This window comes from Arthrobacter sp. UCD-GKA, from assembly GCF_001863355.1.
Classification (GTDB): domain Bacteria; phylum Actinomycetota; class Actinomycetes; order Actinomycetales; family Micrococcaceae; genus Paeniglutamicibacter.
The window spans coordinates 508,651-566,321 of record NZ_MOLR01000004.1 but is presented as its reverse complement, the minus strand read 5'-3'; the positions used below and the strand labels follow the sequence as shown (position 1 = coordinate 566,321).

The following is a 57,671-nucleotide window of genomic DNA, read 5'->3' as shown; positions in this document are numbered from 1 at the left end:
CCAGCCCGGTGAGGATGTTGCAGGCGGCATCCGAGAGCTCGCCGGTGAGCTCGCCCGCCTCGTCGCGGAAGAATTCGCCGCCAGCCGGGTTCTCGGTGTCCTTGGTGACGCCGTGCAGCTTGAAGGTGTAGGTGTTCACGACCCCGCCGTGGCCCGAGGCGTTCATCAGGTAGACCTCGCGGTCCGAAGCTACCGCGTCGAGTTCCGCGGCGGTGGGGTGGCGCTGCTCAACCAGGTTGGTCTGTTCGTAGCCGTAGCCGCGCACCGGCAGCCCATTGGGGGTCGCTGCGGCGCGTTCCTTGAGCAACGCCACGATCTCCGGGATGCTCTTGGCCTTCTCCGGTCCGCAGTCGACCCAGGTCTTCAGCTGCCCGTACATCAGCGGGTGCGCGTGGGCGTCGATGAAGCCCGGGACCACGGTGGCGTCCCCGAAATCCTGGACGCGTGGTTCGGGAAGTCCCAGCTTGGTGGCAGCTTGGCGGCATTCGGCCTCGGTGCCGACGGCCAGCAGGGACCCGTCGTGCAGCAGCAGCGCGGTGGCGACGGGGGCGGCCTCATCCATGGTGTGGATGGTGGATGCGGTGACCAGCTGCGGGATGAAGGTGCGTGCCGGTGCATCGAAGGTCTGCAGTTTTCTCATGGTCAGGCCTCAATCGTCTCGTTCGTGGTGGCGGGTGCGGCATCGGCGGTTTCGGAGTATGGCTCCTCGTCACGGTGCTGCGGTGCGAAGTACAGGCAGAAGATGCTCAGCGTCCCCATGCCCAGGAAGACCGCGAGGACCGGCCAGATGCTACCGGTGGCGGCGTAGAGAAGCGTGGCAGCCAGTGGGGAAAGCCCTCCCCAGAAGGCAGCGGCAATGCCGTTGGACAGTGAGATGGAGGTGTAACGGGCCTGCGGCGGGAAGAGCTGGGACATGATGGTGGCCATCGGCGCGTAGGTCGCGGTCATCATCAGGCGCATGGCGCAGAAAGCCACGAAGAGCAGCCACTCGGGACCGGTGGACATGACCAGGAATTGCGGGATCACCAGGATCATCGAGCCGAGCAGGCCGATGAACATGACGCGCTTTCGGCCCCACCTGTCACCCAGCCAGGCCACCCCGAGGGTCGCCACGAGCTCCACCAAGGCAGCCAGTGCCAGGGCGTTGAGGACCAGAGTCTCGTCCAGGCCCACCGACGGGTCGGTGCCGTAGGCGGTGGCGAAGGTGGTGGTCAGCTGGTATCCGCCGGTGGACAGCGGCAGCAGGCCGATGCCCAGCAAGATCGGTTTCCAGTTCTTCACGATTGCGGTCTTCAACGGCAGGGCTTGGACGGCGCCCTCGACCTTGGCCTCGAAGACCGGGGATTCCTCGACACGGTTCCGGACCCAGAAGCCCACCAGGATCAGCACGAAGGAGAGCAGGAACGGGATGCGCCAGCCGCCGTTCATCAGGAAGTCGTCTCCGCGGGAGGTCAGGGCGCTGAACATCAGCGTGGCCATCAGGGCACCGGCGGGGTTGCCCAGCTGGGCGAAGCCGCCGTAGAAGGTCTTGTGCTTTTCGGGGGCGTGCTCGACGGCCATCAGAACCGCGCCTCCCCATTCGCCGCCCACGGCCAGGCCCTGCAGTGCACGCAGGACGATCAGCAGTGCCGGCGCCCAGACGCCGATGCTGGCGTAAGTGGGCAGCAGGCCGACCAATGCGGTGGATACTCCCATGACCAGCAACGTGATGACCAGGGAAGGGCGGCGCCCGAACTTGTCACCGATGTGCCCGAAGATGATCCCGCCCAGCGGGCGGACGGCAAAGCCGACGGCGTAGGTCGCGAAGGCCGCGGCCACGCCGACCATGCGGTCAGCCTCGGGGAAGAACAACGGCCCGAAGACCAGGGCCGCCGCCGTGGCGTAGATGTAGAAGTCGTACCATTCGATAGCCGTGCCGACGAATGCGGCCATGCCGGCCCGTCGTGCACGGGCGTGACTGAATTCTTTCACTGCGGCCCTATTTTGTTCCATGGGAGATTCCACCTTTTCCAGCTCTAGCCAGAACTTGTCTGTGATGCGGACTACTGTAGCCACGGAAAAGCGTGACGGCAAACACAATAAATGCGTGTTCTGTGAGGTAATCTTCGCTATTGTATGGATCAATCAATTTTTGCGTTCCAGAGAAAATGATCCATGTGTCATTACGAAGTTTTTGTTCAAGATCCGAAACATACCTGAGAAGTGAAGGTGCCATGAAAGACCCACGAAACATTGACACCGCGATCATCCGAGCGCTGCAGCTCGATGGCCGCGCCAGTTTCCTCGACATCGCCAAGGAACTGGGTGCGCCTCGGGCGACGGTGGCCACACGGGTGCAGCAGCTGCTGGATTCGGGCACGGTTCGGGTCATCGCGGCGGTTGATCCCTCGTTTCTGGGCCAGCGGGTCATCGCCCACGTCTCGGTCGTGGCCGAGGGACCGGTGCGCGTCATCGCCAACGGACTGGTGCAAGATTCGGATTCGGTGCTGGTTTCGGCGGTCGGCGGCGACCACGACCTGATTGCCGAGTTCAGGGTGACCAGCCACGAGGAGCTGCACCGAAGGCTGGCGGACGTGCGGCGGTTGCCGGGGGTGGCCAAGATCGACACCCTGATCTACACCTCGGTCATCAAGGGCTTTTTCATCTCCAAGTACACCGGCGACGCGGTGATCGATGCCATGGACACCAGGCTGATCGAGCTGCTGCAGGCCGACGGGCGGAGCAGCTACCGGCAGATGGCCGGAATCGTGGGCCTGTCGGCCACCGCCGTGCGCACCCGCGTCCAGAGGCTGCTGGAGGCGAGGATCATCAAGATCAGTGCGGTCGAGGCTCGCGGCGCACACGGACGGCAGCTGTCCATGGGCGTGGGGCTGAACATCAATGGTGGGCACGATGAGGTGATCGAGTTGCTTCGCGCCTCGAGCGACATCGAATTCGCCGCCGAGACGGTGGGCAGGTTCGATGCCGTGGCAACGCTGGTGGGCCAGTCGCCAGCAGCACTGCTTGATTCGCTAGAGGAACTGCGTGGGCTGCCGGGAATCAAGCGCACGGTGTCTTGGTCGCACCTGGACGTACTCAAGGAAGACTATGCACGAAGGGTCTAAGTGGTCGTGCCTCTGAGCTGTGGTTTCCGGGCCGTCCCAACCGCCTCGCACTGCCGAAGGTCTAGCATGAGAGCAGTGGGCCGTGGCGCTTGCGCGCCAGTGAATGGTTCCACCGAAGCCGTGCGGGATGCGACGCGCGAGCCCCCAGTGGGCGTGCGCGTTCGTTCGAACGCGCAGGACCTGAAGGGAAGACACATGAAGACCAGAGCAGCAGTGGCGATTGCCCCCGAAACCGACCTCGAGATCCGTGAGATCGAGGTCGACGAGCCCCGATCCGATGAACTCCGCGTGAAGATCGTCGCCTCCGGCGTGTGCCACACCGACGCCATCATCCGCGACCAGTGGTACCCGGTGCCGCTGCCGGTGGTCCTGGGCCACGAAGGTGCCGGGATCGTCGAAGCCGTTGGCTCGGACGTGCAGGGATTCTCCGTGGGCGACAAGGTCGTCATGGGTCCTGCCTTTTGTGGCCAGTGCGAGCAATGCCTGGCAGGGCACCCGATGTATTGCGTGAATTTCTACGACCGGAACTTCGGGGTCGAGCGCGTCGATGGCTCGAAGACTTTTTCGGACCAGAACGGAGCGATCGGATCGCACTTCTTCGGTCAGTCCTCCTTCGCGGAATACACCAACGTCGCTGCCCGAGGTGCGGTCAAGGTTCCCGACGACGTGCCGCTGGAGATCCTCGGACCCCTGGGCTGCGGGATCATGACCGGCGCCGGTGCCGTCCTGAACGTCCTGGAACCGAAGCCCGGATCCTCCATCGCGGTGTTCGGCACCGGGGCCGTGGGCATGGCCGGCATGCTTGCCGCCAAGGCCGCCGGAGCCACGACCATCATCATGGTGGACATCGTGCCCGAGCGCCTCGCATTCGCCAAGGAGCTGGGAGCCACCCACACCGTGAACTCCAAGGAAGTCGACCCGGTCGAGGCGATCAAGGAGATCACCGGCGGCGGCGTCAACTACGCATTGGACACCACCGGCGTACCCCCGGTGTTCTCGCAGATGACCCAGTCGTTGGCCACCCGCGGCCACGGCGCCCTCGTCGGTGCCGCGAAGCTGGGCACCGAGGCGCCGTTCGCCATCGGCAACCTGCTGCTGACCGGCATCAAGGTTTCCATGGTCATCGAGGGCGACGCGGTGCCCAAGGAATTCATTCCCCGGTTGATCAGCCTGCACGCCCAGGGAATGTTCCCCTTCGACAAGTTGATCAAGAAGTACAAGTTCGAAGACATCAACCAGGCCTTCGCCGATTCCGCGGATGGGTCGACGCTGAAACCGGTCATCGTGTTCTAGGAGAATACGCAATCACCCGGCAAATACGCCGCGAGGCCCCGGAACCAGCGCCGTCCACGGACGGGCTGATTCCGGGGCCTCTTGGCCACCTTGGCGCCGTAACGCTACTTCTTGCCGACCTTGGAGAACAGCGCGCGGACAGCTGCGGCCACGCCGGTGCTCAGCGTCGGCTCGATGACCGGGGCGAAGAACGGCGAGTGGTTGGCCGGCGGGTGTCCGGCGGCCAGGGTCGCCGCGTCGTTGCCGCCGAAGAACCAGAACACGCTTGGCACATCGATCGCCGCCGCAAGGGCGCCGAAGTCCTCGCTGCCCATGACCGGCGAGCCTTGGCGAACGCGTTCCTCGCCGAACTCGGCACGGAATTGCTCGGCAAGCTTCTCGGCCTCGGTCGGGTCGTTGTACAGCGGCGGGAAGTGGGAGATGTCCTCGATCAGCGGTGCGGGGGCGCCGGAGGCCTGCGCCTCGGCGGCGATGATGCGCCGGATCGAGCCCAGCACGATCTCCCTGACTTCGGGATCGAAGGTGCGCACGTTGAGGGTGAACACCGCACGGTCCGGGATGACGTTTTCCTTCAGGCCCGCGTGGAAGGACCCGATGGTCACCACCGCGGCGGACTGCGGGGCCACCTGGCGCGAAACGATGGTCTGCAGGCGCAACACCATGGCCGCTCCCAGCACGATCGGGTCGATGGAGCGCTCGGGCATCGATCCGTGGGAGCCCTGGCCGTAGACGGTGACCTTGAAGGAATCCGCGGTGGTCATGGCCGCACCGCCCATGATCTCCACGGTGCCGGCGAGCCCGTTCATCACGTGCTGGCCGAACATGATTTCCGGTTTGGGGGCCTTGTCCCACAATCCGTCCTCAACCATGGCCTTGGCGCCGGCGGCCGTTTCCTCGCCCGGCTGCAGCACGAACACGATGGTGCCGGCCCAGGCGTCCTTGGCGGCGGCGTACAGTTCGGCGGTCTTCAGCGCGGTGGCCATGTGGGTGTCGTGGCCGCAGGCGTGCATGGTCGGGACCTCGGTGCCGTCATCCAGGAAGCCGGTGGCGGTGCTGGCGTAGTCCAGCCCGGTGTCTTCGAGCACCGGCAACCCGTCCGTGTCGGCGCGCAGGCCGATGACCGGTCCCTCGCCGTTGCGCAGGATGCCCACGACCCCGGTGCCGCCGCAGCGGAACACCTCGAGCCCGAGGTCTTCCAGGCGCTTGGCCAGGTAGTCGGCGGTCCGGTGTTCCTGCATGGACAGCTCGGGGTTGGCGTGGAGGTACTTGTAGGTCTCGTGCATTTCCGCGGTCGAGTCCTCGGTCAGTGCCAGGGCCGGCGGGATGGTGTTCGTCATCGGGCGTTGTTTCCTTGCTCTTGGGTGGGGCGGCGGCACCCGGGAGTGCCGCCGCCGGTAACTGTGGTGTGGATGCGCTCGGTCTCGGGCCGGTCCGGGCAGCCGAGTGCGTCGGTCAGTAGACCGGCCCCTCGGGGGTTGCATGCACCGGTACGTCCTCCGGTGTCCCCAGGGTCTTGCGGTCGCGCAGCACCCAGGCGAGAACAGCCGTGGCAATCACGGCGACAGCGGTGGAGAACAGGCCGAAGGGCTTGAAGAAGAAGGCCACGGAGACCACGATGATCGAGACGACCAAGGCAATCAGCGCCGAGCGCGGTGCCTTCTGGCTCACGATCGCCTGCACGACCACGGCGCCCATGACGGTGGGCAGGATGTAGAACTGGATGGTCTGGACGATGTCAGTGGGAATCACGCTGACCAGCCAGGTGCCCAGCAGTCCGACGAAGATGAACAGCGAGGCCAGGTGGACGGTGGCGGCACCGCAGATCGCGGCGACCGAGGCCAGCTCGCCCTTGCGGGTGCCGGGCTTTACGCCGATGGTGGCCTGGGCGATCATGGCCGCCGGCAGCAACTTGTTGGAGATGTTGCCGATCATGAACGCCTGGTACATGGACGAGGCGCCCAGGATCGGGAAGTAGGTCAGCGGCTCGACGATCCAGATGACCCCGAAGACCGCGGCCAGCGCACCGAAGGCGGCGATGATGCCGGAGACCTGGATGTCCAGTCCGGCAAAAAAGACCAGGTAGGCAGGGGCGGCCAGCGAGAAGAACAGGCCAATGATCATGGTGATCCGGCCCCAGCGGGAAGTGGTCTTGTCGAAGGCGCCGAGCGCCTGGTGGATTTCTGTTGCCTGAGGCATGATGTGCTCCTGGGAATCTTGGCTGCGATTAGAGGCGGGTGGCCGCGTAGGTGATGGCCAGGGAGAGGATGATGGCAATGCCCAGGGCCCATTCCTTGATCCAGGGCCGGTTGACCTTCTTGGCGATGACCATCAGACCGGTCATGATCGCGGCCGAGGAGACGAAGGCGACCACGTGTATCCATGACTTGGGCAGTTCGCCGATTCCCAGCACCATGAAGGCGGCAACCATGGCGGCACCCGGGACCACGAGCATGATGGCCGGGTTGACCTTGCGCAGCGCGGAGTCGCCCTTCTTGAGCAGCGGGGTCAGGATGAGCGTGGCAATCATCCACATGGCCCCGCCCAGGCTCATGGCGGCCAGGGCCAGGCCAAAGACGGCCTGCGTGTAGGTCGGCCCGCCGAGTTCGGCTCCGGCGGTGTTGGCTGCGATTGCCGCGGCGGCGGTCTCGTAGGACACCGAGCCGATCAAGCCGATGCGCACCAGCACCGCGGGGGTGCCGAAGACCGTCAGCAGGGCGACGGCAACCATGACCACTGCCAGTGAGGGGCCAAGCGCGGAGATGGCGCCGGCGCGGAAGCTGGTCTTCAATTCGGCATGGCTCATCCCGACATGGGGTGCAGCGATCCGTGCGGCCTTCATATAGATGACGGACTGGACGACGATGACCAGGAAGACGCCGACAGCACAAGCCCAGAGGACTGGCGAATTGGCTATGGCGAGGATGTCCGTGGAATTGCTGTCCGCAGCGGCGGGCAATATGGCAGGTACGTGCATGGGGGAGTTCTACCGTTCATCGAAGGGGTCAGTGCGGTGCATGCGGGCCCTGGGTGATGCCGGTGCCACCGTGCCCGCTCTGTCCTGAACCTGAAAGTGAAACCGGTGCCCCATGGCACCGGCGTGCTTCGTCGGTGAGCCACCGGTCCCGGCGGCTGCTCTCCAGAGTTTCCTCACGCGGCTGTTCCTGGTACCTGAGAGATTGCGGGTGCTTGCCCCTTCGGTGCCCGAGTGGTGTCCGGGACTCTCCAGCCGCGCGTGACCGGAAGACTATTCAGTTGTGTGCGGATGCTTTTCCGCGTGCGACCAAGAATACTTGACGCGGGTCACAGTGGCTCTTTTGTTTCTCCCGACCAAGCAGTCGTGAATCAATATTTTTGCGTCTGGTCATCGATGGCCTAAGGAGCCAACCTCGTCCGCCTGCAATCGAGTAAGGAGGGCGGTGCTCCGGAAGATACCTCGCGCATCGAATGGATTTCGGGCGGACAAGCATTCCATCGAGATGAACCGGTGGTTAGCCTTGAAAAAATGCATGGCGGCCTCGCCTGTCCACTTGTTATCGATCACCGGATGCGCACACCGGGGCCGGATGCCCATCGAAGCGCCACACCCCGATTCCCGGCGGTTTTAAATATGTCTGCCAACAAAGACACCGCCAGGAAGTACATCTACGGATTAAACAATTCGGATCACGCCTAAATCCTCTCGTGCCTGACCGGCGACACTGAGTGGAGGGCCTTCGGCCACTTTCGGCTCAACGGCAAGGAAGTCTACGACCCGCGATCTCAAGCCCCGATTTCAGTGGACCGCCAGTGCTGCTCATAGTGCGCTTTGTCGAAGGGGACGACGTGGTGATGACCGAGTTCTCCGGCGAGGTCTTACGCATGGCCATAGGCGAGGTCTTTGTGATGCGCGAGGCCTTGATCACCGAGCGCCGCACCTTCGTCATCGAACTGACCGAGAACGACCACAAATAGGCGCCGGAGGAACCTACTCTCAGCCTTGCTAGGCACGATATTTCCCAAGCCTCGTATCGCAGATGCCCTCCTGGGTGAGCAGTCAAGTGTTGCTATCAGCAACGTACCCCTTCAGCAGTGTTGAAGCTATCTGGGCTGCCGCTAAATTCGTTTCAACGAGAGGGCGATGAATGCTGGTGTTCAGATGATGATCAATTTCTCAGCAGGATCTATCCGCCTCAATGGACTTAGAAACACAACTGCCGCCTCGCTCATTTGTGTTGCATGTCTCACTGAGTAAGACGCATAATAATTCGCATGGTTGTTTCTCTCCCTCAGGTACCGGTCTCGATGGTCGATCGCATTGGTGTCATCCTCGAGACGTTTAATGTTGATGACCCGGTGTTGACGGGCTCGGAAATTGCGCGTCGTACGGGCCTGCCCAAGGCGACTGTCGCGCGGATACTCGTGGACCTTGATCGGCATGATTTCGTTGCCCACACCGAGTCCGGATACCAGATTGGCATGAAGTGTTTTGAATTGGGGGAACGGGCACAACAGCCCAAGAACCTGCGCCGACTGGCTTTGGCCACCATGTCTGATCTTCGGCAAGCAACTGGTCTGACAGTGCAACTTGGCGTGCTTGATGGCTTGGATGTCGTATATATCGAGATCCTCCGCGGAAAGCACCGAGAGCTTCGTATTCCCTCACGAATCGGCGGGAGGGTGCCCAGTTATGCCACTGCTGGAGGCAAGGCGTTATTGGCCCACTCGGCCGCGGAAGTCCAAGAACTGGTCCTCAGTAGCGCCCTCACAAAAATCGGGCCTCGGACCATCGTCGATCCAAAAGAATTGGCCGCCCAATTGGAACGTACGCGCCGAGATGGCATTGCCTACGAGGTTGAAGAGTCCCATGGAGGTTTATCATGTGCGGCGAGCCCAATCCTTCGAAGCGATGGAACGGCGCTCGCAGTAATCTCAATCACCGCACCGGTAGGTAGCGTTGATATGCGCATAGTGGGGCCGGCTGTTCATGCCGCGACGCTCGGCTTGAACCGTCAGGTGCGGGCTACGCCATACTGGGCAAGCCTCTAGCATTACCTGTCCCACTGAGTGGGACGATTTTTTGACTTCAACGACACGTGATCACAGGCTATTTCCTAGTCGCCGTGACAAACGTCACGAGCGACAAAATCGTTACGAGGAGTCGTTTGTGAAAGCCGCAGTCATGACAGAGCCCAATGTGCCCCTGAGGGTGACCGAGTTGGTCATTAGCGCGCCGGGCCCTGGGGAAGTCCGGGTCCGGATAGAGGCAGCAGGCGTATGCCACAGCGACCTTCACTATATGAAGAACGATCTGGCCTGTAAGACGCCGATTGTCATGGGGCATGAAGGTGCTGGGATTGTCGAAGAACTTGGAGACGGGGTCCGAAGCGTGGCGGTTGGTGACAAGGTAATCATGACGTGGCGACCTCGATGCGGCTCCTGCGAATACTGCTCTTCTGGTCGTCCGGCGCTTTGCACTCTGGGCAAGATCCACGCCGTCACTAATGGCTTGCTGCGCGGCGGTTCTCGCTTGGATCATGATGGCACGGCTGTCCATCACCTCATGGGTGTTTCCTGCTTTGCGCAAGAGTGCGTTGTTTCCGAAGAATCCCTCATCAAGGTTCCTAAGGAAGTTCCTTCAGCCATTGCGGCAATCGTAGGATGCGCCGTCGTAACTGGCATGGGTACGGTACTCAACGGTATGCCGCATGCTGCCGGTGAATCCGTGCTTATTGTTGGTGCCGGCGGAGTCGGACTTTCGGCAGTCATTGGGGCAGCCGCAGTCGGCGCCTACCCCATCATCGTTGCCGATATCGACGACCAGAAACTTGATAAAGCGCGGGAGCTAGGTGCCACCCACACGATCAACAGCAAACTCGTGGACTTAGTTACTCAAGTTCTCGAGATCACTGAAACGGGAGTTCACTGGGCCATCGAAGCGATCGGGCGTGAAGAAACCATTACTGCGGCCGTTACCGCACTGCGTCCACGAGGCACCGCCTTCGTAATTGGACTGGGCAACCCGAATACCGACATCCGTTTCCCCCTGAATCAAGCGGTCCAACAGGAAAAGACCATCCGAGGAAGCTTGTACGGTTCCTCAAATCTCTCGGTTCAGATTCCACAAATCCTGCGGATGTACCTGGCAGGAAAACTGCCTCTGGACGCAATGCTGGGCAACAGCTTCGCGCTCGATGAGATTAACGAAGCTTTCGACGACTTGTCTGGCGGCGGCGCGGGCCGGGCCGTCATCCTCATGACTTAGTCAACTCGAACTAAATCGACATAGGAAGGCCACAGCAGCGTAGCTAGGGCATTCCCTGATCACTCACACAGGAGTTCTAAATGTCAGCCCAAACATCTGCGGTGACCATCCAAGTCACCAATCAAGACCGCAAGCGCGCTCTCTGGGGCAGCGCGGTCGGAAGCACCATCGAGTGGTACGACTATTTCCTCTACGGCACAATGTCGGGCCTCGTTTTCGGTCCGCTCTTCTTCCCCTCGGATAATCCAACCGCCAGCCAGATGCTCTCCCTTGCATCGTTTGCTCTTGCCTTCTTCGTACGACCCATTGGCGGCATATTGTTTAGCCACATCGGTGACCGAATCGGCCGGAAGAAAACGCTGCTAGTCACCCTGACTATGATGGGCGTTGCCACTGTTGCTATCGGTCTGATGCCTACTTATGCAGCCATTGGTGTAGGTGCCCCCATCCTCCTGACAATCTTGCGCCTCATCCAGGGTCTGGCGTTGGGCGGTGAATGGGGCGGGGGGCTGTTGCTGGCCGTCGAATATTCTCCGAAGGAACGCCGAGGATTCTTCGGCGCAGTTCCGCAAACTGGTGCGCTCCTGGGACTGGCCTTGGGAAACATTGCCACGCTTGGCGCCGACGCTCTTTTCCCCAAGGAAGCGTTCCTCACATACGGATGGCGAATTCCGTTCCTGCTTTCTGCTGTTCTGCTTCTGGTTGGTTTGTGGATCCGACATCGAGTCGATGAAACCCCGTCCTTCCGTCAGATGAAACTTGCCGGCAACGAAAAGCGTATTCCGATCGTAGAAACGCTCAAGTACCACTGGCGATCGGTCCTCATCGCAACCGGTGCCAAGATTGTCGAGACATCTACGTTTTTCATTTTCGCGACGTTCACCGTCTCATACGCCATTTCACTGGGTTACGAACGGACTCCCGTACTAGCGATAATTCTGATCTGCTCGATCCTCGGCGTCTTCTCCATGGTTAAGTTTGGCGCGCTGTCCGACAAGATTGGTCGCAAACCGGTATTCATTGGTGGCTCCATCGCTGTTATGGCCTTCATCCTGCCTTACCTGTGGCTTCTGAACCAGAAATCGCTCATTCATTTGGCTATCGGTTGCTTCATTGGTTTCGCGATCATTTGGCCAAGTTATGGATCGCTCATCGGAACGCTCATTGCCGAGAGCTTCACTCCGGATATCCGATACACGGGCGCTTCTTTGGGGTACCAGCTTGGTGCAGCGATCGCCGGTGGGCCCGCTCCGCTCATTGCAACTGCACTGCTGACCGCGTTTGCCGGCAGCTACGTCCCGGTCGGCCTGTTCGTTATGCTCTGTGGCGCCATTTCGGTCGTGGCAGTTTCATTCGCCAAAGAAAAGCGAAATCAAGAAATCGACTAATTTCTGCTGCAACCTTGGCTGAGGCCTGGGTGAAGCTCCTAAGAAAGGCAATCATGGCGCTCACACTTGAGACCATAAATGAAACATCGGCAGCCGCACTGGAACTCATTCTGGCAAAGGCGGAATCCTCCTTCGAGCCATGGGCCGGCACCACACTGATCGAGCGTTCTGAAGCATTGGAACTCATCGCCGATCGGCTCGACGAAGCCTCGGACGAACTCATCAGATTAGCAGTGGCGGAAACGCACCTGGCGGAACCCCGGCTCCGGGGTGAACTGAAACGAACAACGTTCCAGTTGAGGCTCTTTGCCAAGCAGGTTCTCGGAGGAGAATTCCTGGATGCGCGAATTGACCATAAGGACGACGAGTGGCCCATGGGTGCTCCTCGTCCCGATTTACGCCGAACTATGCAGCCTCTTGGCCCAGTTCTCGTGTTTGCCGCCAGCAACTTCCCTTTTGCGTTCTCTGTCGCCGGCGGTGACACTGCATCTGCACTGGCCGCTGGTTGCCCCGTAGTGCTCAAGGTTCACCGCGGACACCCGGCGTTATCCCGCAAGACCGCGGATGTGGTTCTAACCGCACTCGTGGATGCCGGAGCGCCGGGCGGAACCTTTGACATAATTTTCGGAACCCGAAATGGCGCTGAAGCGCTGGCGGATTCTCGCATCAAAGCTGGCGCGTTTACCGGGGGAATTCCAGGTGGGCGAACGTTGTTCGACATTGCCTCGGGACGTGCAGAACCAATCCCCTTCTATGGTGAAATGGGCAGCAACAACCCCGTATTCGTTACTCCGGCAGCAGCAGAGGAGCGTGGCGGATCCATCGCCCGTGAGTTCGTGACCTCCTTTACTCAGAGTGCGGGGCAGCTTTGTACAAAGCCAGGAACTCTGTTTATACCGAGCGAGAGCGTAATTCTTGATGAGCTTCGCAATATGGAACTTCCATCGGAAGCGCCCCTGCTCAATGAAGGAATTTTGGCTGCATTCTCCGATGCCAAAGAGAAGCTCGAGGGCCACGCCGGGGTACAAGTGCTGAACGAATCCAATTCACGAACGCGTGGCGATGCCCGGCCGATACTCTTTCACACCACCTTGGAGCAAATTCGCAGGGACCCAGAGTCGTTGCTTGCAGAGTGTTTCGGTCCGGCAGCACTGGTCATTACGTATGAAGACTCTTCGGAGCTCAGCGAAGTGGCAAGGCTATATGAAGGTCAACTAACGGCTTCGATCCATGGCACTGATTCATGTGAAGTGGGATCCCTCTTGCAAGTGCTCTCACATAAGGCCGGACGAGTCCTCTGGAATCAGTGGCCAACGGGTGTTTCTGTCACTTACGCACAGCAGCACGGTGGCCCCTACCCAGCAAGCACCGCGGTGCAAAGCACCTCTGTAGGCACGGCGGCTATGGATCGTTTCCTCCGCCCTCTGGCTTTCCAAGGATTCCCGGAGCACCTCTTGCCAACCCATTTGCGGGAATCGAATCCCTTGGGAATTCCGCGACAAGTTAATGGTGAGGGCGATTGAAAGCTGATTGCCACAGCAAGAGTTTCTGACCGCGTGCCCTGAAAAGGCCGCATCCCCGAGCAGCAACATCGCATTTGATTCGCGTTCGGGGTACCGTCTGGCCGATTCCACTCACATCGGTGGAAGTCGCGGTCGTCCATGCGCCGTCAGCGATGCCGCGGTGCTTCAACTGACAACATCCTAACAAGACCCGACGAAGCCGCCTGCGGAAGATGAGCATCTTCCGCAGGCGGCTTCTCTTCGAAGAGGCATAACGTAGCGCCCACGATGGGACCCATGAATTTCCTTACCTGCGTGGGATAAGTTCTAAGGAACGAATGGGTGGGCACGGCAAATGTCGAGCCCGCGGGGAAACAAAGGACGGCACACTTGACGATTCACAGTGACTATATGGGAAATGCACTGGAAATCGTCTCCGGTGCCCTCGCGGTGTTCACGGACCAGAAGCGCGCGGCCCGAACCGCGGCCGCCGGCTGGACGGGATTGGCGGGACAACTCGACCACGTCCTGGGCAATCCCGGTGCGTCCACGGGCATCGTTGACCTTGCCGCGCAACTGCGCGAACTATGCTCCGCACCTGAAGACCACGGGCTCTCCGAAAAGCAGAGCCAGCAAGCGCGCCGGCTGCAGGAAATCCACCAAGGCTGGGCGAATGGCACCGCCTTCACAGCGATCGACATGCAGCGCGCCCTGGAAACCTGCAGGGATTTCCTGGCCGGGCTGGATCTCGACCACGAGGCCGAGCAAGTGGCGGAACTGCTCCATTCCGCGGCCGTGGGCGACCATCCGCCGGCTTCGGTCCGGGGACCAAGCCGCGGCTCCATTTCGGTCGACATCGCACACGGCAAGTCGGTCAACTACGCCACGGCACACACGCACACGCGCATCCTCGAGCGGGTGGTGCTGGAGAATCGCGCCGGCCAACCACGTTCGGTTCTGGTGACCGCCGTGGTGATGAGCGGGAACCTGCCGGTCTCCGCCGTGGCCGATCGCCGCCTGGAACTTCCTGCCGGGGTGAGCACCCTGCACGACCTGGATGTGGTGCTTGATCCGGCTGCCTTTGCCCTGATCGATTCGAGGCGCCCGGGCACGTTGATCGTGCGGGTGGCGGAGAACGGGAAGCTGGTTGCCGAGCAATCCGGTTCCATCGAGTTGCTGCCGGCGAGCCATTGGACCGGTGCCGGAACCCAGGCCAACGCCGAACTGCTGGCGGCGTTCGTGCAACCGCAGCACCCGTTGCTCACCGAGCTGCTGTCCGAGGCCGGCGACATTTTCCGTGCCCGCACCGGCACCTCGAACCCCGGCTCCGGACTCGGCGGATCCGAACGGGTGGATGCGTCGGTCGAGTCGATCTTCGAGGTGCTCGGCACCCGCGGCATCCGCTTCGGGGCCCCGCCGGCGAACTGGGACCTGGCCGATCTGGGCGGGCAATACCTCCGCGGCGCCCAGGAGGTCCTCACCGAGCGTGTTGGCTCCTCCCTGGAAACCACGCTGCTGTTCTCCGCGCTGCTGGAAGCCGTGGGCATCAACTCGGTGATCTGGCTGGCCAAGGACCATGCATTCCTGGCCTATTGGCGGACCCCGGAGGGGGCATTGCCCAGCAGCAGCCTCGATGCCGAGGGCGCCGGGGCACTGGCAAACCTGGTGGCGGCCGGCCACCTGCGCATCGTGGAGAGCACCGCCATCACCACGGACCGGCGCGCCTCCCTCGCGGAGTCCTCCGCCACAACCATGCACGACCATGCCCGGGGTGCAGCTGCCGCCGAACACCTGGTCTTTGCCATCGACATCCGGGCCTCGAGGCGCAGCGGGATCACCCCTCTGCCGGCCCGCGGGCTTTCGGAGAGCGGCCGGCCGGTCGTCATCGAGTACAAGGCAGCGGCCTCGGACACCCTGGCACGCTTCTTCAAGGAAAAGTCCGAGCGACAACGCTCGGCACCGGTCTCCGCGGGCAAGCCTGCGCCACCGCGCATCACCGCCTGGAAAAACGGGCTGCTGGATCTGTCCCTGCGCAACCGCCTGCTGAACTTCACCGAACGCGCGCGTTTCCCGCTGGCGGTGCCGGAATCCGTGGTGGACGGCTTCGAGGACCTGGTCAACAACGGGCGGGCCATCGAACTGCTGCCCGCCGACGAGATTTCCGCCCTGGATGCCCAGCGCTACACCTCCGGCCCGTCGCTTCCGATCGAGCGGCGCATCGAGCTGCTGCTGAACCGCGGGAAGGTCTACACCCGGCTGGAGGCGGACCGCTACCTGACCCGGCTTCGCCGGATGGCCGGCGACGCCAAGCGGATCGTCGAGGAAAACGGCGCCAACAACCTGTACCTGGCCGTGGGGTCGCTGAACTGGTCGATGGACGGGCGGGCGCTGCGCTCGCCCTTGTTCCTGGTCCCCGTGCGCCTCTTGCCGGCCGGACGCGGAAAGCACTATCGCATCGAAATCGACGAGACCGGCTCCTCCACCCCGAACTACTGCCTGAGCGAGAAGCTGCACGAGCAGTTCGGCCTGCGCATCCCCGGGTTCGAGGACCCGGTGCGCGACGAATCGGGCATCGACCTGGCCGCCGCGCTCACCGCGCTGCGCGAGGCGCTGGTGGCGGCCGAGCTTCCCTTCCACGTGGAGGGGAGCGTGGACCTGGCGATCCTGCAGTTCGCGAAGTTCCGCATGTGGCGCGACCTGGACGAGAACTGGGAAACCTTCATGGACGCCCCGCTGGTGCGCCACCTGGTGCAGACGCCGACCAGCGAATTCATCGACCCGGCAGGCACCGTAGCCGAACCGGTCGTTGACCTTGACCGGCTGGCCGCCCAACTCCCGGTCCCAGCCGACGCCTCCCAGCTCGAGGCCGTCGCCGCCGCCCGGGCCGGGCGCACCTTCGTGCTCGAGGGACCTCCGGGCACCGGGAAGTCCCAGACCATCACCAACCTGCTGGCCCACGCCATGGCCAACGGGCAGCGGGTGCTCTTCGTGGCGGAGAAGCGTGCCGCGCTCGAGGTGGTGGCCAAGCGCCTGAACGAGGTGGGGCTGGGGGAGTTCGCCCTGGACCTGCATGACAAGGGATCCTCCCCGAACGCGGTGCGCGCACAGATCAAGGCATCCCTCGACCACCTGGTCTTCGCCGACACCGCGGGGATGAAACTGGCCACCGGAGACCTGGAAACCTCGGTCCGCCGCCTGGCCGGCTACGCCCATGGCCTGCACGAAGCGAATCCGGCCGGCTACTCCGCCTACGGGGCATACAACGCGGCGCTGTCCATGGACCCCGACATCGCCGCCCTGCCGATCCCCGAGGCCTTTGCCGCGCAGGCCGGCGAAGCCGAGGTTGCGGCGGTGCGCGAGGCATTGCTCCAGCTTCCCGACACCGCCCAGCCGGCCAACCCGCGGCTCGAGCACCCCTGGGGATTCATGGGCGGCCCACTCGAAGGCGACCAACAAGCCGCCCTGCTGGGATCCGCGGCAACCCTGGAACTCGCCATGTCCCAGGCGACCAGCACACGAAACGACGACGCCGTTGCCGCCCTGGTCGATGGCGCCGCGGCACCGGAACACCTGGTGCACCTGGCCGACCTGCTCACCGCCGCAGTCCCGCTGCCGGTGCTCGATGCCGCCGCCACCTCCACTTGGCAGGAACGCTCCACCGCGCTGCTGGCCGAAGCCACCCAACTGGCGAAAACCATGGATTGGCTGCCGAACCTTGTCGCACCCGCGGTGCTGGAAAACGACCTTGCCCCGGCACACGCGGCGGCCACTGAGGCCAACAAATTCGGCTTCCTGGGCATTGGCCGAAACAAGCGGCGGCTGCGGGTCATCGCCGAACACTTCGGCCCGCAGTGGAAGGGCACCGACGACGACGCCAAGAACCTTGTAACCATCCTCGAGTCGTTGATCGAGGCCCGGGCCCGGTGCGCAAGACTCGTGCAGGGCCTCGGGGAACTGCCGGGCCTGGAGCCGAACGCGCACTGGAATCCCTTTGTCGACGGCGACATCGCCTCGGTGGCCGGGCAGCGCGAGAAACTGGTGCACCTGGCCGGGCTGCTCTCCGAAGCCGGGGCCACGGGCGTGGATGACCGGTACATGGCCTTGCTGCGCGAGGTGCTGGGCCGGACTGCTCCGTTCCCTGCCGCGCTCGCCGGGGAACTGCGCGAGGTTGCCGCGGCCTGGGAAGCATTGCGCGACGCGGTTCCACGCGAAACCCACACGCCGTCGGCCTGGAGCGACGCACCGGGATTCCTGGGCAGGTTCGGCCGCAGCTCCGCACAGCGCGGCACCGGGTCCCAGGCCCAACGCGGCCTGGAACGCTGGAACGCCTTCGTCGAAAACCTCGAGCCCCTCAAATCCCACGGGCTCGAAGCTGCCTGGGAACAACTGGCCACCGGGGTCTTCCCTGCAGGTGATGCGCTGCGCGGATTCATGCGCGGCACCGCCGAATCCGCTCTGGCCGAAAGGCTTGCGGCCAACGGATTCGATGCCTTCAACTCCGAGGCCCAGGCGCGGACCATCTACCGGTTCGCCTCCTCGTCGACGGCCTTGCGCAAGCACGTGGGCAAGTCCCTGCCCGAGGCGATCAGCCGGCAACGTGCGGAAAAACTGAAGAGGGCCGAGAGCCGCATGGGGGAGCTGGCCCGGCAGCTCGAGCGCCGCCGCGGAGGGCTGAGCGTGCGCAGGCTCATGGACTCCTACGGGGACCTGGTCACCAGTATCCTGCCTTGCGTACTGGTCAGCCCCGACTCCGCCGCCCGGTTCTTCCCGCCGCGGGCAGGGGAATTCGACATCGTGGTCTTCGACGAGGCCTCGCAGATCCGCGTCGCCGACGCCATCGGCACCCTGGGCCGGGCCAAATCGGCGGTTATCGTGGGGGACTCCAAGCAGATGCCGCCCAGCTCCTTCGCCGAGGTGTCCATCGACCCGCAGGACGATGAGGAATCCGAGCTGCTGGTCGCCGACGAGGAATCGATCCTCTCCGAGGCCGTCATGGCCCGGGTGGACCGCCGCTGGCTGTCCTGGCACTACCGCAGCCAGGACGAATCCCTGATCGCCTTCAGCAACAAGCACTACTACGCCGGCAAGCTCTCCTCCTTCCCTTCCCCGCGCCACGGGGCAGCACGCGCGGGGATCGAGGGCTACGGTATTTGCCTTCGCCGGGTCCAGGGCACCTTCCACCGCACGGGTGCCGCCGGCATCCTGCGCACCAACCCGGTGGAGGCCGAACACATCGTCGCGGAGATCAAGGCGCGCTTCGATGCCTCACCGGAAGCGGTCCCCTCCATCGGCGTGGTCACGTTCAACGCCCCGCAGCGCGACCTGGTCGAGTCCCTGCTGCGCGACCATGCGGACGAACGCCTGGGTGCCGCGTTGGATGTACAGGAGGAAGGCCTGTTCGTGAAGAACCTGGAAAACGTCCAGGGCGACGAGCGGGACGTGATCCTGTTTTCCACCGCCTTCAGCGCCAACGAGCGCGGACGGCTGCCGTTGAACTTCGGCCCGCTGAACAACATCGGCGGGGAACGCCGCTTGAACGTTGCGGTGACCCGCGCCCGGCGCCAGGTCATGGTGTTCACCAGCTTCGACCCAGCCGACCTGCGCGCCGAGGATTCCTCGGCGCTGGGCATCAAGCACCTGCGCGCCTACCTGGACCTGGCAGCCGAGGGCACCCACGCCCTGGGCAACGGCTCGCTGGCCGCGATCGCGCGCGACCGGCACCGCGAGCAGGTGGCAGCCGCCCTGCGGGCACGCGGGCACCGGGTGGAAACGAACGTCGGGCTTTCGGACTTCAGGATCGATGCGACGGTGGCGCTGTCCGAGCGCCCTGACGAGCCATTGATGGCGATCCTGCTCGATGGCGAACCCTGGGCCGCGCGCAAGACCGTGGGGGACCGCGACGGCTTGCCGCAGGAGATCCTGCGGAACCTGTTGGGCTGGGAATCGGTGGTGCGGATCTGGTTGCCGGCCTGGCACCAGGATCCCGAATCGGTCCTCGCCTCCATCGATGCCGAACTGGCCAAGGCTTCCAAGGTCCGAACGGCCAGGGAAACGGCGCCACGCAAGGTTTCCCCGAACAATCGGAAAACCGAAACCGCGGCCTCGGTGGCAAAGGACGCTCTTGAAGAGGAAACCGAGGTGCAGCCGCGCAGCTATCCGGGAAAGGCCGTGCCGTTCACGCCGTGGGAGGCCCGCCTGGCGGGAACCGTCGATGAACTCGACGAGTTGAAGAGGGCCGCGGGCAAGCGGAAGGCCGCCGCGCTGCTGGCCGAGATCGTGGAAGCGGAAGGACCGATCCAGCAACGGCGACTGGCCAGGCTGGCCATCAACGCCTACGGCCTGGGCAGGGTGTCTGCGGCCCGGGAAAAATCGATGCTGGCGGCACTGGACAAGAAGTCCTTTGCCATCGATGCCGACGGGTTCATCTGGCCGGCCAAGCAGGAGCCGGCCCGGTGGATCGATTACCGGACCGGCTTCGCGGCGCACGTACCGGGGATCGAGGAGATCAGCCCCCGGGAGATCTCCAACCTCATGTGTGCCAGGGCGTCCCTCGCCGGAAAATCAGGCGTCGACGAGCTCAAACGCGAGGCCATGGGGATCCTGGGGTACGGGCGCATGACCGAGAAGGTTTCCACTTGCCTGCAGCAAGGTCTGGAGCTTGCGGTGCGCGAGCAGCGCCTGGAATCCGTGGCCGGGCGGATTCGTCCGGCCGGATAACCGCAGGGCCGTCGGTCGGGCACGCCAGAAACCGGCAGAAATGTCTAGGCCGTTTGGGACGCTGGTGTCGGGTGGATGAATTTTCAACCACCCGACACCAGACCATCATTAACAGTTCAGCAACTGGCCGCTTCCTATCAATCGGTCATGAAGCACCGTTGATCGTCGGTTCCATAGCGCCGTAGTCGATGTTCCAGCGTTTCAGGACCTCTGCGTAGGAGCCATCGTCATGCATTTTCTTGAATCCTTGGAGGACGGAATCGGTGAGTTGTTTGTTGCCCTTTTTGATCAAGATTCCCAGCGGCTTGGAGGGTAGGGGCTCCAACACTGTGCTGTATTTACCGGGTTCCGTCTTCTCGAAGTACGCAAGGTTCTCGGCGCTCTGGGCAGCGAGATCGGCCCGGCCCTGGTCGATCTGGAGTCGAGCTGCAGTCCCGGAATCAGTCGAGAGCAGTTCTACGGCCGGTTTCCCTCGGTCTTCACATTCGCGCTTGCTGAGCTCTGCTACCTGAGTGAAGTAGTCCGTCTTACCGCTGACAGCAATGGTCTTTCCACAGATATCAGTGACCTTGGTGAAGTCCTTGGCCCGTGGCCCGGTGGCGTAAAGACGCCCCTCCGATTTGAAGTAGTCAACGAAATCCGCGGTCTTTTGCCGTTCAACGGTGTCGGACATTCCGGACATGACGATGTCGACGCGTCCGGTTTGTGCAGAGTTGATCAACTGGTCAAACGGGGACTCAACGATCTCAATTTCGACCCCAAGAACCCGGCCAAGTTCCTTTTGCAGGTCTACATCAGCACCGACATAGGCTCCTGCGTCATCCTTGTACTCCATCGGCGGCAGATTCGCGGAAAGACCGACTCGGAGTTTTCCCGAAGCCACGATTTCAGCGGGCAACCCTTCGCCATCGTCATTGGTTGCAGCTGTTCCGCTGACACAGGCAGTGAGTCCGATTGAGGCAGCAATTGCAAGGGGCAGGATTGCAAGGTGGCGTTTGCTCATTGAGATTCTCCTAGAGTGAGTGAAAGGTTAGTGGTTAGAGAACCCGGGAGAGAAACGCCCGGGTCTTTTCGTTCTTGGGGTTGTCGAGTACTTCGTGAGGGGGGCCGATCTCGACGATGCGTCCGTCGTGTACGAAAGCCACCCTGTCAGCTACTTCGCGAGCGAACCCAATTTCATGGGTCACCACGACCATGGTCAGACCGGAGCTAGCCAGATCCTTCATCACATCGAGGACTTCGCCGACAAGTTCGGGGTCCAGTGCGGACGTCGGCTCGTCGAATAACATAAGGTCCGGTCGCATTGCCAGCGCCCTCGCGATGGCCACTCGTTGTTGCTGACCACCGGACAGCTGCTTGGGATAGGAACTATCGCGACCGGCCAAGCCCACTCGCTCCAACAGCTGGAGCGCATATTTCTTAGCTTCGGACGGTTTCTCCTTCTTCACGAGCACCGGTCCCTCGATGATGTTCTCAAGCACGGTTCGGTGGGGGAAAAGATTGAAGCGTTGGAAGACCATCCCAATCCTGCTGCGCTGCCGGGCAGCGGCTTTGTCATTGAGCTCATACAGGCGATCTTCCACCTGGTGGTAGCCGACTACTTCATCGCCAAACCAGATCCTGCCTTGGGAGACTGTTTCCAGGTGGTTGATACATCGAAGGAACGTGCTCTTCCCGGAACCGGACGCTCCGAGAAGACAAACGACCTCTCCTCGCGCAACTTCCAAATCGATTCCTTTGAGGACATCCAGCGTCCCAAAGCTTTTGTGGACTTGTTCGGCTCTGACCAAAATGTTTGTCATGTTAGGGCCTTCCTGTTGTGCCCGAAGAACTTTCGCAGAGACTGGAGTGGCGTGAGAGGCAGCTGTTTACTGCTTGATCCCTTGGCGAAGTAGCGTTCCAGATAGAACTGACCGATGTTCAACATGGAGACGGCTCCGAGGTACCAGACCGCGCTCACGATCAGCAGTTCCATGATCCGATTGTTGACGAAATAGACGTGTTGGGCGGCAAGGAGCACTTCGTTGACGCCGATGGCCGAAGCGAGTGAAGTGGTCTTGAGCATTCCAATGACCTCGTTGCCCACCGGAGGGATGATTACCCGCATGGCCTGGGGCAGCACGACGCGGCGCATTGCCTGGAGCCGGGTCATGCCGATCGCCTGGGCTGCTTCGGTCTGGCCCTCGTCGACGGAGAGGATGCCGCTTCGGACGACTTCAGATGTGTATGCACCCTGGTTCAGGCCAAGCCCAATAGATGCCGCTACGAATGGGGTTAGGACATCGCTCATCCGCCCTTGATAAATGCCGGGGATGCCGACGACCGGAAATATCAGGGCGAGGTTGAACCACATCAGTAGCTGTAGGTAGACCGGAGTTCCGCGGAATACCCAGACGTAGAGCCACGCGACACCGTGGACGACAGGATTCTTGGACAGGCGCATGACTGCGGTCAGCACGCCGAGTACAAGCCCGATGAACATGGCCACAACTGTGAGGACCAGAGCGACAATGATGCCCTTCATGATGGCATCCGCAGTAAGGTGCTCTCGGACCGTTGCCCAATCAAGCTGGGCCTGAGCAAAGGAAACGGTCAGCCAAACCAAGAAGACGGTCACACATCCGGCCCCGATCCAGCGACCCGGATGCCGGCGGGGGACAATGCGCAGATCCGTGACTGGGACCTCGCTACTTTTTCTTGTCGCAGTCGTATTAGACATCAGATGTGACCCCATCTGACCGGCTGGGCGCAGTAGCCCAAACGCGGATGGGCTCGAGATTGTTCCTGAGCCGCTGCAGTTGTTCAGCAACTCTGGCTGGCGCAGTGCCGCCGAAACCGGAACGGGCCTCCAAGGCAGCACTTAGGGTGAGAACAGCACGGATATCCGGAGTGAGGCGTACATCAACGGAGGCGAGCTGATCGTCGCTCAGGGCGTCGAAACCAAAACCCTTCGATTCGCAGAATCGTACGAGCGCACCAGAAACGTCATGAGCTTCGCTGAAGGGTACTCCCCTGACAGCCAACCAATCCGCGACCTCGGTAGCCAGAGTGAATCCTGCTTCTGCTTGGCGTGCCAATTCGTCGTTGTTCACGGTGAATGTTGCCACCAACCCAGCCAACGCCGGTAGCGTCACGTCGAGGGTTTCCACGGCATCGAATATGGCGTTCTTGTCTTCAGCCAGATCGCGGTTGTAGGCCAAGGGGAGTGATTTTACGGCCGCCATCAGACCCATGAGATCCCCCAGAATACGCCCCGCCTTGCCGCGAGCGAGCTCGGCAATGTCCGGATTCTTTTTCTGAGGCATGATCGAACTTCCTGTGCAGTAGGAGTCGTTCATGCGGATCCAACCGAATTGCTGGGACGCCCAGCTGATGATCTCTTCACAAAGTCTTGAGAGATCAATAAGCGTGAGGGAGCACACAAACAGGAACTCGATTGCCGCATCCCGGCTACCCACTGCGTCAATTGAGTTCTCGGCGCTCTCCCGGTAGCCCATTTCGAGAGCTGATATCTCTGGATGCAGTGCAAATGTCGAGCCGGCCAGCGCGGCCGCGCCGAGCGGTGAAACAGCAGCCCGGTGGTCCCAGTCCTGGAAACGACCCAAATTTCGGAGTAGCGGCTGTGCGTGTGCAAGGAGCTGGTGGGCGAACACCACTGGCTGTGCTGACTGCAGATGGGTGAACCCGGGAGCGGGGGTTTCAAGGTGCTGATCAGCTTGTAGGGTGAGGGCATCGATCACCATGATCAGTTGCGAAGTGATCGTGCGGACCTTGTCACGCATGTAGAGACGCAAGTCGTTAGCGGCTTGGTCGTTTCGGGATCTTCCAGCGCGAATCTTCCCGCCATCCGGCCCCATGCGTTCAATCAGCAGACGCTCAAGGAATGTATGTACGTCTTCATCGGTAGGTGTCGGCTGTTCAGTACCTGTTGCGACATCGGACTCGATCGCGTCCAAGGATTCGAGGAAACGGTCCAATTCATTGGCATCTAGAATCCCACTGCGATGCAGTTCCCTCACATGCGCCCGAGAGCCTAAAAGGTCATAGGGCGCCATTGCGAAATAGCGGGGATCAGAACGGGAGAAGCGGGTGAGCTCAGGACTGGGTGTGCCGTCAAAGCGGCCACCCCACAGGTTGTTGTTGGTAGTGGTAGTCACGAAAACCTCTATTCGGGGTGGAATCCGATTTGGATGTATACCAATGTTGCCTATAGGTAAACATGAGTCGCGACAAGATGGGATCGAAGATTATCCTGCGCGACTCCCAAGGGGTGGGCGGGGCTCCGAAATGCTCGTAGTCAGAAGTGTCGACTGATTCGGGAGACCGGTGTCTTGCGTCACACCAGAGTGACGGAGACCGGTGTCTTGTGTCAATAGATTTTGTCAATCGGTGTTCTGGAAACAGGTGTGTGACAGTTCCTTATCGTTCGCTCACCAGGAGTTTACTGATGAAACGGGCGCGAATGTGACGTGGCCGGAGAGGCGACAGATCCTCGGAGAATGAACGTCGAGGGCAGGCGATGGTCTGTGTCTTCAGGACCGACACCCGTCGCGCGCAATACGAGAATCTCCGCAGCCAACGCACCAAGCTCATGAGCAGGTTGGGCCACCGCAGTGACGGGTGGATCGCTAACCTGCATCCATTCAGCATCATCGAGGCTGACAAGAGAAAGGTCCTGGGGCATCTTGATTCCAAATTCGCGAATGGCCTTGAATGCAGGAAAAGCGATGCGATTGTATGAGGCGATCAATGCCGTCGGTCGATTGGGGCGCCGTAGCGTGTCACGGACGACGGAGCGAACCTCTTCCGGTGAGAGCGCTCCCGGCAAGAACTCGTAGTCAATCCCAGCCGAGATCGCCGTATCCCGTATTCCCCGGGCTTTCTCTGCGATGGTGGAAATAGGCAAGGGGTATCCCGCTTCAAGCTCAGCAGGGGTCTTGCGTGTTCCTGCCAAATAAGCGACGTGCCTGTGGCCGTTGTCGATGAGATGTTGTGTAGCTGTGCAGGCATCCAGGTAGTTGTCTGTCCCGACCCAGTCTGCTGGAACGTTGTCGGGACGACGGTCCAGCAGAACAAGCGGCCTGCCCATCCGGACGACTTCAAGAAGATGTGTTGTATGGGGCCTCGAAGAAGCAGCAATGATCAGGCCATCGACGCGCTTCCTTAGGAACACGTCGATGGCATCTCGTTCTGCATCGACTTTCTCGCCGGTACTAGACAAGATGACTTCGTACCCAAGGCGTTTTGCGGCAGAAGAGATTCCTTGAACGGCTTGGGCGAAATAGGGGTTCTCTATGTCGCTTACCACGACCCCAATCGTGTTCGAGCGCCCCGAACTGACGCTTCGAGCCAACTCGTTGGGGCGGTATCCCAAGGTTTCGGCGGCTTCCATGACGCTAAGGCGAAGTTTCGCATTGACGGAACCGTACCCGCCGAGTGCCCGAGCTGCTGTCGAACGCGACACGCCCGCCATCCGGGCGACGTCCATGAGCGAAGCTTTGCCGAGCGGAATCGAATTCATTTCTACTTCCTGCGACCATCAACACTAGTTCTGCAAGCTTACCCATTGTGAAGTTAGAGAGCGTATTAGGTCTTCACTCAGAGTGGGTTCCCATCTATGCTTTTGCTTTCCCCATTGAGGTGACCACTATTCTGTAGAAGTCGATGCTTATCGGTATCGGGCAAGTTGCGTGCGGATGAAGAGCGGACTGTCACTAGTTCTTGATTCTGTTTGTCGCTGAGCTGGCCACGAACTTGCAGCCAGATCCTGCGCCCACGGTCGCATCTTTGCGGTCATCGACATGATGCACCCAGCTCTTCCGGTTGTGCTCTACCAGATCTGCATAGTTACGCTTCGGATGGACGCGATCGGCCGAGAGCATCGGGCCTTTCCATTTTGCGGATAGTCCCGTGGGCTCGGTCGATGAAGCGGAACCGTGCCCGTTCAGAAGCGGTGATTGAAGCGGCCGCGACCGTGTGGTTGTGTTGACCACTGCCGCGCGGTACTTTCTCTCCCTCGCGATGTTTTCCTCGCGCAGCAACAGACGCAGCAACTCGTATTCTTCCCGCTTCCGTTTCAATTGTCTGTCCGACTCTTAGCCGAGTAGCGCGCTCTGCTGCGGGTCGTTTCCGACGTCGATGGTGATCTTCAGTCAGCCATCAGTCAGAGGTGCCAAAGTTGCGTACGCTCACGCTCACGCCCAGGCCCAGAACACGTACACCGGATGCCGCAGGGACAACACCGTGACAGTGGTGAGCAACCGGAGCCGCGGGCTGGCCTGGGGTGATGGTCGCCAACACCGCAGGGGCGATGTCAGGAAGCGCTGGGCATGGCGCTCGCCGATCCCGTAGGCGTCAAAGCCATATTCCTCTGCCCGTGCCGCACCGGGGACCGCGGCTTTTGACCGCTGGATGGTGCTGAGCTGGTGGCCAGTGAATGGATCCGGGGAGTTGCCGATGAGTATGAAGGCTGCATATTTCCGGGTGGTGGCGTCCATAGCTGGTTGTTGCTACGTGGCGGAGCGCTCGAAGGGGATCTTTTCCCCGGCCTCAATGGCGACCTTCAATCGGTTCTCCGCCGGCGGCAGCGGGCAGGTGGCCAGGTCGCTGAACGCGCAGGGCAGGTTCACCGCCCGGTTGAAGTCCAGGACAACGCTGCCGTCGGGACCCGGCGCCCCAACATGCAACGAGCGGTTGGCGGCATAGGTGGTCTTGCCCGAAGTGGCATCGGTGAACAACACGTTCAGCGATCCGCCCGCGTGCCCGTTAAAGGCGGTGAGGACGTGGGTGGCACCGTCGAGTTCGAAGGCGACCTCGCCGGGAGCCTGGTAGACATGCTCGATGCCCTCAACCGCCGCGCCAACCCGTGTCGGGCGGGGTTCGGCGAAACGGCGGAACGTACCGCTCACGCGCCACCGCGCATCCGGTGCATAGGTCGGGACGCCCTTGAAGTCCTGTAGCAGTGGGTTCTGCGGGTGCCGGGGGCGCAGGATGTACCTGCCTCCACGCTTGGCTGCCTCGATGATGGTTTCGCCGTGGCCCACGTCAAAGCCTTCGCGTTCGGCGATGCTGCCAAGCCTTTGCACGCCGGTGACCGTGGCGCCGCTGAAGAGTAGGGTCTCGCCCTGGGCCAGGTCCACATATAGCCAGTCGTCGTGGACCCACCACTGTCCCGGCAGGCCCTCGAAGCGCGTGGCTTCGCCGGTGACCCAGTGCAGGGCGGTGACGGCAAGGAACCCGAAGGGCGCCGACAGCGACTGCAGGCGGTGTTGGTGCCAGCTGCGCGAGTCCGCGGCAAATCCGGCGGCATCACCTTCACCGGCGGCATCAGCTTCATCCGGCATGATGGGGGGCAAACGTCGGTGCTGTCATGGGAGGATCCTCCGTTTGTGCCGCGAACCGGGCCGCTTCGGAAACGGAAGGAACGGGGCATGGGGTGTGCAAATTGGGCGGTCGTTCACCGGTGGTGCAGGGCGGTGATCCATGGACATCGTTGCACTGTGAAGAAGTGCCGTCGAGCGCCCGGGACTCGGAGGGTCATGATGCTTTACCCAAAGACATATACAGCCCAGAGGGGTCCGGTTTTCCAGGGACGACAGGCGAAATATTACGTAGCGGGGATCCGGTGTCGGGACGTTGCTGCTGGGTACTGGGAAATGGCGGATCACCGGAGTAACCCGGAAAGTATTGTCAGCTCAGGCAATACGGACGCCAAGACACATAAACAATGACGGAATTTGTCATAGACACTACATAGATGCGCGTCCCATAATGGGGGGACAAAGCTAGTGGCGCACAGCACCTGTGCCTTGAAGGAGAGCCATGAACCAGAATCCGGACAGCAAGTGGGACCAGGAAGTAGATCTCCTGGTCCTTGGGACCGGAGCGGCAGGGCTTTCGGCGACGTTGACCGCCGCGGCGCAAGGCTCGAGGGTCTTGGCGCTGGAAAAGACCGAATACCTCGGCGGAACCACAGCCTATTCGGCCGGCACCTGCTGGGTGCCCAACAACCGCTACCAGCGCGAAGACGGAAACCTGGACGACCACGCGCGGGCCGTGCGCTACCTCGATGCCGTGGTGGGGGACAAGGCCCCGCGTGAGAGCCGCATGGCCTACCTGGACGCCGCACCCAAGATGCTTGACGAGATGCACGACCTCGGGGTCAGGTTCCTGCGCTCCCCGGCAGTGGTCGACTACCACTCGGAGATTCCCGAAACCGGGCAGACCGGTCGGGCTCTGGAACCAGAGCCGTTCGACGGACGTCAACTGAGCGCCTCCGACTTCCGCCGCGTTCGCCCCCCGGTGCCGGAGTTTGCGCTCATGGGCGGGACGCTGATGCTGCGCCGCCCCGACGTCGCCGCGTTGCTCAAGCTCTACACCGGCTCGCTGGCCGAGCGCGGCAAGGCCGTGATGCTGGCCGCCAAGCTCGGGTTCCAATGGGCCCTCGACCGGCTGACCCGCCCTCGCGGCACTCGGCTGGTCATGGGCAACGGGCTGGTGGCCCGGCTTTTCCACGAATCCAGGAACCGCGGTGCGCAATTCCTCTTTGGGGCCCACACCACAGAGCTGCTCACCGAGGCCGGAACCGTCGTCGGGGCCGTGGTCGTGCACAACGGCAAGACTCTGCGCATCCGCGCCCGCCAGGGCGTGGTGCTGGCGGCGGGAGGCTTCTCCCACAATCCGGCACTGCGCGAAAAGCTGATGCCCAAGCCCACCCCGCGCTACTCGAGGGCCGGGGAAGGCGCCACGGGCGACACCCTGGCGCTCGCCGAGAAGGCCGGCGCCGCGCTGGGGCGGGATGACGGGGAAAATGCGCTGTGGTTCCCCAGCTCCATCGGCCGACGCGCGGACGGTTCCGAGGTGGTCTTCCCGCACATCTGGGACCGGGCCAAGCCCGGCGTCATCGCCGTGGGAGCCGCCGGCAAGCGTTTCGTGGACGAGTCCGTCTCCTACCACCGCTTCGTGCGCGCCATGTTCGGGTCCCCGGAAGCCGAGGCCGTGCCGGCCTGGTTGGTCGTCGACTCGCGCACCCTGGCCAAGTACGGGCTGGGCATGATCACCATGCCGCACCTGCCCCGTGCCGCCCTGCGGCGCTACATCAATGACGGTTACCTCTACGAGGCCCCAACCCTGGGCGATTTGGCCCGGCAGATCGGCGTGGACGCCGCGGGCCTTGAAGCCACGGTGCAGCGCTACAACGGCTTTGCCGCCACGGGCGTTGACGAGGACTTCCACAAGGGCGAGCTGCTCTTCGGCCAGGTGGCCGGGGATCCCGCCCATGGCCCGAACCCGAACATCGGCCCGGTGGCCAAGGGCCCGTTCTATGCGATGGCCGTGGTGCCGACCCCGCTGGCCACCTCCTTCGGCGTCGAAACCAACGCAAACGGGCAGGCGCTGAATGCGGAGGGCGAGCCGGTCGCCGGGCTCTACGCCGCCGGAAACGACGCCGCCTCGGTCATGGGATCGGAATATCCCGGGGCCGGGGTCCAGGTGGGCGCCGGCATGGCCTTCGGCTGGGCCGCCGCTCGCCACGCGGCAGACGGCGACCGTGCTGCGGGTAGTCTGGAGAAGCTCAAGGCCAAGTAGGAACGCGCGGAGGTCGACATGGAAATTCGGTGGTTGGAAGCCTTTATCGCGGTTGCCGAGGAATTGCACTTCGGCAACGCGGCAGTGCGGCTTCGCATGGCCCAGTCGCCCCTGAGCCAGACCATTCGCAAGCTCGAACGCTCACTGGGTGCCGAGCTCTTTGTGCGCAGTACCCGCTCCGTGGAGCTGACCACTGCGGGGCATGCCTTGCTTCCGCATGCCCGCGAAGTCCTTGAGCAATTGCGCATCGCGGCACAGGCCGTCAAGGTGCCCGAGGGACGGGTATACGGAAGCCTGGCCCTCGGGTTCACCGGGGTGCTCAACCACCTCTCCCTGCCGCCCCTGACCCGCGCCCTGCGCAAGACGTACCCGGACATCGAACTCACCCTGGTGGGGCGGGTGATGACCCAGGATGCAGTGCACCAACTGGATTCCGGGGCCCTTGACCTTGCCTTTGTCGGGCTGCCGGTGGACTCGACCCGGATCAATTCCAGGTTGCTGGCCCAGGAGGCCTTCGGGGTGGTGCTCCCAACCGACCATCCGCTGGTTTCGGGGGCCGCCGTGGACCTGACCGACCTTGCGGACGACCAATTCATCACGCCGCCATTGGCTGCGGGTTCGGCCCTGCATGAGTCCACCATCAGGGCCTGCGCCGATGCCGGATTCTATCCGCAGGTGGCCCAGGAGGTCAGTGATCCCTACATGATCATGATGCTGGTGGCCGCAGGCATTGGCGTCGCCTTGCTGCCCGAGGGCATCGCCGCCTTCGTGCCGCCCGGAGCCGTGTACGTTCCGCTGAGCGGTGTCCCCCACTACATGAACCACGGGCTGGCCTGGTCGACCAGACCGGGGTCCCTGGCCCGCGAGGCCTTCCTTGAACTGAGCGAGAAGGTGCTCCCATCACCGGAAATGATTGTGTAGTTTTCACACATTGTCTATGTGTAATTAGGTCGTGGACACAATAAGTGCGTGGGGTCACACTTGATGAAGTTCCTCCATCGGAGGAGAGAAAGGATCATCATGAACACCACGACCCCCACCGCCCGAGTTGCCCGGCCCAAGGCCGGGCCGCAGGCTCGACGCGCAGCGCTCTCAGGATTCCTGGGCAGCACACTTGAGTACTACGACTTCTTCATCTACGGCTCCGCCGCCGCCCTGGTTTTCTCCCACGTCTTCTTCCCGGCGGATGGAGCGAACGCGGTCCTGCTTTCCATTTCCACCCTTGGCGTCGCGTACGTCGCCCGCCCGCTGGGAGCGGTCATCTGGGGTCACCTGGGCGACAAGTTCGGCCGGAAAAACACGCTGATGGCGGTGCTGGTGCTCATGGGCGTGTCCACCTTCCTGATCGGTTGCCTGCCAAGCTACAACCAGATCGGCATCTTCGCCCCGATCCTGTTGGTGCTCCTGCGCCTCTTCCAGGGCCTGTCCGCCGGCGGCGAGTCCCCGGGCGCCGCGTCCCTGTCCATGGAGCACGCGCCGGACGACCGCCGGTCGTTCTTCGCCAGCTTCACCATGAGCGGGATCATGTTCGGCATCGTGCTGGCGACCCTGGTCTTCATCCCGGTCGCCTCGATGCCCGACGAGCAGCTGTGGAGCTGGGGCTGGCGCATCCCGTTCTGGATCAGCATCTTCCTGACCTTCTTCGCGTTCTGGATCCGCCGCCACCTTGAAGAGCCGGAGGTCTTCGAGGAGGCCAAGGAAGCCCACGAAGTTGCCAAGATCCCCTTCGTCGAGCTCTTCAAGAACCATTGGACCGCCGTTGTCCGGGTCATGTTCTCCTCGACCTTCGCGATGATCAACACCATCGTCAACGTCTTCGCCCTGGCCTTCGCCGTGGAGCACAACGGCATCGAACGCACCACCATGCTCGCCGCGATTGCCGCCGCAAACTTCGCCGCAGTGCTGACCCAACCGCTCTATGGACACCTGGCCGACAAGATCGGGCGCAAACCCGTCTTCATCGGCGGCGTCCTGGGTGCCGGGGCCATGATCTTCGTCTTTTTCAACGCCATCGGCACCGGCAACGTGGCACTGATCTTCATTTCCTCGATCATCCTCATGGGCGGGCTGTATGCCGCGCCGAACGGTTCCTACATGGCATCCTTCCCGGAACAGTTCCCCGCCACCGTCCGCTACTCCGGCATGGCCATCGGCCTGATGCTGGGCCTGCTGGTCTCGGGCTTCACCCCGGCCATCGGCACCATGATGACGGCCGGCGACACCTCCAACTGGATGCCGGTGGCCATCATGTGCGCAGGATTCTCGGTGCTCTCGGCGATTGCCTTCGCCACAGGACCGGAGACCTACAAGATCCCCACCGCACAGCTGGGCATGACCAGCGCCGAACGCAGTGCGCTAGGGAACAAGTGAGCGTCCGCACGCACCGCGTCGGGCTGATCGGCAACGATCTGGGAACCTCGCTGTCCCCGGAGATCCACCAGGCGGAGGCCGCCGCGCTGGGCCTGGCCGGCTTCAGCTACGAGGCCATCGACCTGGCAGGGATCCCGGAGCCTGACCTCGGCCGGGTGCTGGCAACCGCCATCGCCGACGGGTTCACCGGTTTCAACATCACCCACCCGCACAAGCAGGCGATCATCCCGTTCCTGGACGCCGTCGCCCCGGACGCCGCAGCCCTGGGCGCGGTCAACACCGTGGTGATCGAGAACGGCCGGTTGGTGGGCCACAACACCGACAGGACGGGGTTCCTGGCCGGGCTGCGCCGCAGCCTGCCCGAGAGCACCGCACGCCAAACGGTGGTGCTCTTCGGGGCCGGCGGGGCGGGCTCGGCCGTCGCCGCCGCGCTGCTGGATTACGGCGTGGGCCGGCTGCGGATCATCGACACCGACCATGGGCGGCGGGAGCAGCTGCACCGGCTGCTGGTGCGCAGCTTGCCCGAGGGCAGCGCCGCGACCGTCGAGATCGCGGGCACCGACATGGCCGAGGCCTGGGTGGGCGAGGCGCAAGGGGTCGTGAACGCAACCCCGATCGGGATGGAGCACATCCCCGGGACCCCGTTTGACCTCTCGTGGCTGACCGGATCGCAGTGGGTGGCCGATGTCATCTACCGGCCTGTGGTGACCGGTCTTCTCGCCGCGGCGGCGGACCTTGGCTCACCGGTGGTTCACGGCACCGCCATGCTCGTCGAGCAGGCCGCCGACACCTTCGAGCTGGTCACCGGCCGTTCGCCGCGGCGGGAGAGGATGCGCGAGCGGCTTGCGGGCCTGCTGGCCTCGGCGAAACCGTAACGGCTGCACGTTTGTAGACTGGTCTTTGGTGGTCACTAGGGAAATGGAGGGATCATGGCGAATTCCCGTTCCGGGGAATCGGTCGTCGACCGGATCGTGAAGCTGCTCAGTGCCTTTGAGCGCTCCACCCCGGCATTGACGATGAGCGAGCTCTCCCGCGCCACCGATCTGCCCACCAGCACCACCCACCGGCTGGCCGGCGAGTTGCTGGCTGCCGGCTTCCTGGACCGCGACGAAGAGGGCCGCTTCGGCATCGGGGTGAAAATGTGGGAGCTGGCCGCCCGTTCCAACCCGGTGGAGGAATTCCGCCGCCGCGGCCTGCCGGTGCTCGAGGGCATCCATGAGGCGGTTCGGCAACACGTCTCGCTGTCCATCCCCAGCTTCGAGGACTTCACGGTGCTCTACCTGGAGCGCCTGGACAAGCTGGGTGCCGCGGTCAACCTTGCCGAGGTCGCGGGGCGGTTGGACATGCACTCGACCTCCGCCGGGTTGTGCATGGTGGCGCATGCGCCGCACCGGATCCAGGACGAGCTCCTGGCCGGCACGTTGGCGCAGTCGACCCCGCACACGGAGACCAACCCGGGCCGCGTCCGGGCGCACCTGGCACAGATCCGCGAACGAGGCTTTTCCCGGCTGGCCGGAGTCCTGGTCAAGGAGAACGCCGCCTACTCCGTGCCGGTGTTCGGCATGGGCAACGAGATCATCGGGGCGATCACCGTGGTCACCCCGCTTCTCGAGGAAGACCCCAACCTGATCATCCCGGTGCTGGTGGCCGCCGGGCGTTCGCTCTCGCGCTCCATGGGTGCCGAACAGCGTCCCTACGGGTCGCGCAGCTGGCTTCCCCGGGGCAGGTAGCGGCACTTTTCCTACGTTCCTCAGGAGGGCTCCCATGCCCCGCACGCAGAATGACCCCGCCGTCCACGTCCCGGATCGCGCCAGCGATGAGGTTGTGGCACCGGAACCGTTGCGCAGCCCGCGCAAGGCCGCCCTGGCGGCCTTCCTGGGATCGACCCTCGAGTACTACGACTTCTTCATCTACGGCACCGCCGCGGCACTGGTCTTCAACAAGCTCTTCTTCCCGGATGCCGACCCGGCGGTCGCGCTGCTGGGATCGATGGCCACCTTCGGCGTCGGCTACCTGGCCCGGCCGCTGGGCGGCATCGTGATGAGCCACGTGGGGGACCGCGTGGGACGCAAGCAGGCACTGATGATCACGCTGCTGATCATGGGCGTCGCCTCCCTGGGCATCGGGCTGCTGCCCACATACGAACAGCTCGGCTGGTGGGCCACCGGCCTGCTGATCCTGGGCCGGCTGGCCCAGGGCTTCTCGGCCGGAGCGGAGGCCGCTGGCGCCTCCACGCTGACCGTGGAGCACTCCCCGGAAGGCAAGCGCGGCTTCTACACCTCGTTCGTGATGACCGGATATGCCTCCGGAATGGTGCTCTCGACCCTGGTTTTCATCCCCATCGCCGCGCTTCCCGAGGACCAGCTGATGAGCTGGGGCTGGCGGATCCCGTTCCTGCTCTCGGTGGTCGTGCTGGCCGTGGCCTACTGGGTCCGGACCCACTTGGATGAGACCCCGGTCTTCGAGGAAGAGGTCAAGGCGGAGAGCACCGGTGCCAAGCAGAAGGCCCCGGCCCTCATCGTGCTGCGCACCCAGTGGCGCGACGTGCTGCGCATCGTGTTCATCACCATGTACGCCGTCATGCAAACCATTTTCACCGTCTACGCCCTGGCCTATGCCACCGGCCCGCAGGTCGGCATCGACCGCACCACCATGCTGGTCATCAGCGCGGTGACAGTCGGGCTGTCGATCTTCACCATCCCGCTGGCCGGCCACCTTTCGGACCGCTTCGGGCGCAAGCCGGTGCTGCTCATTGGAATGCTGGGCTGCTCCGTGACCATCTTCGGTTATTTCTGGGCCATCGGCGAGCAGAACATCGTCTTGATCTTCGTCTTCGGCCTGCTGAACATGTCGGTCTTCTACTCGGCCTGGAACGGCGTGTGGACGGTGTTTTTCCCGGAGATGTTCGCCGCCCCCGTGCGCTACTCGGGCATGGCCATCGGCAACCAGTTCGGCCTGGTCCTCACCGGCTTCGCCCCGGCCGTGGCCACCCTGCTGACCGGTCCGGGCGAATATGGCTGGCTGCCGGTGGCAATCTTCGCCGTCAGCTGCGCGCTGGTCTCCGCGATCTTCGTGATGACCGCCCGGGAAACCGCGTTCACCCCGATCGAGGAGCTGGGCACCGGCAGCTGGGCACGCGCCAACTAGCGTCACCCTGGCCCGCCAACCCCTCGCCGGATGGCGAGGCAACCAGTAAATGTGCAAGTGGAATCGATGTTTTCGAACGTGCTTCCCATTCAACAGGCAACCTGACCACGTGTCCTGCGCCACTTCCTAGAGTTGAATCCATGCACGGCGGGCAACCGCGAAGCACCCGACAGACCCCAACAGAAAGGCCTGGACCATGTCCGGATCCACCACCGCATCCACCCCGCGCTTGCGCGTGGGCATCGTGGGATGCGGCAACATCAGCCGCAACCACCTCGAGGCCTTCACCTCCCTCGGGAATGTGGAGGTCATCGGGGTCTGCGACGTCGACATCACCCGCGCGCAGGCCACCGCCAAGTCTTGGAACCTCGCCCACGCGGTGGACTCGGTCGACGCCTTGCTGGCGCTGGGCCTGGACATCGTCTCGGTCTGCACCCCGCACCCGACCCACGAGGAAGTGGTCCTGGCCGCCGCGGCTGCGGGCGTGAATGTCTTGTGCGAAAAGCCGATTGCCGTGGATGTTGCCTCGGCGGAACGCATGGCCAATGCCTGTGCGACCGCCGGGGTCAAACTCGGTGTGCTCTTCCAGCGCCGCTTCTGGCCCGCGGCCCGCGCCCTGCGCGAGGCCATCGACGACGGCACGCTCGGCGCACCGGTCATGGGCCAGGTCTCGGTGCTGCTGCACCGCGAACCGGAATACTACTCAGCCGACGCCTGGCGCGGCACCTGGGCGAATGACGGCGGCGGGGTGCTGATGACCCAGGCCATCCACTACATCGACCTACTGCAGTGGTACATGGGCCCTGTCGCCGAAGTCTACGGGGCGATCAACACCTTCAAGCACGCAGCGAACATCGAAGTCGAGGATTCGGCCTCCGCGGTGCTGAGGTTCACCAGCGGGGCGATCGCCACGCTGACCGCCTCCACCGCCGCAAACCCGGCACTCGGGGTGCAGATCCGCATCACCGGTGCCACCGGAGCCACCGCGGAGCTGAGTGAATTCCCCGAGGGCAGCGACGGGCGCCTGACCATCATGGCCGCGGGCGACACGGTGGCCAGCACCCCGGCGCACCCGGCCGACGCCGTCGCCAACGTCGGGCTGGCCGGCATCAACGCCGCGCTGATCCCGCACCACCGCGAACAGATCGCGGAGTTCGTCCACGCCGTGACCCACTCGCACGACCCGGCCGTCACCGGGCAAGACGCCACCAACGCGTTGCGCATCCTGCTGGCGATCTACAAGTCGGCACGCACCGGGGAGCCGGTGCGCTTCGCACCATTCCCGACCAATGTCCCCACGGCCCCCGATGCTGTCGTGGCCCGGCTCGATTCCATCACCCCGGTCGCCTAGGCCCCGGCCCCATTCGTTTCCCACCCCCATGATTTGAGCGAGAACATGACAAGCACAACCCAGCAGATCGGCCTGGCCCAGCTTTCCCTGGTGGGCACCGCCCCGCCGCAATTGGTGCGCATCGCCGCCGCCGCGGGCTTCGATTTCATCGGCGCCCGGGTCCGCCCGGTCACCGCCACCGAACGCGCCTACGACCTGCAGCCGGGTTCGGCGATGCTCGCCGAAACGCTGCGTGCCGTGAAGGACACCGGGGTCGGGATCATGGACATCGAATTCCTGCTGCTCGACGGCACCGACCAGCGCACCGCCTGGCGGGCAATGATGGAAGCAGGCCAGGCGCTGGGCGCAAACAGCCTCACGGTCGCCGCCGCGCTCACCGACCACGACAAGCTGGCCGAAATCCTCGGGCAGATGGTCCGCGACGGTGACGACTTCGGCATCGTCCCGACCCTGGAGGTCATCTCCTACCAAAGCGTCAACTCGCTGCCCCTGGCGGCGAACCTGGCCCGGGACACCGGCTGCAAGCTCGTGGGCGACACCCTGCACCTGAGCCGGGTCGGCACCACCGACGAGCAGCTGCTTGAACACGCCGGGCTGATCCCGATGCTACAGCTCTGCGACGGCCCGGCCGTGGCCCCGGCGGACCGTGACGGCCTGGTCCATGAATCGCGCTCCGAGCGCGGGGTCCCGGGCGACGGTGACTTCCGCCTCGCCGAGATGGTCGCGGCCCTCCCGGCCGATCTCCCATTGAGCGTCGAGGCCCCTTCGGACTCCACGCTCGCACGCCTCGGCGAACAGGGCTGGGCCAACACGCTCAAGGCCGGAGCCGATTCCGTCGTGGCAGCCGCCAATGCGCTGCGGGCCGCGGCCCTGCTCCCGCAGTCCAAGTGAAGTCTCGAGAGGCCAACACCATGAACACCACCAACACCGCGGCAGCGGATCTGGAGATTGCTCCCGGCGTGCGGGCCCCCATGCTCGGTCTGGGGACCTGGCCGCTGCTCGGCGAGGAAGCCGCCGACAGCGTCGCCCGCGGCATCGCCAACGGCTACCGCCACCTCGACACCGCGCAGAAGTACGGCAACGAGGACGCCGTCGGCGAAGGCATTCGCCGCAGCGGCATGGCCCGCGAACAGCTCTGGGTCACCAGCAAGCTCAGCCTGCCGGGCCACTCCCGCGCCGGCGCCATCCAGAGCTACGATGCGGCGCTGAAGCGCATGGGCCTGGACTACCTGGACCTGTTTTTGGTCCATTGGCCCAACCCGCAACTCGGCGGCTACGTCGAGGCCTGCCGCGGCCTGCAGGACCTGGTGAACGCCGGACGCCTGCGCGCCTGGGGCGTGTCCAACTTCAAGGCCACCCACCTGGACGAGGTGCTGGCCGCGGGGCTGAAACCGGCCATCAACCAGATCCAGGTTGACCCGCAGCACCTGCAGAAACCCTTGCTGGAGGCCAACGCGGCACGCGGCATTGCCACTGCGGCCTACAGCCCGCTGGGCCGCGCCGGGGATTTCCTTCTTGATCCTGCCATCACCGGCCCGGCAACCGCACACTCCAAGACCCCGGCCCAAATCGTGCTGCGCTGGCACCTTGACGCCGGCCGCCTTGCGGTGCCGAAGTCGGCCAGCGACGCACGCCAGCGCGAGAACCGCGAGGTCTTCGACTTCAGTCTCACTCCCGCCGAACGCGCGGGGATCGACGCCCTGGACACCGGGGCCGGACCGCGCCTGGACTCCGACGAATACGGCCATTAGGCCCGGGACTTCACCTTCCCTCCCTCCCTTTTTGAACTGAACGGAAACACCCACCATGAGCACCACTCCCATCCAAGCATCCGAGGTCGATGTCGTTGTCGTCGGATCCGGCGCCGGCGGACTGTCCGCCGCGGTGACCGCCGCCTACCACGGGCTGAAGGTGGTCGTGGTGGAAAAGGCCGAGGTATGCGGCGGAGCCACCTCCTGGTCCGGCGGCTGGGCCTGGACCCCGGGCAACCCGCTGGCCAAGGCCGCGGGCGTCAACGAGGACCGGGAGGAATTCCGCACCTACCTGCGCCACCGGCTGGGGGCTCGCTACAACGCTGCACGCGTGGACGCCTTCCTCGAAGCGGTGCCGCACATGGTCGGCTTCTTCCACCAACGCACCTCCCTGCAATTCACCCCCGGCGCGAAGATCAACGACATCTATGGGGACACCCCCGGAGCCGGCACCGGACACCGCTCGGTGGGCCCCGCCCCGTACAACGCGCGGAACATCAAGCCCGGGCTGCGGGCCAAGATGCGCCACCAGCTCTACGCCACCAGCTTCCTGGGCATGGGCATCATGGCCGGGGAAGACCTGTCCAAGTTCCTCTCCGCCTCCCAGGGAAGCATCCCAGGCATCCTGCATGCGGCCAAGCGCGTCACCACCCACCTGTTCGACCTGGCCGTGCACCGCCGGAACATGCAGCTGGTCAACGGCACCGCGCTGACCGCACGCTTGATGAAGTCCGCCGACGACCTGGGCGTGGACATCCGCGTGTCCACCGCCGCACACCAACTGCTCACCGACGACGCGGGCCGGGTCACCGGGGTTAAGCTCAGCGGCCCGAACGGCGATTACACCCTGGCCGCCCGCCGCGGCGTGGTGCTGGCCACCGGCGGCTTCCCGCAGAACGCCGCCCTGCGCGCCGAACTCTTCCCCCACACCCCCACTGGCAACGAACACTGGTCCCTGGCCCCGGCCGAGGCCAACGGTGCGGGCCTGGACATGGCGCGGGCCGTGGGCGCACGCTTCAACACCGAAGTGGCCTCCCCTGCCGCATGGTGCCCGGTCTCTCTGATCAAGTACCCCAACGGGAAAACCGGCACCTTCCCGCACATCATGGACCGCGCCAAGCCAGGCAGCATCGGGGTGCTGGCCAACGGCAAGCGCTTCGTCAACGAGGCCAACGGCTACTACGACTACGTCGATGCCATGATCAAGGCGACCGGAGAGGGCCAGGCGGTGCAGGCCTGGCAGATCGCCGACTCGCGCTACGTCCGTCGCTTCCCGCTGGGCATGGCCAAGCCGCTTCCGGTGCCACTGACCCCGTACCTGCGCTGCGGCTACCTGGTCAAGGGCAACACCTTGGAGGAGTTGGCGGCCAAGTGCGGCATCGATCCGGCACAGCTGGCCACGACGGTCGCCAACTTCAACGCCAACGCGGCCAAGGGCATCGACCCCGAGTTCGGGCGCGGCGAAAGCGCGTTCAACCGCTACGGCGGGGACGCGAAAAACACCCCCAACCCCTCGCTCGGCCCGATCGAGAAGGGTCCGTTCTACGCGGTCAAGGTGGTGCCCGGATCCTTCGGCACCTTCGCCGGCATCGACGTGGATGCCGCGGCCCGCGTGCTCAACGAATCCGGGAACGTGATCGCCGGGCTCTACACGGCGGGCAACGACCAGGCCAGCGTCATGGGCGGGCACTACCCGGCCGGCGGCATCAACCTCGGGCCCGCGCTGACCTTCGGATACGTCGCAGCGCGCGACATGGCCGGAGCCACCGCTTATGAAGACGACGGCACCGAGGCCCCCGCGCTCGAGGATCGCACCCGTTAGCTAGCAACACCCACCGATTTCCAAACACACAACATCCCAGGAGCACCACGCCATGAACACCTACGCCATTAGCTACACCTACTCGGACGAGACCGCTTCGAGGCGCGACGAGGTCCGCCCCACCCACGTCGAGTTCCTGAAGGACCGCTTCGAGGCAGGCCGCCTGTTGGTCAGCGGTCCCGTCGACTCCGGCGCCGGCGCCCTGCTGATCATCAGCGCCGCCGACGAGGCCGACGCGCTGGCCATGATGGATGCCGACCCGTTCGCCCAGGCCGGGCTGATCACCGAGCGCGGCATCCGTCGCTGGGACATCTTCTTCGGCAAGGACAAGCTCTAGGCCCCGCGGCCCGGACGGGAGAGGACAAGACCATGCTCAGAGCACACACCACCAAGCGCCGGACCATCGAATTCCGCGACGAGGACATGCCCGCGCTGCGTCCCGGGCACGCCCTGGTGCGCGTCCAGCACGTCGCCCTGTGCGGCACCGACCTGCACATCTGGGACGACGACTATCCGACGGACCTTCCGCTGGTCCAGGGCCACGAGTTCGTCGGCATCATCGAGGCCATCGACCACGGAACCCAGGCAGTGCCGGGAGCAGAGCAGCTTCCGGTGGGTGCGCCGGTGGCGGTCAGCCCCATGGTCTACTGCAACGAGTGCGGTCCCTGCAAGGCCGGGCGCTACAACGTCTGCCAGTCAATTTCCTGCCTGGGCTGCTACGAGGACGGCGCGCTGGCCGAAGTGGTCAGCGTCCCTGTCGGCAAGCTCCATGTGCTGCCCGAGGGCATGCCCGTGAGGCTGGCCGCCCTCGGGGAGCCCGGTTCGATCGCGATGCAGGCCGTCAACCGGGGAACCCCGGTGGAAGGCGAAACCGCGCTGGTGCTGGGGTGCGGGCCGATCGGGCTGCTGGCCACCTTGTTCCTGACCGAGCGCGGGGTCACTGTCATCGCCTCGGATCTTTCGGAATCGCGCCTCGAACTGGCCCGGGCCTTCGGGGCCGTGGCCACGCTGAAGGCCGGCTCCGGCGAATTCCCGAACCCCGAACAGCAGGCCGAACTCGAGAGCTGGTGCCCGCTGTCGGGCCCGTCGCTGGTCATCGAGGCCACGGGCGTTCCGGTCTCCTTCGAGAACGCGGTCCGCCTGGCCGCGCCCACGGCACGCATCGTCCAGGTCGGGATCTCCACGGCAACCGCGGCACTGTCCATGAGAGATGTCCCCTTCAAGGAACTGGACATCCGTGGCAGCCGCAACTCGCTGAACCTGATCCCGGAGGCACTCGAGGTGCTCAACCGGCACCACGACCTCGCCTACAAGCTGATCACCCACAGCTTCGATTTGAAGCAACTCGGCCAGGCCTTCGAGACCATGCTGGATCCCGGGCAAAACGTCGGGAAGATCGTCATCGACATGCCCGCCAGCGTCCTGGCCTCCTAAGAGCCCCGTCCCCGAGTCCCACCGAACGAAAGCGCCGAACCATGAACACCCCCCTTGCCTCCCCGGCCACACCTATCACCGAGCTGGAGCCCGGCTATGACGTGGTGGTCATCGGGTCCGGTGCCGCCGGCCTGACCGCCGCGGTGCGTGCCGCCCACGCGGGGGCCAACGTGCTGGTGCTGGAGAAGGCCGCACTGCTGGGCGGAACCAGTTCCGTCGGCGGCGGCGTGATCTGGGCACCGAACAACCACCTGGCCCGCGAAGCCGGATTTGCCGACTCGAAGGCGGCCGGGGCCGCCTACCTGCACGCCGCGGCAGGCCACGCCGTGGAGCAGGCCGACATCGACTGGTTCGTTGACACCGCGGCGCAGGCCATCGAGTTCCTCGACGGCCAGACCCGGGTGAACCTCGTGCCGCTGGCACGGCCGGACTACCACATGGAATGGGACGGCGCCGCGCACGGCGGTCGAAGCCTGGACAACCTGCCGTTCTCCGGGGAAGGGTACCCCGGGCTCAGCGCCATGCTGCGCCCGCCAACCTATTTCCCGCTGCTGAGCATGATCGAGCGCGACAACCTCAACGGGCGGGCCCCCGACGCGGGGCTGCTCGCCAAACGAGCCGCCTCGGGGGTGCGCACCATGGGCGGCGCCCTGGTGGGCTCCCTGGCTGCCACCGCCCTGGACCTGGGAGTGGTCTTGGCCCTCGAGGCACCGGTGACCGACATGGTGCGCGGAGACGCGGGATGGCGTCTCACGGTGGACGGCTCGGTTGCGGTTCGCGCCGATGCGGTGGTCATCGCCTCGGGCGGGTTCGAATGGAACGAGCGGCTGCGCCGAGCGTTTTTGCCGCTTCCGGTCACACCTATCGGCGCCCCGTCGAACGAGGGCGACGGGCTGGAACTTGGACTCGCCGTCGGTGCCACGGTGCGGGACATGACAGCGGTCTGGGGCGTGCCGGTGATCACCCCGCCGGCGCAGCAATACGACTCCAGGCCCTCGGGCCGCATGGGCAACGTGGAAATGACGTTGCCGGGATCCATCACCGTCAACGCCACCGGGCGCCGCTTCGTGAACGAGGCCCTGAACTACCACGATGCCGCGCGGGTCTTCGCCAACATCGATCCGAACACCTCACACCAGGCCAACAACCCGGCATGGCTCGTGTTCGATGCCAACTACCTCGAAAAGTACCCGGTGGCCGGTTCCACTCCCGGGGTGCCCGAGGAGTGGATGACCAGCGCCGAGTCCCTGGAGGACCTGGGCCGGGCACTGGGCATCGATGCCGCCGCCCTGGCCGAAACGGTGCGCACCTTCAACCTGGACGCCGAACAAGGCGTGGACACCGAGTTTGGCCGTGGCAGCAGCGAGCAGGACCGTCACCTGGGGGATGCGTCTAACCTGCCCAACCCCTGCCTGGCACCGCTGGCGCGCGCACCGTTTTACGCGGTGCCGTTGCATGCCGGTGTGCTCGGTACCTCGGGCGGACTGGCCACCAACCACGACGGGCAGGTCCTGGACCGGCACGGCAAGCCGATCGAGGGGCTCTACGCGGCGGGGAATGTTGCCGCGAGCGTGTTCCGCAACAACTACCCCGGTGGCGGGGCAACCCTCGGCTCGGCGGTGACCCGTGCCTTTGCTGCGGGCAGGCACATCGCCGCCGAGGGTGCACGAAAGCGGGCCGCCGCAGGGGTCGTTCGCGCATGATTCCGCAGATGCCCGGGGGCACCGAGGTGCTACGCCGAACGCATACCTGCTGCATGGATGGCCTGGGCCCAAGGCCCACAAGCCATGAGCGAAGCTGTAGGCCCGGATATCTTCCGGGACTCCACACTCGTATCGCACACCAAGGAGAACCTCATGGATGATCCCATACTGGCACCCCCGCCAGATTTTAGTCCGTGGCCGGGCCGCTTCGCCCAGCGGGTGGTCCTGGTGACCGGGGCCAGCGGGGGACTGGGCTCCACCGCCGTGGAACGGCTGCGCCGGGAGGGCGCAGTGGTGGTGGCCACCGACGTGGTCGCGCCCGTCGAGGCTCCGGGGGATGACGGGCTGTCGCAGAGCCTGGACGTCACGGATCCGGGGCAATGGTCGCAGGTGCTGGAGGGGATACTGGGGCGTTTCGGCCGGCTCGACGGGGCCCTGTTTTGCCACGGGCTCCAGGGACCGGAAACGCCGGTGGACCAGATGCCCCAGGCCGGATGGAACCGGACCTTGGAAATCAACCTCACCGGGTGCCTCCACGGGTTGCAGGCCGTCTTGCCGGTGATGCGTGAGGCCCGTTACGGACGGATCGTCATGCTCGCCTCGATCGCGGGGCGGGAAGGCAACCCGAACATGGCTGCCTACTCGGTTTCCAAGGCGGGTCTGATTGCGCTGGGCAAGACCGCGGCCAAGGAGAATGCCCGCCATGGCATCTCCATCAACTGCGTCGCTCCGTCCATGTTCCAGACGCCGCTGCTTGCGGCACTTAGTCCGGAACGCAATGCCGAACTGCTCTCACGCGTGCCGATGGGGCGGGTAGGCGATCCCACCGAGTTTGCGGCGCTGGCCGCCTGGCTGCTCTCGTCCGAAGCCAGTTACATGACCGGGCAGACCCTGGATCTCAGCGGGGGCCGCAACAGTGCCTGACCTCCACCCGTGGACCACAGGCGCGCGTGGCCTGGCTGAAGCAGCTGACCCCGGCGTGCGCAAAGCGCGCAAGTGTTACGGCCGTCCGTCCGCTGACCGAACCCTGGAAGGATTCCGCACGGGGCAATTGTCGAGCGGTTCGGATGCCGGGTGATGGAGCTTGAAATACCTTGTCAACGGGGTTTTTTGAGGAACTTTGAACAAGTATCGGCTGTGTTGTCGGTGCGAAAATGCGGTCGAATGCCTGCCGTTGAAGTTCGGATTTTTACAGTGGCTTGCATCACAGCATGCAGTACGCTACGTTACAGGTTGTTCGCATTAAGTACATATGTGCGCATTACGCACAAGTACTGATCGAGCAGGCACTGCGAGGAAGCCTTGGCGAAACCCGTCCGGCACCACCAGCCCACCCAGCTAGGACATATACATTCGCACCGCGTCGGGCACCTGCCCGGCCACCAAAATTCCAGGGGAACCATCATGAAAAAGACCATCCTCCGTTCCGCGGCACTGATTGCCGCAGGCCTGCTGACAGTCACCGGTTGTTCGGCCAACGCCAAGTCCGGTGGCACGGCCGACGGGGACTTCCCGTCCAAGGACGTCCGCCTGATCGTGCCGTGGGCTGCCGGTGGCTCCGGCGACCTGACCGCACGCACCATCGCCCCGCTGCTGGAAAAAGACCTCGGCGTCAACGTGATCGTGGAAAACAAGCCGGGTGCCAACGGTTCGGTGGCCTACAACTGGCTGGCCGAGCAGGAACCGGACGGCTACAACCTGGCCATGATGGGCGTCGAGGTCGCTACCTTGCAGTTCATGGACTACGACATCAAACCCGAGAACTACGCGCCGATCGGCCAGGGGCTGGCCGGACCCGGGGCCATCGCCGTCCCCGTGGATTCCCCGTTCAAGACCCTCGAAGACCTGATTGCCGCGGCCAAGGCCAAGCCGGGCGAAGTGACCTTCTCCTCCCCGGGCATCGGCTCGGTGTGGGACTCCCCGGCAGCCGGCCTGCAGCAGTTGGCCGACATCAAGCTGACCTCGGTTCCGTTTGACGGGTCGGCCCCGGCCATCGCCGCAGCGGCCTCCGGCAAGGTCGACTTCTCCATTGACGCCATCGGTTCGCAGAAGGTCCAGGTCGACGGCGGCCACCTGCGTTACCTGGCCATGCTCACCGACGAGCGTGATCCGGACAACTCGGATGTGCCCACCGCCAAGGAAGCCGGCGTGGACCTGCAAAACGCCTCCTGGGTCGGGATCATGGCGCCGAAGGACACCCCCGAGGACGCCGTGAAGAAGCTCTCCGACGCCATGGAGAAGGCCACCGCCGACGCCAGCTACCAGGAGGTCATCAAGTCCTCGAACCTGGTGCCGACCTTCAAGGACTCCACCGAGATGGCTGCCTTCATCCAGGACGAGGCCAAGCGCTATGGCCCGTGGATCGACTATGCCAAGAACAACACCAAGTAGTTCCCTGGCCCGTCCCTGGGCACCTAAAAGTCAGCGAGGAGAGCATGACTGACCAACCACCGCTTGAAGAAATCGACCAAGACGCGGCCATCGAGTCCGCGCACCACCACGAGGAACCACTGGTCCGCGATCTTCCGGTGCGCCTGCGCGAGCTGATCGCCGTGGCCGCTTGCCTCGGTCTGGGGATCTGGATCCTGGTTGCCGGCAAGGGCATCGTCGTGCGCGGCAGTGCGGAGCTGGGCCCGGTCTTCTGGCCGAACATGCTCGGGGCCGGACTGATCCTCTTCGGCGCGGTGATCGTGCTGAACAACGTGATGCGCGGGGTCCGCAAGGCCGATGTCCCGGAGCGGATCACCACCTCGGGGCTGGCGATGTTCGGGATGACGATGGCGGTATGCATCGGCTACCTGCTGCTGTGGAACGTCCTGCAGTTCTGGATCATCACCTTTGTCGCGCTCGCTCTGTTCACCCTGGTCCTGGGCGGGCGCAGCTGGAAGGCCGTGCTGGCCTTCCCCACGGTGACCACCGCGGTCCTCCATTTCCTGTTCATCGTTGCATTGCGAGTCCCGCTATGATCACCGTTTTCACCTCACCCGTCACCGACGGCATCGCCGCGGTGATGGCCCCCGACACCCTGATGATTATCGGCATCGGCATCCTCATCGGCATGCTCGTCGGGGCCTTCCCCGGGGTCACCGCCACCATGGCCGTGGCCCTGGCCTCCGGGTTCACCCTCACCATGGAACCCACCCAGGGTCTGGCCATGCTGCTGACCATCTACGTGGCGGCGCAGTTCGGGGACAGGATCCCCGCAATCCTGATCAACACCCCCGGCACGCCGGCCTCGATAGCCACCACGTTCGACGGCTACCCGCTGGCCCGCCAGGGCAAGGCCGGCCTGGCGCTGACCACCTCGGCGCTGGGCTCGGCGGTCGGCATGATCTGCGGCATCGCGATCCTTGCGGTCGCTGCGGTCCCGCTTTCGGCCTTCGCCATGCAATTCGGTCCGGCGGAGATGTTTGCGCTGGTGGTCTTCGGGTTGACCATGATGGTGGGTGTGTCCTCGGGACGGATCTTCAAGGGCCTGGCCGCCGGTGCGTTCGGGTTGTTCCTGGCCACCGTCGGGCGCGATCCCATCACCGGGGACCAGCGCTTCACCATGGGCATCCTGGAACTGAACGGCGGAATCCCGTTCATTCCGGTGATCATCGGCTTCTTCGGGCTGGCCGAGGTCATCAACCAGATCCTCACCCACCGCAAGGGCAAGGGCATCAAGCCCATCAGCCAGATGGGCCAGTGGATGCCCGACGGCAAGCTGCTCAAGCGCCTGGCCAAGCCCACGGCCATCGGTGCCGCCACCGGTTCGGTGATTGGCCTGGTTCCCGCCGTGGGCGGGGACATTGCCGGGATCATCGGCTGGGACAACGCCCGCAAGGCCTCGAAGAAGAAGCACGAATTCGGCAAGGGCTCGCTCGAGGGACTGACCGCGGGGGACACCTCTTCCACCGCGACGCTGGGCGGATCAATCACCACCACCATGGCCCTGGGCGTGCCCGGGGACTCGGTGATGGCCGTGATGATCGGCTCGATGATGATCTGGGGCATCCAGCCCGGTCCTGGCCTGTTCAGCAGCCACCCGGATTTGATCGCGTCGCTGGTGACCATCCTGCTGATCGCCACGGTGCTCACCCTGGTGTTGAGCCTGCTGCGCATGAAGGGCGTCATCAAGCTGCTCGAGCTGCCGGACCACTTCCTGTGGGTCGTCATCCTGGTGTTCTGCATGGTCGGCACCTACTCGATCAACAACTCGGTGTTCGACGTCTTCATGATGCTGATCTTCGGCATGGTGGGTTTGTTCATGCTGCGCTTCGGGTTCCCTCCGGGTCCGGCGGTGCTGGGACTCATCCTGGGCCCGCTGGCAGAATCGAACCTGCGCCGCGCATTGCTGACCGATGGCTGGGCCTCGATCTTCACCAGCCCGATCGCCGTGGTGCTGCTGGTCATTGCCGTGGCGGCTGTTACCTTGCCACCGCTTCGCCAGTTGGTCCGCCGTCGCAAGGCGGCCAACGAGGGCAAGAAGGTGCCGACGATGCAGCCGTAATGCGGTGATCCGTCCCGCGACCGGAGACAACCCGGGGGCGGAGCCAAAATGCGTTGCACCACGTGCTGCTCCCCACCGGGAGCGCGGCGGCAACCGCGCTCCCGAGCAGTACCTCAATATGCTGAAACGTCCCGGGTGGGCTTCGAAAAGAAGCCCGCCCGGGACGTTGCTATATATAAGGAGTCGCGGAACCTATGCGTCGTGGTCCGTTTCCAGGATCGTGGCCAGGGTCTCGAGCACGGATTCTGCACCGAGGCCCTCCGCAGAAACTGCCGTGGGGAAGGCGCCGGAGGGGCGCGGATTGCGAAAAGTTGTTCCGCGACGGCTGAAGGCCGAGACCATTCAAGTCCAAGACGAACGCGGCTGAAAGAACTGTTCAGTAGTGGTATCTGGCTTGAAGAATCACCAAGTCATCTTGAATCACGAGGTAAACCAGCCGGTGTTCTTCGGTGATGCGGCGGGACCAAGAACCTTGTGCGCCGTATCTAAGTTGTTCAGGCTTCCCTATGCCGGCATAGGGATCGCGCAGGGTGGCATCAATGAGCTTGTTGATACGTTTGAGAATGTTGCGGTCGACTGATTGCCAATGGACGTAGTCTTCCCATGCGGACTGATCCCAGACGAGTCTCATGGATCAATCGCGATCGAGCTCATGCTCGGAGTGCTCTCCCGTGGTGGCGCGCTCGTATGAGTCCAACAGGCGCCGGGCGTTGGCCGGAGACCGGAACAAATAGGCTGTCTCCTGCCAGGCAGCGTAGTCATCTGCGGGCATCAGGACGGCGTTGCCGCGGCGGGAAACAATCTCCACGGCGATGCGATCCTCATTGATGCGATCGATCAGAGGAAATAGTGTTTTTCGCGCCTCGCTGGCTGAAATCGACATGGCCTGGACCTCCAAGGTTGTACGACTTTATTGTACCACTTTGGGGTTCTGTTGACATCGACCAAATCATTCGCTGGCACGACTCTTAAGCTGTCCTGCAAACGTTGGATTGGGAACACCTCGGCGCCACGCACGAGGTGCATTGAGCAGTTGAAGGCACCGGCATCGCCTGCTCTCGTGCGGTGCGCAGCCGATCTGTTCGGAAACGCAAATGTCCCGGGTGGAACTTCCTTGAGAAGTTCCACCCGGGACACAGGGCTCAAGCGCAGCGACCACGCTTAGGCGTCGTGGTCCGTTTCCAAAATCGCGGCCAAGGTCTCGAGCACGGACTCGGCACCCTCGCCATCTGCCCGCAGCACGACCTTGGTGCCGTGTCCGGCGCCCAAGCCCATCAGCGACAGGATGCTGGCGGCGTCGAGTGCGTCCTCGGCCGGCTCTCCCTCGCGGGCGATGGTGACCTCGAGGTCCTCGTTGCCGGCTGCCTCGGCGAAGATGGCTGCCGGGCGGGCATGCAGGCCCACGCGGCTGGCGATGGTGGCGATGCGTTCTGCCATGGGGAGCTCCTTGGGTTGGGGTGGGTTTGAGGGGTTGCCTGGTCCCGCTTACGCGGCGACCTTGACCGGTTCGGCGACGGCCGGCGCCTGCGTGATGGGCTTACGGACGAACTTCTTGAGCACGATCACCAGGACCGCCGAGACCACGGTTCCCACCAGGGTGGAGAGAAGGAACATCGGCCAGGTGTTGTTCATGGCGAAGAAGACGAAAATGCCGCCGTGCGGGGCCTGCGAGAGCACATGGAAGCCCATGATCATGGCCCCGGTGATGCCGCCGCCGACCATGGAGGCCGGGATGACACGCAGCGGGTCGGAGGCGGCGAACGGGATGGCACCCTCGGAGATGAACGAGAAGCCCAGCAGCCAGGCGGCCTTGCCGTTTTCGCGCTCGGCACCGGTGAACAACTTCGGCGAGATGACCGTGGCCAGGGCCATGGCCAGCGGTGGCACCATGCCGGCGGCCATGACCGCCGCCATGATCATCAGCGGGGCGGGGTTCGCGGCGATCGAGCCGGCACCCAGCCCGGCCACGGCGAAGGAGTAGGCGACCTTGTTGACCGGGCCACCCAAATCCACGGCCATCATGAGTCCCAGGATCAGTCCCAAGGTGATGGCGGCGGTGCCGGTCATGCCCGAGAGCCAGCCGTTCAGTGCCACGGTCAGCTTGGCGATTGGCCCGCCCAAGAGCAAGAACATCAGCCCGGAGGCGACGATCGAGGCCAGCAGCGGCACGATGACCACCGGCATCAGCCCGCGCATGAAGCGCGGGACCTTCCAGGAGGTGATCCAGCGGGCGGCCAGGCCGGCGAGCACGCCGCCGACGATGCCGCCGAGGAAGCCGGCGCCCATGAACCCGGCGACCGCACCGGCGGTGAAGCCCGGGGCGATGCCCGGCCGATCCGCGTAGGCGTAGGCGATGTAGCCGGCCAGCGCCGGGACCAGGAAGGCCATCGACAGGTTGCCGATCTTGAACGCGACGGCACCCAGGTAGACACCCAGCGGGCCGAATTGGGCGCCGATCTGCGTCACGACGTCGGCACCGGGCAGGTTGAACAGGGTGTTTGAGCCCAGTACGTCGTCGGCGACCTCGGTGATCGCGTAGCCGCCGAGCAGGAAGCCCAGGGCCATGAGCAGCCCGCCTCCGGCGACGAACGGGATCATGTAGGAAACCCCGGTCAGCAGCGCGCGCTTGAGCCCGCCGCCGAAGGATTCGGTGCCCTCGGATGCGGTGGGCTCCTCGGCGCCCGCGCCCGCCGGGACGCGGCGGGCGTGCGGGTCCTTGGAAGCGGCGATGGCGTCGTTGATGAGCTTGGCCGGTTCGTCGATGCCGCGCTTGACCGGTACCTGGATCAGCGGCTTGCCGGCGAAGCGGGAGCGGTCGCGCACATCCACGTCCACGGCGAAGATCACGGCGTCGGCCGCGTCGATTGTTCCCTTGGGCAGCGGGGTGGAGCCCGAGGAACCCTGGGTCTCGACGGCGAATTCGACGCCCATCTCCTCGGCGGTCTGGGCCAGGGAGTCGGCGGCCATGTAGGTGTGGGCGATGCCGGTGGGGCAGGCGGTGACCGCGACGATCTTCGGCTTGGGCTGCTGCACAGGTGCATCGTCTGCCGGGGCGGGAGCCGGGGTTTCCGTGGCCGCGACGGCTGCGGCGGCGGCTGCCGGGTCGTCGGAGAGCACCGCGGAGACCAGTTCCACGATCTCTTCCTCGCTGGTTGCGGCGCGCAGGGCGGCGGTGAAGGACTTCTTGACCAGTGCGCGGGCGAGCTTGGAGAGCAGCTTCAGGTGGGCCTGGTCGGCGCCCTCGGGGGCGGCGATGAAGAACACCAGGTCCGCAGGGCCGTCCTTGGCGCCGAAGTCCACGGCCGGGGCCAGCCGGGCCATGGCCAGGGTGGGCTCAAGCACCGCGGCCGAACGGCAGTGCGGGATCGCGATGCCGCCGGGCACGCCGGTGGCGGTCTTGGCCTCGCGGGCCTTGGCATCGGCGGCCAGGGCACTGGCATCGGTGGCCCGGCCCTGGGACGAGACCAGGGACGCGAGGTGTTCGATCACGTTGTCGGTGGTGGTGCCGAGATCTGCGTCCAGGCTGACAAGAGCCCGGTTGATGAGTTCGATCATGACGTCGTCCTTGGGGTGTTGGACAGCTCGGCGACGGTGACGGCGTCGGGAGCCAGCTGGTTGGGGGTGGGAATGGCGGAGCCCGGAAGGGACGCGGCAGCGGACCCGTAGGCCACGGCACGGGACAGGCAGTGGGCCGGGGAGTATCCGGCGACATCGGCCAGCAGGTACCCGGCCAGGGCCGAGTCACCCGCGCCGACGGTGGAGCGCGGGACGATGGGCGCGTGGCTGGCGGTCCACGCTCCCTCGTCGGTGACCAGCACCGCGCCCCCGGCGCCCAGGGTTGCCAGCACGGCACCGACCCCGCGGTCGACCAGTGTCCGGGCTGCGGTGGCGGCGGCGATTGGGGAGTCCTCGAAGCCGGCGGCCATGCCCTGGCCGGTGAGCTCGGCCAGTTCCTCGGCGTTGGGCTTGACCAGGTCAGGCAGGGTGGTGACGCCGTCGGCGAAGAGCGCACGCAGCGGGGCCTCGGAGGTGTCCACAGCGATCTTCGGTGCCGCATCGCCCAGGGCCGTGCGGACCGTGGCCACCAGGTCCGCGTAGAAGCCCGGTTCCACGCCCGGGGGCAGCGAGCCGGCCAGCACGAGCCAGGTCGCGGTCCGGGAAACCTCCACGACCACGCGCACCAGTTCCTGAAGCACCGCGGAGTTGAGCACCGGGCCCTGTTCGTTGATCTTGGTGGTGGTGCCGTCGGGGTCGGTGATGGTGATGTTGGTGCGCAGCAGGTGGTCGATGTGCACCGAGCGGTGGTCGACGTCGTCCAGGATCAGTTGGCGCAGCAGCGGGTCGGTGCCGGCCCCGGGCAGCACCGCCAGGGTCTTGACCCCGGCCTGGGCGATGGCGCGCGAGACGTTCACGCCCTTGCCCGCGGCCTGGAGGTGGCTGCCGCGCGAGCGCTGCACGTCTCCGTGCGCCAGTGCGGCGCCCAGTTCGATGGTCTTGTCCAGGGCGGGGTTCATGGTCAGGGTGACGATCATGCCAGCACCACCTCCACGTCGGCGGCCTCGAGGGCCGCAGCCAGCTCGCCGGTCGGGGCGGCATCGGTGACCAGGGTGTCGATTGCGTCGAGTTTCGCGAATTGCACGAGGGTGAGCCTTTCGAATTTGGAGGAATCCGCCAGCACGATCACGCGCTGGGCGCTGGCGACCATGGCGGTCTTGACCGTGGCCTCCATGGGGTCGGGGGTGCTCAGGCCGAAGCTGGAGTGCAGGGCGTTGGTGCCGATGAAGGCCACGTCGGCGCTGAGCCGGGAGAACTGCTCGACGGTTCCGGCGCCGGTGGCGGCGCTGGTCAGACCGCGCACCCGGCCACCGATGAGCTCCAGCGGGATCTGCGAGTTTCCGGCCAGGCGCTGTGCGATGGGCAGCGCGTGGGTGATGACCAGCGAGGGGGTGTTGAACGAGTTCCGGGCGATCAGCCCGGCCAGGATCTCGGTGGTGGTTCCGGCGTCGAGCATGACCGAGACGCCCTCGGCGGGCAGGAGCAGGTGGGCGGCCTGGGCGATGCGTGCCTTGGCCTCGGAGTGGATGGTGGTTCGTTCGTCGTGGCTTTCCTCCCGTGTGCTCACCGCCTGGGTGGCCACGGCCCCGCCGTGGACGCGGCGCAGCGTGCCCTCGGACTCGAGCTGGGCCAAATCACGCCGCACGGTTTCGCGGGTGATCTCGAAGCGTGCCGAAAGTTCGGCGACGGTGACCTTCCCGTTGCCGGCGATCATCTCGTTGATCAGTCGGTGCCGTTCTTCGGCGAACATGGCTTCCTCGCATCCAGTGACGTGTCACACATGAATCTGTGTTTGAATGACTTTATGCCCGTTTGTGTGGCAACGTCAAGTGGTTTGCGCGGAAGATGTGGGATTGCCTGTGGATGTGCCCGCTTTCTGGGCGAATCGCCAGCCGTGTTCGGCGCATGTGGCCATTCGGTTTCTGCGTTGAGGGCCTGTTGATGGTGTTGCCTCCGGGTGTGTGGAGCCGCTGGTTCAGGACCTTCCGCCGGGAATCCGCCGGATCGTGGGGTCCCGGTTAATCCGCGGTACATCCAATGTTTGCCGCTCCTTCATGAGAGCCCTCTCATCAAAAACTCCTTTTCATCTCATAAAGAATCAATACCGTCCTAGTCAGACAGTGAATGAACAACACCTGAGATGAAGGAGTTCGATATGCAGAACTTTTGGATAGCCCTGGCAGCCAACATGGTTGCGATGCTGGTCCTGGTATGCGGCATCTACTACCGCCGGCACTTCCGCAAGGACCTTGCGCTGGCCTACCTGGCACTGAACTTCGGCATCTTCGGGGTGACGATGCTGCTCAACGGTTCCGGAGCCGGAGCCGGCCTGGGTCTGGGACTGTTCGGCATCCTGTCGATCATCCGCCTTCGCTCGGACACCCTGACCCAGGAAGAGGTCGCCTACTACTTCATTTCGCTGGCGATCGGCCTGATCAACGGGCTGCACCCGGACCCGGCCTGGCTTTCGCCGGCGCTGAGCCTGGCCATGGTGCTGGTCATGTTCGTCGCTGACCACCCGGCCTTCGGCCGACGCACCATGCGCCAGACCGTCACCCTCGACACTGCCTATGCGCAGCAGCACCAGCTGCACGCCGCACTGGCCGAGCTGCTCAATGCCAAGGTGCTGCGCACCGTGGTGATCGAGCTGGACATGGTCCGCGACCTGACCATTGTGGACGTGCGCTTCCGCGCCAACACCGTGGCCGGCAAGGGTCGCGAGCTCCTTGACGCCCCGTCCATCGAATCGATCCCGACACCGGCAAGCACGCCGCAGGCGCACACCGCAGGCGATCGGGACCTTGCCCAGCGTCGGGGGCGATGACCATGACCACGACGCAGGGTTCCAGGACCGGGGTGCTGGCAGGAGCGTGCGCCCGGGCGTTGGACTCGGCTGCCACTGCGGCGGATCCGATCTCGCTTGAGGAGGTCGTGAGCGAGGCCGCATTGATGACCCGGGTGGATAAGAAGTTCTTGCTCTCAGCCGAGCAGTTCACCGAGCTGATGTCCCGGCTTGGCCCCGATTTCCGGATCATGGAGATCGAGGGACGCCGGATGTTCACCTACGAATCGGTGTACTTCGACACCCCCGACCTGGAGATGTTCACCGCGCACAAGCAGGGGCGCCGGCGCCGCTACAAGATCCGCACGCGCACCTACGCCGATTCCGGGTTGTGCATGTTCGAGGCGAAGTTCAAGGGTTTGCGCGGGCAGACCGTGAAGCACCGGATTCCCTACGAGGTTTCCGAGCGCGATGCCATCAACCCCGAGGCGACCGAGTTCCTGCGTGCGCAACTGCGCGCCGAGTACAACCTGGAACTTCCGCACCTGGAGCCGGTCATGCGAAGTGACTATGTCCGCGGGACCTTCGTGAACCCCCTGGACGAGGAGCGGCTGACCTGCGACGTGAACCTCGTGTATTCCCGGGAGGACGCCGCGGTGCACGGTCCGGACCTGTTCGTGATCGAGACGAAGACCGCCAGCGGACGCGGAGCGGCGGACTCGGCGTTGTCGCAGATGGGTATCCGCCCGGTGAGTATGAGCAAGTACTGCCTCGGCATCGCGCTGTTGCACCAGCACCTGGCCGCCAACAAGTGGAGCCGGCTGCTCAGGCAGAACTTCGGCTGGAACCGCACCCCGCGGCGATTGTCGGTCTAAGCAGCGGATTCAACGGAGCGTCGTGGCCCCACCATCGCCTGGTGGAGCCACGACGCTCCGTTGCTGTGTGCAGGGCAGCCCAAGAAAACTCTTGGTCTTGCAACGGCGCATCGGCAGGCAAAAATCCGGGACAGGTGAGCCATTGACCGCAAAGCAAGTGGAATGCTTCGAAATCTAGGATTCCAGGCGTCGCGAGGGTGGCCCAAGGAACCGGGCGAGGGTTTCCATGGTGGCTTGCGGGTCCCCGAGGTCGCATTCCCACAACACCAGGGATTCCCAGCCCAGGGCCTTGAGCGCGTCGGCGTTCTGCCCGTCGCGTTCGCGGGTGCGGTTGCGTTTGTCTTCCCAGAACCGGGCGTTGGTCGCCGGCGCGTGCCGGCCTGCGGGGCAATCGTGCAGGTGCCAGAAGCAGCCGTTGACGAAGACGACCTGCCGACGGGCCGGAAAAACAATGTCGGGGGTTCCCGGTAGCTTGCCGCCGGGCAGCCGGGCAGCCGGGCAGCCGGGCATCGGGCTGGTCACGGTGTAACTTCACCAGGGCGCCGATCGGGATGCGGCCGTGGAACAGGTAGCGGTACCCGGCGGCATGCAGCAGCCGGCGCACGAAGAGCTCGGGCTTGGTGTCCTTGGCCCGGATCCTCGACATGAATCGGGAGCGTTGCTGCGGGGACAAACCGCCGATGCTTCGATTCTGCGCTCATTGATTACGGTGTGTGCCCGGGGACCATAGGCCCGTCACTCATATGACCGACGACCTCTCACTGCGGACGCACCGGAACGATGGGGACGTTCGCGGCAAGAATCATTTCCAGCGATCCGGTTTCAAGGACGCTTTGCAGCAGTGCCTGGGTGGGAAGCATTAGGCGTAGTTGGCCGCGTTCGTGGGCAGCGAGAACTTCCTCCACGGCCATCCAAACGGATGAAACCGCTTCCGTAGTCTGGTGACGGGGCAAGCAACCCGGGGCAGGGCTCGCCACGTAGAAGAAGGTATCAAAGCGCTTGGGCTGCTGCGGAGGGGTCACCCAATTGGCCCAGGGACGCAACTGCTCGGCTTCGAGCAGGCATCCGGTTTCCTCGAAGACTTCCCGGCGCGCGGCGGCAAGCACCACCGAGGACTCGAAGTGGTCGTGGTTTGGCTCGGCCCCTGCAAGGCTCGTATTGCGCCACGCTGCGGCATGCGAAGCCAAGATCCCCGCAGCCGCCGGATCCTCCAAGGCCGCGACGCGGTCGGCCTGGTCCACCCGCCCACCGGGAAAAACCACCATCCCCGCGGCAAAGTCCATCGTCGTTGCCCTGTGCTGGATGAAGACCTCCAAGATCTTTTCTCTGGTTCGAAGCATCAGGACGCTGGCCGCCTTTCTGGCGGGAACAACCTTGTGGCGCGGGGCCATGGCTTCGTCGGGCAGGGTCATCGGTTTTCGACCAGACGCGCACGCAATTCGTTCTGCATGTCCTGGTCGAATCCGCTGCTGCGCAAGACCTCGAGCGGACCACCATCGTGCTCCAATTCCGTCAACAGGGAAGCGATGCTATCACGGTGTGCCAGCCAGATCGGACGCGACTCTGCGCTTCTTGGCCCCTTGCCGCTGCCCACGCGGCCGCGGGTGAGCGCTGCCAGCCTCGACCGCACGTTCACCATATTCGGCTGGGTGATCATGTAGTCCTCCACGATGGCGTCACGGTCGGCGCCTATGGCCGAGAGGATCGCCACCGCCAGGATCCCGGTGCGGTCTTTCCCCGCCGCACAGTGGAACAGGACACCGCCCTCGCTCTTCGCAATGAGCGACATGGCCTCGATCAGCCGTGGCGATTGCGCACGAAAAAGACTGGCATACCAAAGCCCTACGCGATGTGGGGTATTGACATCTGCCAAGAGCTTGGCAAGAGACTGGGGATCGGCGGCATCGTGAAGAAGCGGCAATTGATGGTGCAGCAGGCCCAATCCCGGGCCATGGCCCGGCCCGGACCGGTCGCGCTCGGGATCCGAACGCAGATCGATGATGGTGCGCAGTCCCAGACTCATGAGTTCGCGCAATTGCCCGGCCGGCGCCAACGCCACGTCATCGGAGCGCCAAAGTGTATTGCGACGCAGTATCCCGCCCCCTGCCACCGGCATGCCGCCTAGATCACGGAGATTGGCAAGCGGAATGCCGGTCGGGGTCGGGATGGTGGCAGCATTGGTGATGGACATGTGGTCTCCCCTAAAGTTCCTTAGTAACGGCGGAAGAGTGCGGCTAGGGCCTGGCCGCCACCGATGCACATGGTGACGATTCCGAGCTCCAAGTCGCGGCGCACCAGGTCCTTGGCGACCCGCAGTGACAGGATGGCGCCGGTGGCTCCGACCGGGTGCCCGAGTGCTATGGCGCCGCCATAGGGGTTGGTCTTGGCCGGATCCAGCTTGGCATCCCGGATCACCGCAACGGCTTGGGACGCGAAGGCCTCATTGAGTTCAATGGTGTCAATGTCCGCGGGGGTCGTACCCGTCTGTTCGAAGAGTTTTTGGAGAGCTAGCACCGGTGCGTATCCCATCAGGCTCGGTTCCATGGCAGCGGTGGCCAC

Annotated in this window: 50 protein-coding genes, 1 pseudogene and 1 riboswitch (2 of these 52 only partly in view); of the genes and pseudogenes, 27 read left to right on the top strand and 24 right to left on the bottom strand. The window is 64.3% G+C overall.

The window, feature by feature from the left end; all coding sequences use genetic code 11:
- The 3 genes in view from BLJ79_RS08870 to BLJ79_RS22855 are tightly spaced (at most 2 nt apart) and all read right to left on the bottom strand, a layout consistent with a single transcriptional unit that may run on beyond the window.
- A protein-coding gene (locus BLJ79_RS08870; protein ID WP_071214334.1) for an amidohydrolase crosses the window boundary here: on the bottom strand, nt 1-640 show its 5' portion. It extends 1,073 nt beyond the left edge of the window; 640 of the gene's 1,713 nt are visible here — the first part of the coding sequence; its start codon is at nt 638-640; the stop codon falls past the left edge of the window.
- A gap of 2 nt (nt 641-642) precedes the next feature.
- A complete protein-coding gene (locus tag BLJ79_RS08865; protein ID WP_071214333.1) occupies nt 643-1,992 on the bottom strand; it encodes an MFS transporter in 1,350 nt (449 codons plus the stop codon).
- The gene (locus BLJ79_RS22855) at nt 1,979-2,215 is read right to left on the bottom strand and encodes a hypothetical protein (RefSeq protein ID WP_139194785.1); all 237 of its coding nucleotides are present in this window, start codon (nt 2,213-2,215) and stop codon (nt 1,979-1,981) included. The genes BLJ79_RS08865 and BLJ79_RS22855 overlap by 14 nt, the downstream gene beginning before the upstream one ends.
- On the opposite strand from BLJ79_RS22855, the gene BLJ79_RS08860 reads away from it, so the two are divergent.
- Both BLJ79_RS08860 and BLJ79_RS08855 read left to right on the top strand, forming a co-directional pair.
- Nucleotides 2,214-3,104 (top strand): Lrp/AsnC family transcriptional regulator, encoded by an 891-nt coding sequence (locus tag BLJ79_RS08860; RefSeq protein ID WP_071214332.1) that lies wholly within the window; start codon nt 2,214-2,216, stop codon nt 3,102-3,104. The genes BLJ79_RS22855 and BLJ79_RS08860 overlap by 2 nt on opposite strands.
- Before the next feature lie 195 nt (nt 3,105-3,299).
- Nucleotides 3,300-4,397 (top strand): NAD(P)-dependent alcohol dehydrogenase, encoded by a 1,098-nt coding sequence (locus BLJ79_RS08855; protein ID WP_071214331.1) that lies wholly within the window; start codon nt 3,300-3,302, stop codon nt 4,395-4,397.
- 104 nt (nt 4,398-4,501) lie between these two features.
- Here the strand turns inward: BLJ79_RS08855 and BLJ79_RS08850 are convergent, their stop codons facing one another.
- The 3 genes from BLJ79_RS08850 to BLJ79_RS08840 all read right to left on the bottom strand — a co-directional run bounded on the left by BLJ79_RS08850 (nt 4,502) and on the right by BLJ79_RS08840 (nt 7,371).
- The gene (locus BLJ79_RS08850) at nt 4,502-5,734 is read right to left on the bottom strand and encodes an amidohydrolase (protein WP_071214330.1); all 1,233 of its coding nucleotides are present in this window, start codon (nt 5,732-5,734) and stop codon (nt 4,502-4,504) included.
- Between the two features lie 115 nt (nt 5,735-5,849).
- Nucleotides 5,850-6,593, bottom strand: a complete 744-nt coding sequence (locus BLJ79_RS08845) for a hypothetical protein (RefSeq protein WP_071214329.1) — start codon at nt 6,591-6,593, stop codon at nt 5,850-5,852.
- Between the two features lie 28 nt (nt 6,594-6,621).
- On the bottom strand, nt 6,622-7,371 hold the full coding sequence (locus BLJ79_RS08840; RefSeq protein WP_071214328.1) for a DUF5058 family protein: 750 nt from the start codon (nt 7,369-7,371) through the stop codon (nt 6,622-6,624).
- A 171-nt stretch (nt 7,372-7,542) separates the two neighbouring features.
- A riboswitch (glycine riboswitch) is annotated at nt 7,543-7,633 on the bottom strand.
- Nucleotides 7,634-8,183: 550 nt separating this feature from the next.
- Here BLJ79_RS08840 and BLJ79_RS23540 point away from each other — a divergent pair.
- The 6 genes from BLJ79_RS23540 (at nt 8,184) to proA (ending at nt 20,245) form a co-directional block, all read left to right on the top strand.
- A complete protein-coding gene (locus tag BLJ79_RS23540; protein WP_217641852.1) occupies nt 8,184-8,348 on the top strand; it encodes a hypothetical protein in 165 nt (54 codons plus the stop codon).
- A 330-nt stretch (nt 8,349-8,678) separates the two neighbouring features.
- Nucleotides 8,679-9,422: an IclR family transcriptional regulator gene (locus tag BLJ79_RS22365; protein ID WP_175475424.1), complete on the top strand. Its 744-nt coding sequence runs from the start codon at nt 8,679-8,681 to the stop codon at nt 9,420-9,422.
- Between the two features lie 133 nt (nt 9,423-9,555).
- Nucleotides 9,556-10,638 carry a zinc-binding dehydrogenase gene (locus BLJ79_RS08830; protein WP_071214527.1) on the top strand — a complete coding sequence of 361 codons (1,083 nt, stop codon included), beginning with the start codon at nt 9,556-9,558 and terminating at the stop codon, nt 10,636-10,638.
- Between the two features lie 80 nt (nt 10,639-10,718).
- Entirely contained in the window at nt 10,719-12,026 is a 1,308-nt protein-coding gene (locus tag BLJ79_RS08825) for an MFS transporter (RefSeq protein WP_071214326.1), read from the top strand.
- A 53-nt stretch (nt 12,027-12,079) separates the two neighbouring features.
- Nucleotides 12,080-13,549, top strand: coding sequence for an aldehyde dehydrogenase (NADP(+)) (locus BLJ79_RS22360; protein ID WP_139194784.1), 1,470 nt, complete (start codon nt 12,080-12,082; stop codon nt 13,547-13,549).
- A gap of 369 nt (nt 13,550-13,918) precedes the next feature.
- On the top strand, nt 13,919-20,245 hold the full coding sequence (gene proA / locus BLJ79_RS08820) for an anti-phage protein ProA (RefSeq protein ID WP_139194783.1): 6,327 nt from the start codon (nt 13,919-13,921) through the stop codon (nt 20,243-20,245).
- Between the two features lie 145 nt (nt 20,246-20,390).
- Here proA and BLJ79_RS08815 read toward each other — a convergent pair whose 3' ends face one another.
- The 8 genes from BLJ79_RS08815 to BLJ79_RS08785 form a co-directional block, all read right to left on the bottom strand.
- On the bottom strand, nt 20,391-21,248 hold the full coding sequence (locus tag BLJ79_RS08815; RefSeq protein ID WP_083411129.1) for an ABC transporter substrate-binding protein: 858 nt from the start codon (nt 21,246-21,248) through the stop codon (nt 20,391-20,393).
- Between the two features lie 34 nt (nt 21,249-21,282).
- Nucleotides 21,283-22,047, bottom strand: a complete 765-nt coding sequence (locus BLJ79_RS08810; protein WP_071214323.1) for an amino acid ABC transporter ATP-binding protein — start codon at nt 22,045-22,047, stop codon at nt 21,283-21,285.
- Nucleotides 22,044-22,862, bottom strand: coding sequence for an amino acid ABC transporter permease (locus BLJ79_RS08805; protein WP_286135313.1), 819 nt, complete (start codon nt 22,860-22,862; stop codon nt 22,044-22,046). Before BLJ79_RS08805 ends, BLJ79_RS08810 begins: the two co-directional genes overlap by 4 nt.
- A 94-nt stretch (nt 22,863-22,956) precedes the next feature.
- Nucleotides 22,957-24,402: an argininosuccinate lyase gene (gene argH, locus BLJ79_RS08800; RefSeq protein ID WP_071214321.1), complete on the bottom strand. Its 1,446-nt coding sequence runs from the start codon at nt 24,400-24,402 to the stop codon at nt 22,957-22,959.
- Between the two features lie 284 nt (nt 24,403-24,686).
- On the bottom strand, nt 24,687-25,766 hold the full coding sequence (locus tag BLJ79_RS22355; protein ID WP_083411128.1) for a LacI family DNA-binding transcriptional regulator: 1,080 nt from the start codon (nt 25,764-25,766) through the stop codon (nt 24,687-24,689).
- 193 nt (nt 25,767-25,959) lie between these two features.
- Nucleotides 25,960-26,298, bottom strand: coding sequence for a hypothetical protein (locus BLJ79_RS22850; RefSeq protein ID WP_139194782.1), 339 nt, complete (start codon nt 26,296-26,298; stop codon nt 25,960-25,962).
- 141 nt (nt 26,299-26,439) lie between these two features.
- On the bottom strand, nt 26,440-26,742 hold the full coding sequence (locus BLJ79_RS08790; RefSeq protein WP_071214319.1) for an LLM class flavin-dependent oxidoreductase: 303 nt from the start codon (nt 26,740-26,742) through the stop codon (nt 26,440-26,442).
- Between the two features lie 12 nt (nt 26,743-26,754).
- Nucleotides 26,755-27,588, bottom strand: coding sequence for a DUF1684 domain-containing protein (locus BLJ79_RS08785; protein ID WP_071214318.1), 834 nt, complete (start codon nt 27,586-27,588; stop codon nt 26,755-26,757).
- A 478-nt stretch (nt 27,589-28,066) separates the two neighbouring features.
- Here BLJ79_RS08785 and BLJ79_RS08780 point away from each other — a divergent pair, with 478 nt between their 5' ends.
- From BLJ79_RS08780 to BLJ79_RS08700, 17 genes are all read left to right on the top strand, one after another.
- Nucleotides 28,067-29,830: an FAD-binding protein gene (locus tag BLJ79_RS08780; RefSeq protein ID WP_071214317.1), complete on the top strand. Its 1,764-nt coding sequence runs from the start codon at nt 28,067-28,069 to the stop codon at nt 29,828-29,830.
- Between the two features lie 18 nt (nt 29,831-29,848).
- Nucleotides 29,849-30,751: a LysR family transcriptional regulator gene (locus tag BLJ79_RS08775; RefSeq protein ID WP_071214316.1), complete on the top strand. Its 903-nt coding sequence runs from the start codon at nt 29,849-29,851 to the stop codon at nt 30,749-30,751.
- A 99-nt stretch (nt 30,752-30,850) separates the two neighbouring features.
- The gene (locus BLJ79_RS08770) at nt 30,851-32,200 is read left to right on the top strand and encodes an MFS transporter (protein WP_071214315.1); all 1,350 of its coding nucleotides are present in this window, start codon (nt 30,851-30,853) and stop codon (nt 32,198-32,200) included.
- Entirely contained in the window at nt 32,197-33,075 is an 879-nt protein-coding gene (locus BLJ79_RS08765) for a shikimate dehydrogenase (RefSeq protein ID WP_071214314.1), read from the top strand. The genes BLJ79_RS08770 and BLJ79_RS08765 overlap by 4 nt, the downstream gene beginning before the upstream one ends.
- Nucleotides 33,076-33,129: 54 nt before the next feature.
- On the top strand, nt 33,130-33,930 hold the full coding sequence (locus tag BLJ79_RS08760; protein ID WP_071214313.1) for an IclR family transcriptional regulator: 801 nt from the start codon (nt 33,130-33,132) through the stop codon (nt 33,928-33,930).
- A gap of 34 nt (nt 33,931-33,964) precedes the next feature.
- Nucleotides 33,965-35,347: an MFS transporter gene (locus BLJ79_RS08755; protein WP_083411127.1), complete on the top strand. Its 1,383-nt coding sequence runs from the start codon at nt 33,965-33,967 to the stop codon at nt 35,345-35,347.
- 196 nt (nt 35,348-35,543) lie between these two features.
- Nucleotides 35,544-36,698 carry a Gfo/Idh/MocA family protein gene (locus BLJ79_RS08750; protein WP_071214312.1) on the top strand — a complete coding sequence of 385 codons (1,155 nt, stop codon included), beginning with the start codon at nt 35,544-35,546 and terminating at the stop codon, nt 36,696-36,698.
- Nucleotides 36,699-36,743: 45 nt separating this feature from the next.
- Nucleotides 36,744-37,589, top strand: coding sequence for a sugar phosphate isomerase/epimerase family protein (locus BLJ79_RS08745; RefSeq protein WP_083411126.1), 846 nt, complete (start codon nt 36,744-36,746; stop codon nt 37,587-37,589).
- 20 nt (nt 37,590-37,609) lie between these two features.
- A complete protein-coding gene (locus BLJ79_RS08740; RefSeq protein WP_071214311.1) occupies nt 37,610-38,449 on the top strand; it encodes an aldo/keto reductase in 840 nt (279 codons plus the stop codon).
- Between the two features lie 55 nt (nt 38,450-38,504).
- Nucleotides 38,505-40,271 carry an FAD-dependent oxidoreductase gene (locus tag BLJ79_RS08735; RefSeq protein ID WP_071214310.1) on the top strand — a complete coding sequence of 589 codons (1,767 nt, stop codon included), beginning with the start codon at nt 38,505-38,507 and terminating at the stop codon, nt 40,269-40,271.
- A 52-nt stretch (nt 40,272-40,323) separates the two neighbouring features.
- Entirely contained in the window at nt 40,324-40,608 is a 285-nt protein-coding gene (locus tag BLJ79_RS08730; RefSeq protein WP_071214309.1) for a YciI family protein, read from the top strand.
- A gap of 32 nt (nt 40,609-40,640) precedes the next feature.
- A complete protein-coding gene (locus BLJ79_RS08725; protein ID WP_071214308.1) occupies nt 40,641-41,705 on the top strand; it encodes an alcohol dehydrogenase catalytic domain-containing protein in 1,065 nt (354 codons plus the stop codon).
- A 41-nt stretch (nt 41,706-41,746) separates the two neighbouring features.
- Entirely contained in the window at nt 41,747-43,408 is a 1,662-nt protein-coding gene (locus BLJ79_RS08720; RefSeq protein ID WP_071214307.1) for an FAD-dependent oxidoreductase, read from the top strand.
- A gap of 153 nt (nt 43,409-43,561) precedes the next feature.
- The gene (locus tag BLJ79_RS08715; RefSeq protein WP_071214306.1) at nt 43,562-44,332 is read left to right on the top strand and encodes an SDR family NAD(P)-dependent oxidoreductase; all 771 of its coding nucleotides are present in this window, start codon (nt 43,562-43,564) and stop codon (nt 44,330-44,332) included.
- A gap of 480 nt (nt 44,333-44,812) precedes the next feature.
- On the top strand, nt 44,813-45,799 hold the full coding sequence (locus BLJ79_RS08710; RefSeq protein ID WP_071214305.1) for a Bug family tripartite tricarboxylate transporter substrate binding protein: 987 nt from the start codon (nt 44,813-44,815) through the stop codon (nt 45,797-45,799).
- 44 nt (nt 45,800-45,843) lie between these two features.
- Complete coding sequence (locus BLJ79_RS08705) at nt 45,844-46,374, top strand: tripartite tricarboxylate transporter TctB family protein (protein WP_071214304.1); 531 nt, start codon at nt 45,844-45,846, stop codon at nt 46,372-46,374.
- A complete protein-coding gene (locus tag BLJ79_RS08700; protein WP_071214303.1) occupies nt 46,371-47,900 on the top strand; it encodes a tripartite tricarboxylate transporter permease in 1,530 nt (509 codons plus the stop codon). Before BLJ79_RS08705 ends, BLJ79_RS08700 begins: the two co-directional genes overlap by 4 nt.
- A 376-nt stretch (nt 47,901-48,276) precedes the next feature.
- Here BLJ79_RS08700 and BLJ79_RS08695 read toward each other — a convergent pair whose 3' ends face one another.
- The 6 genes from BLJ79_RS08695 to BLJ79_RS08670 form a co-directional block, all read right to left on the bottom strand.
- A complete protein-coding gene (locus BLJ79_RS08695) occupies nt 48,277-48,531 on the bottom strand; it encodes a Txe/YoeB family addiction module toxin (protein ID WP_071214302.1) in 255 nt (84 codons plus the stop codon).
- A 3-nt stretch (nt 48,532-48,534) separates the two neighbouring features.
- On the bottom strand, nt 48,535-48,783 hold the full coding sequence (locus tag BLJ79_RS08690; protein ID WP_071214524.1) for a type II toxin-antitoxin system Phd/YefM family antitoxin: 249 nt from the start codon (nt 48,781-48,783) through the stop codon (nt 48,535-48,537).
- Between the two features lie 278 nt (nt 48,784-49,061).
- Nucleotides 49,062-49,337, bottom strand: coding sequence for an HPr family phosphocarrier protein (locus BLJ79_RS08685; RefSeq protein ID WP_071214301.1), 276 nt, complete (start codon nt 49,335-49,337; stop codon nt 49,062-49,064).
- A gap of 48 nt (nt 49,338-49,385) precedes the next feature.
- Nucleotides 49,386-51,455, bottom strand: coding sequence for a PTS fructose transporter subunit IIABC (locus BLJ79_RS08680; protein ID WP_071214300.1), 2,070 nt, complete (start codon nt 51,453-51,455; stop codon nt 49,386-49,388).
- Nucleotides 51,452-52,432, bottom strand: coding sequence for a 1-phosphofructokinase family hexose kinase (locus BLJ79_RS08675; protein WP_071214299.1), 981 nt, complete (start codon nt 52,430-52,432; stop codon nt 51,452-51,454). The genes BLJ79_RS08680 and BLJ79_RS08675 overlap by 4 nt, the downstream gene beginning before the upstream one ends.
- On the bottom strand, nt 52,429-53,205 hold the full coding sequence (locus tag BLJ79_RS08670) for a DeoR/GlpR family DNA-binding transcription regulator (RefSeq protein WP_071214298.1): 777 nt from the start codon (nt 53,203-53,205) through the stop codon (nt 52,429-52,431). The genes BLJ79_RS08675 and BLJ79_RS08670 overlap by 4 nt, the downstream gene beginning before the upstream one ends.
- A gap of 405 nt (nt 53,206-53,610) precedes the next feature.
- Between BLJ79_RS08670 and BLJ79_RS08665 the strand changes: the two genes are divergently transcribed.
- Both BLJ79_RS08665 and BLJ79_RS08660 read left to right on the top strand, forming a co-directional pair.
- Nucleotides 53,611-54,279, top strand: a complete 669-nt coding sequence (locus BLJ79_RS08665) for a DUF4956 domain-containing protein (RefSeq protein ID WP_071214523.1) — start codon at nt 53,611-53,613, stop codon at nt 54,277-54,279.
- A gap of 2 nt (nt 54,280-54,281) precedes the next feature.
- Complete coding sequence (locus BLJ79_RS08660) at nt 54,282-55,112, top strand: polyphosphate polymerase domain-containing protein (RefSeq protein WP_071214297.1); 831 nt, start codon at nt 54,282-54,284, stop codon at nt 55,110-55,112.
- A 174-nt stretch (nt 55,113-55,286) separates the two neighbouring features.
- Here BLJ79_RS08660 and BLJ79_RS08655 read toward each other — a convergent pair.
- From BLJ79_RS08655 to BLJ79_RS08640, 4 genes and pseudogenes are all read right to left on the bottom strand, one after another.
- Nucleotides 55,287-55,758, bottom strand: a pseudogene (locus BLJ79_RS08655) (very short patch repair endonuclease).
- A 112-nt stretch (nt 55,759-55,870) separates the two neighbouring features.
- On the bottom strand, nt 55,871-56,524 hold the full coding sequence (locus BLJ79_RS08650) for an NUDIX hydrolase (RefSeq protein WP_071214296.1): 654 nt from the start codon (nt 56,522-56,524) through the stop codon (nt 55,871-55,873).
- On the bottom strand, nt 56,521-57,303 hold the full coding sequence (locus tag BLJ79_RS08645) for a tyrosine-protein phosphatase (RefSeq protein ID WP_071214295.1): 783 nt from the start codon (nt 57,301-57,303) through the stop codon (nt 56,521-56,523). Before BLJ79_RS08645 ends, BLJ79_RS08650 begins: the two co-directional genes overlap by 4 nt.
- Nucleotides 57,304-57,323: 20 nt before the next feature.
- Nucleotides 57,324-57,671: the 3' end of a thiolase family protein gene (locus BLJ79_RS08640; protein ID WP_071214294.1), read on the bottom strand. Its footprint extends 840 nt past the window's final position; only the last 348 of its 1,188 coding nucleotides appear in the window; its start codon lies beyond the right edge, outside the window; the stop codon is at nt 57,324-57,326.

Coding starts and splice junctions, on each gene's coding strand:
- BLJ79_RS08760 (WP_071214313.1), top strand. CDS start 33,130: ATGGCGAATTCCCGTTCCGGGGAATCGGTCGTCGACCGGATCGTGAAG.
- BLJ79_RS08650 (WP_071214296.1), bottom strand. CDS start 56,524: ATGACCCTGCCCGACGAAGCCATGGCCCCGCGCCACAAGGTTGTTCCC.
- BLJ79_RS08860 (WP_071214332.1), top strand. CDS start 2,214: ATGAAAGACCCACGAAACATTGACACCGCGATCATCCGAGCGCTGCAG.
- BLJ79_RS08735 (WP_071214310.1), top strand. CDS start 38,505: ATGAGCACCACTCCCATCCAAGCATCCGAGGTCGATGTCGTTGTCGTC.
- BLJ79_RS08865 (WP_071214333.1), bottom strand. CDS start 1,992: ATGGAACAAAATAGGGCCGCAGTGAAAGAATTCAGTCACGCCCGTGCA.
- BLJ79_RS08660 (WP_071214297.1), top strand. CDS start 54,282: ATGACCACGACGCAGGGTTCCAGGACCGGGGTGCTGGCAGGAGCGTGC.
- BLJ79_RS08715 (WP_071214306.1), top strand. CDS start 43,562: ATGGATGATCCCATACTGGCACCCCCGCCAGATTTTAGTCCGTGGCCG.
- BLJ79_RS08750 (WP_071214312.1), top strand. CDS start 35,544: ATGTCCGGATCCACCACCGCATCCACCCCGCGCTTGCGCGTGGGCATC.
- BLJ79_RS08665 (WP_071214523.1), top strand. CDS start 53,611: ATGCAGAACTTTTGGATAGCCCTGGCAGCCAACATGGTTGCGATGCTG.
- BLJ79_RS08645 (WP_071214295.1), bottom strand. CDS start 57,303: ATGTCCATCACCAATGCTGCCACCATCCCGACCCCGACCGGCATTCCG.
- BLJ79_RS08705 (WP_071214304.1), top strand. CDS start 45,844: ATGACTGACCAACCACCGCTTGAAGAAATCGACCAAGACGCGGCCATC.
- BLJ79_RS08780 (WP_071214317.1), top strand. CDS start 28,067: ATGAACCAGAATCCGGACAGCAAGTGGGACCAGGAAGTAGATCTCCTG.
- BLJ79_RS08840 (WP_071214328.1), bottom strand. CDS start 7,371: ATGCACGTACCTGCCATATTGCCCGCCGCTGCGGACAGCAATTCCACG.
- BLJ79_RS08845 (WP_071214329.1), bottom strand. CDS start 6,593: ATGCCTCAGGCAACAGAAATCCACCAGGCGCTCGGCGCCTTCGACAAG.
- BLJ79_RS08680 (WP_071214300.1), bottom strand. CDS start 51,455: ATGATCGAACTCATCAACCGGGCTCTTGTCAGCCTGGACGCAGATCTC.
- BLJ79_RS22855 (WP_139194785.1), bottom strand. CDS start 2,215: ATGGCACCTTCACTTCTCAGGTATGTTTCGGATCTTGAACAAAAACTT.
- BLJ79_RS08690 (WP_071214524.1), bottom strand. CDS start 48,783: ATGTCGATTTCAGCCAGCGAGGCGCGAAAAACACTATTTCCTCTGATC.
- BLJ79_RS08790 (WP_071214319.1), bottom strand. CDS start 26,742: ATGGACGCCACCACCCGGAAATATGCAGCCTTCATACTCATCGGCAAC.
- BLJ79_RS08785 (WP_071214318.1), bottom strand. CDS start 27,588: ATGCCGGATGAAGCTGATGCCGCCGGTGAAGGTGATGCCGCCGGATTT.
- BLJ79_RS22360 (WP_139194784.1), top strand. CDS start 12,080: ATGGCGCTCACACTTGAGACCATAAATGAAACATCGGCAGCCGCACTG.
- BLJ79_RS08695 (WP_071214302.1), bottom strand. CDS start 48,531: ATGAGACTCGTCTGGGATCAGTCCGCATGGGAAGACTACGTCCATTGG.
- BLJ79_RS08850 (WP_071214330.1), bottom strand. CDS start 5,734: ATGACGAACACCATCCCGCCGGCCCTGGCACTGACCGAGGACTCGACC.
- BLJ79_RS08670 (WP_071214298.1), bottom strand. CDS start 53,205: ATGTTCGCCGAAGAACGGCACCGACTGATCAACGAGATGATCGCCGGC.
- BLJ79_RS08810 (WP_071214323.1), bottom strand. CDS start 22,047: ATGACAAACATTTTGGTCAGAGCCGAACAAGTCCACAAAAGCTTTGGG.
- BLJ79_RS08825 (WP_071214326.1), top strand. CDS start 10,719: ATGTCAGCCCAAACATCTGCGGTGACCATCCAAGTCACCAATCAAGAC.
- BLJ79_RS08855 (WP_071214331.1), top strand. CDS start 3,300: ATGAAGACCAGAGCAGCAGTGGCGATTGCCCCCGAAACCGACCTCGAG.
- BLJ79_RS22355 (WP_083411128.1), bottom strand. CDS start 25,766: ATGAATTCGATTCCGCTCGGCAAAGCTTCGCTCATGGACGTCGCCCGG.
- BLJ79_RS08815 (WP_083411129.1), bottom strand. CDS start 21,248: ATGAGCAAACGCCACCTTGCAATCCTGCCCCTTGCAATTGCTGCCTCA.
- BLJ79_RS08730 (WP_071214309.1), top strand. CDS start 40,324: ATGAACACCTACGCCATTAGCTACACCTACTCGGACGAGACCGCTTCG.
- BLJ79_RS08685 (WP_071214301.1), bottom strand. CDS start 49,337: ATGGCAGAACGCATCGCCACCATCGCCAGCCGCGTGGGCCTGCATGCC.
- BLJ79_RS08710 (WP_071214305.1), top strand. CDS start 44,813: ATGAAAAAGACCATCCTCCGTTCCGCGGCACTGATTGCCGCAGGCCTG.
- BLJ79_RS08830 (WP_071214527.1), top strand. CDS start 9,556: ATGACAGAGCCCAATGTGCCCCTGAGGGTGACCGAGTTGGTCATTAGC.
- BLJ79_RS08700 (WP_071214303.1), top strand. CDS start 46,371: ATGATCACCGTTTTCACCTCACCCGTCACCGACGGCATCGCCGCGGTG.
- BLJ79_RS08675 (WP_071214299.1), bottom strand. CDS start 52,432: ATGATCGTCACCCTGACCATGAACCCCGCCCTGGACAAGACCATCGAA.
- BLJ79_RS08740 (WP_071214311.1), top strand. CDS start 37,610: ATGAACACCACCAACACCGCGGCAGCGGATCTGGAGATTGCTCCCGGC.
- BLJ79_RS08745 (WP_083411126.1), top strand. CDS start 36,744: ATGACAAGCACAACCCAGCAGATCGGCCTGGCCCAGCTTTCCCTGGTG.
- BLJ79_RS08775 (WP_071214316.1), top strand. CDS start 29,849: ATGGAAATTCGGTGGTTGGAAGCCTTTATCGCGGTTGCCGAGGAATTG.
- BLJ79_RS08755 (WP_083411127.1), top strand. CDS start 33,965: ATGCCCCGCACGCAGAATGACCCCGCCGTCCACGTCCCGGATCGCGCC.
- BLJ79_RS08725 (WP_071214308.1), top strand. CDS start 40,641: ATGCTCAGAGCACACACCACCAAGCGCCGGACCATCGAATTCCGCGAC.
- BLJ79_RS22365 (WP_175475424.1), top strand. CDS start 8,679: ATGGTCGATCGCATTGGTGTCATCCTCGAGACGTTTAATGTTGATGAC.
- BLJ79_RS08720 (WP_071214307.1), top strand. CDS start 41,747: ATGAACACCCCCCTTGCCTCCCCGGCCACACCTATCACCGAGCTGGAG.
- BLJ79_RS08770 (WP_071214315.1), top strand. CDS start 30,851: ATGAACACCACGACCCCCACCGCCCGAGTTGCCCGGCCCAAGGCCGGG.